At 62.8% G+C, this 54,866-nt stretch carries 58 protein-coding genes and 1 tRNA gene (2 of these 59 cut by a window edge); 28 read left to right on the top strand and 31 right to left on the bottom strand.

Annotation, left to right across the window (positions count from 1 at the left end; genetic code table 11):
- From AC1DX4_RS02925 to AC1DX4_RS02910, 4 genes are all read left to right on the top strand, one after another.
- Nucleotides 1-649: the 3' portion of a branched-chain amino acid ABC transporter permease gene (locus AC1DX4_RS02925; protein WP_477218873.1), read on the top strand. It extends 239 nt beyond the left edge of the window; only the last 649 of its 888 coding nucleotides appear in the window; the start codon falls outside the window, past its left edge; the stop codon is at nt 647-649.
- Nucleotides 650-671: 22 nt separating this feature from the next.
- A complete protein-coding gene (locus AC1DX4_RS02920; protein WP_477219110.1) occupies nt 672-1,643 on the top strand; it encodes a branched-chain amino acid ABC transporter permease in 972 nt (323 codons plus the stop codon).
- Nucleotides 1,644-1,942: 299 nt separating this feature from the next.
- Entirely contained in the window at nt 1,943-2,782 is an 840-nt protein-coding gene (locus AC1DX4_RS02915) for a hypothetical protein (RefSeq protein ID WP_477218872.1), read from the top strand.
- Nucleotides 2,783-3,147: 365 nt separating this feature from the next.
- Nucleotides 3,148-5,085, top strand: coding sequence for a putative bifunctional diguanylate cyclase/phosphodiesterase (locus tag AC1DX4_RS02910; RefSeq protein WP_477218871.1), 1,938 nt, complete (start codon nt 3,148-3,150; stop codon nt 5,083-5,085).
- A 19-nt stretch (nt 5,086-5,104) separates the two neighbouring features.
- Here the strand turns inward: AC1DX4_RS02910 and AC1DX4_RS02905 are convergent, their stop codons facing one another.
- From AC1DX4_RS02905 to AC1DX4_RS02870, 8 genes are all read right to left on the bottom strand, one after another.
- On the bottom strand, nt 5,105-5,938 hold the full coding sequence (locus AC1DX4_RS02905; protein ID WP_477218870.1) for a class I SAM-dependent methyltransferase: 834 nt from the start codon (nt 5,936-5,938) through the stop codon (nt 5,105-5,107).
- Nucleotides 5,939-6,169: 231 nt separating this feature from the next.
- A complete protein-coding gene (locus AC1DX4_RS02900; protein WP_477218869.1) occupies nt 6,170-7,150 on the bottom strand; it encodes a 2-dehydropantoate 2-reductase in 981 nt (326 codons plus the stop codon).
- 1 nt (nt 7,151) lies between these two features.
- Entirely contained in the window at nt 7,152-8,672 is a 1,521-nt protein-coding gene (locus AC1DX4_RS02895) for an acyl--CoA ligase (RefSeq protein WP_477218868.1), read from the bottom strand.
- Between the two features lie 305 nt (nt 8,673-8,977).
- Nucleotides 8,978-10,564, bottom strand: a complete 1,587-nt coding sequence (gene ggt / locus AC1DX4_RS02890) for a gamma-glutamyltransferase (protein ID WP_477218867.1) — start codon at nt 10,562-10,564, stop codon at nt 8,978-8,980.
- A 130-nt stretch (nt 10,565-10,694) separates the two neighbouring features.
- Nucleotides 10,695-11,387, bottom strand: a complete 693-nt coding sequence (locus AC1DX4_RS02885; protein WP_477218866.1) for an ABC transporter permease — start codon at nt 11,385-11,387, stop codon at nt 10,695-10,697.
- Nucleotides 11,384-12,097, bottom strand: coding sequence for an ABC transporter permease (locus AC1DX4_RS02880; protein ID WP_477218865.1), 714 nt, complete (start codon nt 12,095-12,097; stop codon nt 11,384-11,386). The genes AC1DX4_RS02885 and AC1DX4_RS02880 overlap by 4 nt, the downstream gene beginning before the upstream one ends.
- A gap of 74 nt (nt 12,098-12,171) precedes the next feature.
- Complete coding sequence (locus AC1DX4_RS02875; RefSeq protein ID WP_477218864.1) at nt 12,172-13,023, bottom strand: transporter substrate-binding domain-containing protein; 852 nt, start codon at nt 13,021-13,023, stop codon at nt 12,172-12,174.
- 90 nt (nt 13,024-13,113) lie between these two features.
- The gene (locus AC1DX4_RS02870) at nt 13,114-13,755 is read right to left on the bottom strand and encodes a GntR family transcriptional regulator (protein ID WP_477218863.1); all 642 of its coding nucleotides are present in this window, start codon (nt 13,753-13,755) and stop codon (nt 13,114-13,116) included.
- Nucleotides 13,756-14,067: 312 nt separating this feature from the next.
- On the opposite strand from AC1DX4_RS02870, the gene AC1DX4_RS02865 reads away from it, so the two are divergent.
- Nucleotides 14,068-14,712: a GntR family transcriptional regulator gene (locus AC1DX4_RS02865; protein ID WP_477219109.1), complete on the top strand. Its 645-nt coding sequence runs from the start codon at nt 14,068-14,070 to the stop codon at nt 14,710-14,712.
- Nucleotides 14,713-14,822: 110 nt separating this feature from the next.
- Here the strand turns inward: AC1DX4_RS02865 and AC1DX4_RS02860 are convergent, their stop codons facing one another.
- Together AC1DX4_RS02860 and AC1DX4_RS02855 are read right to left on the bottom strand one after the other, a co-directional pair.
- On the bottom strand, nt 14,823-15,857 hold the full coding sequence (locus AC1DX4_RS02860) for a hypothetical protein (RefSeq protein ID WP_477218862.1): 1,035 nt from the start codon (nt 15,855-15,857) through the stop codon (nt 14,823-14,825).
- A gap of 81 nt (nt 15,858-15,938) precedes the next feature.
- A complete protein-coding gene (locus AC1DX4_RS02855; RefSeq protein ID WP_477218861.1) occupies nt 15,939-16,697 on the bottom strand; it encodes an SDR family NAD(P)-dependent oxidoreductase in 759 nt (252 codons plus the stop codon).
- 301 nt (nt 16,698-16,998) lie between these two features.
- Between AC1DX4_RS02855 and AC1DX4_RS02850 the strand changes: the two genes are divergently transcribed.
- Nucleotides 16,999-17,379, top strand: coding sequence for a VOC family protein (locus AC1DX4_RS02850; RefSeq protein ID WP_477218860.1), 381 nt, complete (start codon nt 16,999-17,001; stop codon nt 17,377-17,379).
- A 27-nt stretch (nt 17,380-17,406) separates the two neighbouring features.
- On the opposite strand, the gene AC1DX4_RS02845 is transcribed toward AC1DX4_RS02850, so the two are convergent.
- Nucleotides 17,407-17,483 (bottom strand) — tRNA-Arg (locus AC1DX4_RS02845).
- 280 nt (nt 17,484-17,763) lie between these two features.
- Entirely contained in the window at nt 17,764-19,251 is a 1,488-nt protein-coding gene (locus tag AC1DX4_RS02840; protein WP_477218859.1) for an ATP-binding protein, read from the bottom strand.
- Nucleotides 19,252-19,532: 281 nt separating this feature from the next.
- Here AC1DX4_RS02840 and rpmH point away from each other — a divergent pair, with 281 nt between their 5' ends.
- The 4 genes from rpmH to AC1DX4_RS02820 all read left to right on the top strand — a co-directional run bounded on the left by rpmH (nt 19,533) and on the right by AC1DX4_RS02820 (nt 22,618).
- Entirely contained in the window at nt 19,533-19,667 is a 135-nt protein-coding gene (rpmH, locus tag AC1DX4_RS02835) for a 50S ribosomal protein L34 (RefSeq protein ID WP_008833937.1), read from the top strand.
- 14 nt (nt 19,668-19,681) lie between these two features.
- Nucleotides 19,682-20,035, top strand: a complete 354-nt coding sequence (rnpA, locus tag AC1DX4_RS02830) for a ribonuclease P protein component (RefSeq protein WP_477218858.1) — start codon at nt 19,682-19,684, stop codon at nt 20,033-20,035.
- 14 nt (nt 20,036-20,049) lie between these two features.
- The gene (yidC, locus tag AC1DX4_RS02825) at nt 20,050-21,861 is read left to right on the top strand and encodes a membrane protein insertase YidC (protein ID WP_477218857.1); all 1,812 of its coding nucleotides are present in this window, start codon (nt 20,050-20,052) and stop codon (nt 21,859-21,861) included.
- 196 nt (nt 21,862-22,057) lie between these two features.
- Nucleotides 22,058-22,618, top strand: a complete 561-nt coding sequence (locus tag AC1DX4_RS02820; RefSeq protein ID WP_477218856.1) for a fasciclin domain-containing protein — start codon at nt 22,058-22,060, stop codon at nt 22,616-22,618.
- A 196-nt stretch (nt 22,619-22,814) separates the two neighbouring features.
- Here AC1DX4_RS02820 and AC1DX4_RS02815 read toward each other — a convergent pair whose 3' ends face one another.
- Genes AC1DX4_RS02815 through AC1DX4_RS02805 form a run of 3 tightly spaced genes read right to left on the bottom strand, consistent with a single transcriptional unit; the run spans nt 22,815 to nt 26,117 of the window.
- Entirely contained in the window at nt 22,815-24,362 is a 1,548-nt protein-coding gene (locus tag AC1DX4_RS02815; protein WP_477218855.1) for a DHA2 family efflux MFS transporter permease subunit, read from the bottom strand.
- Entirely contained in the window at nt 24,359-25,660 is a 1,302-nt protein-coding gene (locus tag AC1DX4_RS02810; protein ID WP_477218854.1) for an HlyD family secretion protein, read from the bottom strand. Before AC1DX4_RS02810 ends, AC1DX4_RS02815 begins: the two co-directional genes overlap by 4 nt.
- Nucleotides 25,653-26,117, bottom strand: coding sequence for a MarR family winged helix-turn-helix transcriptional regulator (locus AC1DX4_RS02805; RefSeq protein WP_477218853.1), 465 nt, complete (start codon nt 26,115-26,117; stop codon nt 25,653-25,655). Before AC1DX4_RS02805 ends, AC1DX4_RS02810 begins: the two co-directional genes overlap by 8 nt.
- 177 nt (nt 26,118-26,294) lie before the next feature.
- On the opposite strand from AC1DX4_RS02805, the gene AC1DX4_RS02800 reads away from it, so the two are divergent.
- The 3 genes from AC1DX4_RS02800 to yihA all read left to right on the top strand — a co-directional run bounded on the left by AC1DX4_RS02800 (nt 26,295) and on the right by yihA (nt 28,025).
- On the top strand, nt 26,295-26,609 hold the full coding sequence (locus AC1DX4_RS02800; RefSeq protein WP_475454941.1) for a hypothetical protein: 315 nt from the start codon (nt 26,295-26,297) through the stop codon (nt 26,607-26,609).
- A gap of 121 nt (nt 26,610-26,730) precedes the next feature.
- Entirely contained in the window at nt 26,731-27,369 is a 639-nt protein-coding gene (locus AC1DX4_RS02795) for a CatB-related O-acetyltransferase (RefSeq protein ID WP_477218852.1), read from the top strand.
- On the top strand, nt 27,366-28,025 hold the full coding sequence (gene yihA / locus AC1DX4_RS02790; protein WP_032937353.1) for a ribosome biogenesis GTP-binding protein YihA/YsxC: 660 nt from the start codon (nt 27,366-27,368) through the stop codon (nt 28,023-28,025). Before AC1DX4_RS02795 ends, yihA begins: the two co-directional genes overlap by 4 nt.
- A 121-nt stretch (nt 28,026-28,146) precedes the next feature.
- Here yihA and AC1DX4_RS02785 read toward each other — a convergent pair whose 3' ends face one another.
- Nucleotides 28,147-28,887, bottom strand: a complete 741-nt coding sequence (locus AC1DX4_RS02785) for a TetR/AcrR family transcriptional regulator (protein ID WP_477218851.1) — start codon at nt 28,885-28,887, stop codon at nt 28,147-28,149.
- Between the two features lie 127 nt (nt 28,888-29,014).
- On the opposite strand from AC1DX4_RS02785, the gene AC1DX4_RS02780 reads away from it, so the two are divergent.
- Both AC1DX4_RS02780 and AC1DX4_RS02775 read left to right on the top strand, forming a co-directional pair.
- Nucleotides 29,015-30,202, top strand: coding sequence for an HlyD family secretion protein (locus AC1DX4_RS02780; RefSeq protein WP_477218850.1), 1,188 nt, complete (start codon nt 29,015-29,017; stop codon nt 30,200-30,202).
- Nucleotides 30,203-30,275: 73 nt separating this feature from the next.
- Nucleotides 30,276-31,871, top strand: a complete 1,596-nt coding sequence (locus tag AC1DX4_RS02775) for a DHA2 family efflux MFS transporter permease subunit (protein WP_477218849.1) — start codon at nt 30,276-30,278, stop codon at nt 31,869-31,871.
- Nucleotides 31,872-31,990: 119 nt separating this feature from the next.
- On the opposite strand, the gene msrB is transcribed toward AC1DX4_RS02775, so the two are convergent.
- The 4 genes from msrB to AC1DX4_RS02755 form a co-directional block, all read right to left on the bottom strand.
- Entirely contained in the window at nt 31,991-32,494 is a 504-nt protein-coding gene (gene msrB / locus AC1DX4_RS02770) for a peptide-methionine (R)-S-oxide reductase MsrB (protein WP_477218848.1), read from the bottom strand.
- A gap of 225 nt (nt 32,495-32,719) precedes the next feature.
- On the bottom strand, nt 32,720-33,277 hold the full coding sequence (locus tag AC1DX4_RS02765; RefSeq protein ID WP_477218847.1) for a fasciclin domain-containing protein: 558 nt from the start codon (nt 33,275-33,277) through the stop codon (nt 32,720-32,722).
- 227 nt (nt 33,278-33,504) lie between these two features.
- Entirely contained in the window at nt 33,505-34,227 is a 723-nt protein-coding gene (locus AC1DX4_RS02760) for an anti-sigma factor (protein ID WP_477219108.1), read from the bottom strand.
- Nucleotides 34,224-34,763, bottom strand: coding sequence for a sigma-70 family RNA polymerase sigma factor (locus AC1DX4_RS02755; RefSeq protein ID WP_172221316.1), 540 nt, complete (start codon nt 34,761-34,763; stop codon nt 34,224-34,226). The genes AC1DX4_RS02760 and AC1DX4_RS02755 overlap by 4 nt, the downstream gene beginning before the upstream one ends.
- Before the next feature lie 138 nt (nt 34,764-34,901).
- Here AC1DX4_RS02755 and AC1DX4_RS02750 point away from each other — a divergent pair, with 138 nt between their 5' ends.
- Both AC1DX4_RS02750 and argB read left to right on the top strand, forming a co-directional pair.
- On the top strand, nt 34,902-36,401 hold the full coding sequence (locus tag AC1DX4_RS02750) for an amidase (protein ID WP_477218846.1): 1,500 nt from the start codon (nt 34,902-34,904) through the stop codon (nt 36,399-36,401).
- 160 nt (nt 36,402-36,561) lie between these two features.
- The gene (gene argB / locus AC1DX4_RS02745; protein WP_172221310.1) at nt 36,562-37,455 is read left to right on the top strand and encodes an acetylglutamate kinase; all 894 of its coding nucleotides are present in this window, start codon (nt 36,562-36,564) and stop codon (nt 37,453-37,455) included.
- A gap of 7 nt (nt 37,456-37,462) precedes the next feature.
- Here argB and bchE read toward each other — a convergent pair whose 3' ends face one another.
- From bchE to AC1DX4_RS02730, 3 genes are all read right to left on the bottom strand, one after another.
- Nucleotides 37,463-39,028 carry a magnesium-protoporphyrin IX monomethyl ester anaerobic oxidative cyclase gene (bchE, locus tag AC1DX4_RS02740; protein ID WP_477218845.1) on the bottom strand — a complete coding sequence of 522 codons (1,566 nt, stop codon included), beginning with the start codon at nt 39,026-39,028 and terminating at the stop codon, nt 37,463-37,465.
- A gap of 171 nt (nt 39,029-39,199) precedes the next feature.
- Nucleotides 39,200-39,496, bottom strand: coding sequence for an immunity 53 family protein (locus AC1DX4_RS02735; protein ID WP_477218844.1), 297 nt, complete (start codon nt 39,494-39,496; stop codon nt 39,200-39,202).
- Nucleotides 39,497-39,600: 104 nt separating this feature from the next.
- Nucleotides 39,601-40,077, bottom strand: a complete 477-nt coding sequence (locus tag AC1DX4_RS02730) for an Lrp/AsnC family transcriptional regulator (RefSeq protein WP_027040871.1) — start codon at nt 40,075-40,077, stop codon at nt 39,601-39,603.
- 147 nt (nt 40,078-40,224) lie between these two features.
- Between AC1DX4_RS02730 and phhA the strand changes: the two genes are divergently transcribed.
- Complete coding sequence (gene phhA / locus AC1DX4_RS02725) at nt 40,225-41,052, top strand: phenylalanine 4-monooxygenase (RefSeq protein ID WP_477218843.1); 828 nt, start codon at nt 40,225-40,227, stop codon at nt 41,050-41,052.
- An 80-nt stretch (nt 41,053-41,132) separates the two neighbouring features.
- Here the strand turns inward: phhA and AC1DX4_RS02720 are convergent, their stop codons facing one another.
- Entirely contained in the window at nt 41,133-41,537 is a 405-nt protein-coding gene (locus AC1DX4_RS02720; protein ID WP_477218842.1) for a VOC family protein, read from the bottom strand.
- A gap of 103 nt (nt 41,538-41,640) precedes the next feature.
- On the opposite strand from AC1DX4_RS02720, the gene AC1DX4_RS02715 reads away from it, so the two are divergent.
- Entirely contained in the window at nt 41,641-42,273 is a 633-nt protein-coding gene (locus tag AC1DX4_RS02715) for a TetR/AcrR family transcriptional regulator (RefSeq protein WP_477218841.1), read from the top strand.
- 49 nt (nt 42,274-42,322) lie between these two features.
- On the opposite strand, the gene AC1DX4_RS02710 is transcribed toward AC1DX4_RS02715, so the two are convergent.
- Nucleotides 42,323-42,820, bottom strand: a complete 498-nt coding sequence (locus AC1DX4_RS02710) for a MarR family winged helix-turn-helix transcriptional regulator (RefSeq protein ID WP_477218840.1) — start codon at nt 42,818-42,820, stop codon at nt 42,323-42,325.
- Nucleotides 42,821-42,914: 94 nt separating this feature from the next.
- On the opposite strand from AC1DX4_RS02710, the gene AC1DX4_RS02705 reads away from it, so the two are divergent.
- Entirely contained in the window at nt 42,915-43,082 is a 168-nt protein-coding gene (locus AC1DX4_RS02705; RefSeq protein WP_010912744.1) for a hypothetical protein, read from the top strand.
- Nucleotides 43,083-43,084: 2 nt separating this feature from the next.
- The gene (locus AC1DX4_RS02700) at nt 43,085-44,296 is read left to right on the top strand and encodes an FAD-dependent oxidoreductase (protein ID WP_477218839.1); all 1,212 of its coding nucleotides are present in this window, start codon (nt 43,085-43,087) and stop codon (nt 44,294-44,296) included.
- 42 nt (nt 44,297-44,338) lie between these two features.
- Here the strand turns inward: AC1DX4_RS02700 and AC1DX4_RS02695 are convergent, their stop codons facing one another.
- The 3 genes from AC1DX4_RS02695 to AC1DX4_RS02685 form a co-directional block, all read right to left on the bottom strand.
- Nucleotides 44,339-45,778: a GMC oxidoreductase gene (locus AC1DX4_RS02695; RefSeq protein WP_477218838.1), complete on the bottom strand. Its 1,440-nt coding sequence runs from the start codon at nt 45,776-45,778 to the stop codon at nt 44,339-44,341.
- Nucleotides 45,775-45,972: a hypothetical protein gene (locus AC1DX4_RS02690; protein WP_477219107.1), complete on the bottom strand. Its 198-nt coding sequence runs from the start codon at nt 45,970-45,972 to the stop codon at nt 45,775-45,777. Before AC1DX4_RS02690 ends, AC1DX4_RS02695 begins: the two co-directional genes overlap by 4 nt.
- 186 nt (nt 45,973-46,158) lie before the next feature.
- The gene (locus tag AC1DX4_RS02685) at nt 46,159-46,920 is read right to left on the bottom strand and encodes a GGDEF domain-containing protein (RefSeq protein WP_477218837.1); all 762 of its coding nucleotides are present in this window, start codon (nt 46,918-46,920) and stop codon (nt 46,159-46,161) included.
- Between the two features lie 162 nt (nt 46,921-47,082).
- Between AC1DX4_RS02685 and AC1DX4_RS02680 the strand changes: the two genes are divergently transcribed.
- The gene (locus AC1DX4_RS02680; RefSeq protein WP_477218836.1) at nt 47,083-47,796 is read left to right on the top strand and encodes a pyrimidine 5'-nucleotidase; all 714 of its coding nucleotides are present in this window, start codon (nt 47,083-47,085) and stop codon (nt 47,794-47,796) included.
- Nucleotides 47,797-47,868: 72 nt separating this feature from the next.
- Here the strand turns inward: AC1DX4_RS02680 and AC1DX4_RS02675 are convergent, their stop codons facing one another.
- Entirely contained in the window at nt 47,869-48,714 is an 846-nt protein-coding gene (locus tag AC1DX4_RS02675) for an LOG family protein (RefSeq protein ID WP_476096023.1), read from the bottom strand.
- A 223-nt stretch (nt 48,715-48,937) separates the two neighbouring features.
- On the opposite strand from AC1DX4_RS02675, the gene dapD reads away from it, so the two are divergent.
- The 4 genes from dapD (at nt 48,938) to AC1DX4_RS02655 (ending at nt 51,374) form a co-directional block, all read left to right on the top strand.
- Complete coding sequence (gene dapD, locus AC1DX4_RS02670) at nt 48,938-49,792, top strand: 2,3,4,5-tetrahydropyridine-2,6-dicarboxylate N-succinyltransferase (protein WP_027040861.1); 855 nt, start codon at nt 48,938-48,940, stop codon at nt 49,790-49,792.
- A gap of 71 nt (nt 49,793-49,863) precedes the next feature.
- Nucleotides 49,864-50,217 (top strand): DUF805 domain-containing protein, encoded by a 354-nt coding sequence (locus AC1DX4_RS02665; protein WP_477218835.1) that lies wholly within the window; start codon nt 49,864-49,866, stop codon nt 50,215-50,217.
- Nucleotides 50,210-50,587, top strand: a complete 378-nt coding sequence (locus tag AC1DX4_RS02660; RefSeq protein ID WP_477218834.1) for a DUF805 domain-containing protein — start codon at nt 50,210-50,212, stop codon at nt 50,585-50,587. Before AC1DX4_RS02665 ends, AC1DX4_RS02660 begins: the two co-directional genes overlap by 8 nt.
- Nucleotides 50,588-50,600: 13 nt before the next feature.
- Nucleotides 50,601-51,374, top strand: coding sequence for a hypothetical protein (locus AC1DX4_RS02655; protein WP_477218833.1), 774 nt, complete (start codon nt 50,601-50,603; stop codon nt 51,372-51,374).
- Here AC1DX4_RS02655 and AC1DX4_RS02650 read toward each other — a convergent pair.
- Nucleotides 51,277-52,335, bottom strand: coding sequence for a 2-dehydropantoate 2-reductase (locus tag AC1DX4_RS02650; protein ID WP_477218832.1), 1,059 nt, complete (start codon nt 52,333-52,335; stop codon nt 51,277-51,279). The genes AC1DX4_RS02655 and AC1DX4_RS02650 overlap by 98 nt on opposite strands.
- A 127-nt stretch (nt 52,336-52,462) precedes the next feature.
- Between AC1DX4_RS02650 and dapE the strand changes: the two genes are divergently transcribed.
- Both dapE and AC1DX4_RS02640 read left to right on the top strand, forming a co-directional pair.
- Entirely contained in the window at nt 52,463-53,656 is a 1,194-nt protein-coding gene (gene dapE, locus AC1DX4_RS02645; protein ID WP_477218831.1) for a succinyl-diaminopimelate desuccinylase, read from the top strand.
- Between the two features lie 5 nt (nt 53,657-53,661).
- Nucleotides 53,662-54,294 (top strand): transporter, encoded by a 633-nt coding sequence (locus AC1DX4_RS02640; protein ID WP_477218830.1) that lies wholly within the window; start codon nt 53,662-53,664, stop codon nt 54,292-54,294.
- 67 nt (nt 54,295-54,361) lie between these two features.
- On the opposite strand, the gene truA is transcribed toward AC1DX4_RS02640, so the two are convergent.
- Nucleotides 54,362-54,866, bottom strand: partial view of a tRNA pseudouridine(38-40) synthase TruA gene (truA, locus tag AC1DX4_RS02635; protein ID WP_477218829.1) — the 3' portion only. It continues 242 nt past the right edge of the window; the window shows 505 of its 747 coding nt (coding positions 243-747); the start codon falls outside the window, past its right edge; it ends in the stop codon at nt 54,362-54,364.

Genomic DNA, 54,866 nt, shown 5'->3' with positions numbered 1-54,866 from the left:
CGGCCTCTTCGGCATCGTGGTCGAGCGCCTGGCGCTGTCGCGGCTTTACGACACCGATCCGCTCTACGGCCTGCTCTTCACCTTCGGTCTCGCGCTCGTGCTCGAAGGCCTGTTCCGCTACTATTACGGCGTGTCGGGAAATCCCTACGCCGTGCCGTCGCAGCTTTCGGGCGGCACCAATCTCGGCTTCATGTTCCTGCCCAATTATCGCGGCTGGGTCGTGGTGGCCTCTGCGATCGTCTGCTTCGGAACCTGGGCGCTGATCGAGAAGACCAGGCTCGGCTCCTATCTGCGCGCGGCAACCGAGAATCCCCGTCTCGTCCAGGCCTTCGGCGTCAATGTGCCGTTGCTGCTGACGCTGACCTACGGCCTCGGCTCCGCCCTTGCCGGCCTTGCCGGCATTCTGGCGGCGCCCATCTATCAGGTGAGCCCGCTGATGGGATCGGATCTCATCATCGTCGTCTTCGCGGTCGTCGTGATCGGCGGCATGGGATCGATCCTCGGCGCGATCGTCACCGGCTACATGCTCGGCCTCGCCGAAGGCCTGACCAAGGTCTTCTATCCCGAAGCTTCCAACCTCGTGGTCTTCGTCATCATGGCGATCGTGCTTCTGGTCCGGCCGGCCGGCTTGTTCGGAAGGGAAGCCTGACATGTCGGAAGAGACGTCTGACATGGCAGGGCTGACGCTGCGCGAGACATCAGCCAGAACCTCAGGTTGGCTTGAATGGACGCTGGTCGGGCTCGGTATAGCGGCGCTGCTGGCGGCGCCATTTCTGGTCTATCCGATCTTCCTGATGAAGATGCTGTGCTTCGCGCTGTTCGCCTGCGCGTTCAATCTCCTGCTCGGCTACACCGGCCTGCTGTCGTTCGGCCACGCCACCTTCTTTGGCGGCGCCGCCTACTTCACCGCCCATGCCGTCAAGGTCTGGGGCTGGCCGCCGGAAGCTGGCATCCTGCTCGGCGTGGCGGGCGCCGCCCTGCTCGGCCTTGTCATGGGCTTCTTCGCCATTCGTCGGCAAGGCATCTATTTCGCCATGATCACGCTGGCGCTGTCGCAGATGTTCTTCTTCTTCTGCGTCCAGTCGCCCTTCACGCAAGGCGAGGACGGCATTCAGGGCGTGCCGCGCGGCATGCTGTTCGGCGTCCTCGACCTGAACGTCTCGCTGAACATGTATTATTTCGTGCTGGCGGTGGTCCTCATCGGCGTCTTCGCCATCTGGCGCATCGTCAATTCACCCTTCGGCATGATCCTGCGCTCGATCCGCGAGAACGAGAACCGCGCCATTTCGCTGGGCTATTCCGTCGCCAACTACAAGCTCGGCGCCTTCGTCATGTCGGCGGCGCTGGCCGGGCTGGCAGGCTCCCTCAAGGCGATCGTCTTCCAGTTCGCCACGCTCACCGACGTCACCTGGCAGATGTCGGGCGAGGTGATCCTGATGACGCTGCTCGGCGGCATCGGCACGATGGTCGGACCGATCATCGGCGCGAGCCTCGTCGTCGGACTGGAAAACACGCTCGCCACCTCGGGTTTCCCCGTGACCATCGCCACCGGGCTGATCTTCATGGTCTGCGTGCTGGTCTTCCGACGCGGCATCGTCGGCGAACTTTATGCGCGGGTGCTCGGGCGGGCGGCGAAGGACTGATCAACTCCAGATCGACTGCGTGCGATTGAGGGGATCGCGAGGCAAGTGAGGCAAGGCAGAGTCAAGTTCGAGCCGGCGGTGAAGAAGAACGGAGCCATCGCGCGCAAGGCGTCTGCCGCCGTGGCTATGGACGGGCTCACGGATGCGCAATATGGATGGTGATGAGGCCTGTTGTGGCGCTCACATTTTCGCTGCGTCGCCAAAGGCAGGCGACGTTCGTTGAATGACGCTGCGCAGGGCGGGTTGGCCTTCTGGTCCGACGCCGCCCGCGGAAGTGTCAATATCGGGGGATATGGTCAATGACTGACAACAAGCCGGACGTTACCAAGGATTGGCAAGCGACGCAGGGCCAGAAGTCGTCCGCCACGCGTCTTCGCCTTTTCGCCGCACTCTCGTGGATCGTCGCCATTGGCGGCGAGATCTACGGGATTGTTCTGCTTCGCCAGGGCAAATTCGACCAGGCACACCTGCCCTTGATCATCGGCCTTCTGGTTGGCATCGCGATTTTCGCGATCGCCGGCAACTTGCTGTGGAAGGCGGCCAACCGGCACGACCCGGCCCGCGCATCCGATACGGCCCGGTTCTTCTTCCAGAACCAGCTCGGCGCGATCATCACGCTGATCGCCTTCGTGCCGCTGGTCTTCCTGATCCTCTCCGACAAGAACATGGACCCGCAGACCAAGAAGGTTGCCGGCGGCCTCGGTGCTGTGCTGGCCGTGGTCGCCGCGATAACGGGGGTCAGTCTCAAGCCTCCGTCGGTCGAGCAGTACACCCAGGACATGAACGCGTGCGCAGCCCAGATCAAGTCAGGGCAGCCCACCACCGCCTGTTCGCCCGACGTCGCCGCTCAGGCGCAGGCGATCGCCACGGACAGCGCTGCGGTGACGGCCGCGACCCAGGATGCGAGCCATCCCGCCGGCCAGGATGTCGTCTACTGGATCGCGCCCGAAAACGGCGCCGCGAAGTCCACTGAGCCGCATGTTTTCCACCTCTGCGCAGGCGTGAGTCCGCTGAAGGACAAGACCGTGAACAGCGGCTCGGTGACGGAGGCCTACGCACAGAACGCCATCCGCATCACCAAGCAGATCGATATGGAACAGAAGCAGTGCGGGTTTACCGCCAAAGCCAGCACCAACTGAACCCACCCGCGCTCGATCGTCAGCGCCTACAGCATCATGGTGCCAGCAAGCGCCCGGGGTGCCTTGGTCGCTGACGATTGCGGCTAGCGTGGAGCCGGTTGGTGCCGAGATCGGGTTGGAGGAGAGATTGCCCCTCCAGCTTCACCCAGATTTCGCTACAGACGTCTTGAGGTGGGAATGTCGTCTGTCCGCTTCTTGCGGGCGAGCACAAGAAGGGGCGTCACTCCCAGGCAAATCGAGCGATTGCGCCGTAAGCTGCTGAAATCCTTAACGCGATTTTCACCCCGCTAGCCTAGCTACTTGCCCCTATGAGGCACTCTGAGCAGCCTGTTCAAGGGTCCGCCCCTCAGGGGCAGGGTGAAACCGTGGACGCCGGGATTCTCCGGGATCAGCTGGCTGATCTGCGGACCGGGATCTTCATTTCGATGCCTATCGGCACGGTCCTCTCGGCCCTGATCCTGGCCGTGCAGATGCTTTCGGGCGGTGGCCTTGCCGCGGTGCTGTGGTTTGCGGCGGTCAGCACGATCAATGGCGCACGCATTGCCCTTGCTCTCTCCCAATCGGACACAGTCGACAGCAGGCTTAGGCCGGCCGGTGCACGGCTTTCTTCCTATGGGATGCTGGCCCTGGCGTCGGGCATCGCCTGGTCTTTTCTGGCGGTGCTGACCGATGGCTACACCACGCCCCAGGCGCCGATCTATCTGATCGTTCTCGCCGGCGCGTCGGCCGGTTCCGTCACCTACGGAACATCATATGCCCCGTCCTCGATCAGCTTCATGACGCTGCCGCTTTTGATCACCATCGGCTGCCTCTCAGCAAAAGGCGGTGTCGAGAATTATATACTGGCTTTCACAGTCCTGCTTTTTCTCGTTGGAATGATCAGAAGCGCGCTTCTTGGGCAAGCCCGCTTCCGCGGGGCGAGCCGCCTCAAATACGAGGCGAAGGAATTCGCCACCGAGATGGAGCGAAACTCCAGGCGGGATCCGCTGACGAATTTGCTCAACCGGTACGGGCTGGAGCAGGCTATCCGCCAGCTCGGACTTGCCGACGGTCCGTTCGTGGCCATGCTGATCGACCTGGACGGCTTCAAATCCGTCAACGACACCTATGGTCACAATATCGGCGACGACCTGCTGGTCAGGGTTGCACGCAGAATAGAGAACCATGCGCCGCCAGGGGCAACCATTTCGCGCATCGGCGGAGACGAGTTCGTGCTGCTCTTTCCCGCCGGCAAATCCGTGCATTCAACCGGCGAACTTGCATCCTCGATCATCGCGGCCATCGCAAATCCGGATCCGGCGTTGAATTCGGTGCGCGTCGGCGCTTCGATCGGCATCTATGTATCGGAGAGACCACAATTGACGGAGATGCTGCTGCGGGCAGACTTCGCGCTTTATGCGGCCAAGCGCAGTGGCAGGAATGAATACCGTCTCTTCGATGCGGGGCTCGATCACGGGCTCGAACGCAAGCACTGCATTGAGCGCGATCTGCGCGGGGCCATCGAAACAGGCACTCTTTGCTCATGGTTCCAGCCCATGGTGCGACTGGATACGAATGCCGTGGTCGGCTTCGAGGCGCTGCTGCGATGGCGGCACCCGGTTCATGGCCCCATTTCCCCGCCCGAGGTCGTCACCGCTGCGCGTGAAACCGGGCTGCTTTCCCTATTGACGGAAACGGTGTTCCTCAACTGCTGCGCCATGATCGAAGAGCTTGTCAGAAACGGGCGTCAGCGTGTTCGGGTCGCGATGAATCTCTCGCCACGCGAACTCGAAGCAGGCAATGTCGATGAAATGATCCTCGACAGCCTCAAGACGAGGAATGTCCCTGTGGCGATGCTCGAGATAGAGATCACGGAAGAGGCGCCCGTGGATCGCGACAGAGTTGACGAAAAGCTGGAACGCCTGGCGGATGCGGGCCTATCGATTGTGCTGGATGATTTCGGCACCGGTTTTTCGACGCTGGTTTCGCTGAAGGACAGCCGAATCCGCAAGATCAAGATCGACAAGGACTTCGTTCGCGATCTCGCCAAGTCCGTGGAAGATCAGGCCCTGGTCAAGGCAGTCATCGATCTCGGGAGAACGCTGGGAATGGAGGTGGTCGCCGAGGGGGTCGAAACCGACGCCGATCGCCTGATCCTGCGGTCGCTTGATTGCATGATCGCGCAGGGTTTTCTGTTCTCCGCAGCACTTCCCATGCATGATGCGCTGGCCTTCGAGCCAGGCCGCTTCGACAACTCTCTCGCGACCTTCCTTGATCCCGCAGCGGGCTTGCCGCGCAAATCCCAGACCGGCACCGCCGCTTAGCTGCCCGCCAGTTCGTTTCTTATGGCTTTTGGAATTTCAGGATGAAGCGATCGCTCTCGCCTATGGCCGCATACTTTGCGTGATCTTGCGCGCCGAGCTTGAAGGTTGGCGGCAGGGTCCACACACCGCTCGGATAATCCTTCGTGTCTTTCGGGTTGGCATTGACCTCGGAACTGCCGACGAATTTAAAACCAGCCGCCTCCGCAAAGCCGATCGCAACGTCCTGGCGCACATAACCAGACTTGGCGAGCGGATCTTGCGGCTCGTCCGGTTTGCCCCGGTGCTCCTCTACCCCGAGGATGCCGCCAGGCTTCAGCGCTTTGTAGAAGGCGGCGAAAGCGTCCGCGGTCGTGCCCGCACTCATCCAGTTATGGATGTTTCGAAAGGTCAGCACGAAGTCCGCACTAGCCGGCGACGCGATCGCATATTTGTCCGCTGCAAATTCAGTGACGGTGACCTTGTCATAGTCGGCCGGATCGGCGGCAAGCTTGGCCGCCAAGGCGGCATTGTCTTTCTGGACGTCAGCGGAAGGCGAGGCCTTCTCGCCATTTGCCGCGATGTAGTGACCGTTCTGCTTCAGATAGGGGGCCAGAATCTCGGTCCAATATCCACCTGCGCCAGGAAGGATTTCGACGACGATGCTGTCAGGCTTGACGCCAAAGAATGTCAGCACTTCGCCGGGATGGCGATATTTGTCGCGCACGCTGTTGGGCTGTGAGCGCTGAGGCCCGCCGATCAGCTTCTCGATCGCGGGATCGACGCTGTCTGCAAATGCGGTCGAAGCGCAAAAAGCACCGATCGAAACGCCGACAAGAGCGACAAATTTCAAGGCGAGGCGGCGACTTGGAAACATGAAATCATTCTCTTGTGCATCGGCGACCCGCATCATGACACTCCGCCGGTAGGCTGGCGATGCCGGAAATGGCTCAATGATCCTAGGAGGAGCACGAGGTTTCCAAGATCTGCACCTTCCGTGGAACGCCTTGCTCCAGGGCCCAAAAGTGGTCTCTTGCAGGAGATGCCGCCATCGCCCAAAGCCGCTGGCGCACTACCAGGCAGCAGCCTCAAATCTCAGCCCCGCCCATCATCCATAACACCCGCGCTCCACAGCCAGCCGCCGCACCAGCGCCAGCACGGCGTCGATGGTCGGTGTCGGCTTGTCCACCAGCCGGCCAAGTTCCTGCACGGCGCTCACCAGCGCGTCGATCTCCATCGGCCGGCCGCGCTCAAGGTCCTGCAGCATCGAGGTCTTGTGTTCGCCGACATCGCCGGCGCCCTTGATGCGGCGGTCGACTTCTATCGGAAAGCGCACGCCGAGGCTTTCGCCGATCGCTTGCGCTTCCAGCATCATGGCGCGGGCAAGCTGGCGGGTGCCTTCGTCGGCGACGATCGCGGCCAGCGTGGAGCCGGTCAGCGCCGAGATCGGGTTGAAGGAGAGGTTGCCCCACAGCTTTACCCAGATCTCGCTGCGTATGTCTTCGCGCACCGGCGCCTGCAGGCCGGCCTTGACCATCTCCTCGGCCAGGCGCGTCACGCGTTCGCTGCGCGCGCCCGAGGGTTCACCCAGCGAGAAGCGCTTGCCCTCGACATGGCGGATGAGGCCGGGCGCGTCGACTTCGACCGCGGGATAGACGACCGAGCCGATGACGCGTTGCGGCCCGATCCGCTGCCAGATCGCGCCGCCGGGATCGACCGTGCTCAACTTGGTGCCTTCGAGCGGCCCGCCGACGCCATGGAAATACCACCACGGCACGCCGTTCTGCATGGTGACAACCGATGTGTGGTCCCCGAGCAGCGGCGCGATCTGGTCCAGCGCCGGGGTCAGCGAATGGGCCTTCAGCGCCAGCACGACGGTGTCCTGCACGCCGAGTTCCTCGGCCTTCTTGGCGGCCCGGACGGGCGCCACCGTTTCCTGGCCGTCCTCGATCAGGCGCAGGCCGTTGGCCTGGATCGCTTCCAGATGGGCGCCGCGCGCGACGATCGACAGATCGGTGCGGCCGGCGATCGCCAGCTTGGCGGCGAGATAGCCGCCGATCGCGCCGGCGCCGAAAATGGTGATCTTCATGTCAAAGTCCGAGTTTGGCGGCAAGCCCGATGCGCTGCAGCTTGCCCGTCGCACCCTTTGGGATTTCGTCCAGGATCAGCACCTTGCGCGGCACCTTGAAGTCGGCGAGCCGCGTCGCGGCGTAAGTGCGGATATCGTTCTCATTGGCGCTCATGCCTTCGCGCAGCACCACGGCCGCCGCCACCTCCTCGCCGAGCTTGTCATGCGGCATGGCGAAGGTGACGACTTGCGCCACGGCCGGATGGTCCATCAGCACGTCGTCGACCTCGAGCGGCGAGATCTTTTCGCCGCCGCGGTTGATGATCTCCTTGAGCCGGCCGGTGACGCGGAGATAACCGTCCTCGTCGAGCACGCCCTGGTCGCCGGTGTGGAACCAGCCATGCGCGAAAGCCGTGGCATTGGCGTCCAGGTTTTTCTCGTAGCCTGCCGTGACATTGGGTCCGCGAATGACGATCTCGCCGATCTCACCGGCTGTCAGCAGCCGTCCGTCGGGCGCCATCACCGCCACCTCCGGCCCAGCCCCCGCGCCGACGCTGCCCGGCTTGCGCAGGCCCGGCGGCAGCCGGTTCGACGCCATTTGGTGGGCGGCCTCGGTCATCCCGTAGGATTCGATCACCGGACAGCCGAAGGTTGCCTCCAACTCGCCCATCACTTGCGCCGGCAGTGATGCCGAGGACGAGCGGATGAAGCGCAGGCGCGCGGACTCCAGAACCTCCGCATTGCGCGCGGCACGGGGCAGAATCGCCTGATGCATGGTCGGCACCGCCGTGTACCAGCTTGGTTTGGCATCGCCCAGCCACTGGAAGAAGCGCAGCGCGTTGAAGCCCGGCGTGCAGTAGATGCTGCCGCCTGCCGCCAGCGACGACAGCACCGCCGCGATCAGGCCATGGATGTGGAACAGCGGCATGATGTTGAGGCAGCGGTCATCGGCGGTCAGTCCGAGGGTTGCGCCGATATGGGCTGATGAGGCGGCGATGTTGGCATGGCTGAGCGGCACCAGTTTTGGGCGCGATGTCGTGCCCGACGTGTGAAGCAGCAGCGCGATGTCGGCATCCCCCGCCATGTCGGGTGCCGCCTGTGGGCCGATCGCCGCGCCCTCGATGGTGAAGCTGCCGGCAGGCGTATCAGGCGAAACGACAAGCCGCAGCACGCCAATGCCGAGGCGCTCCGCAACGGCCACCGCCGGTCCGGTCTCATTCTCCGCGACAAGGATCGCCTTGGCGCCGATATCGGTCAGGTAAAAATCGAGTTCGTCGGCCCGATACGCTGGATTGAGCGGCGCTGTCGAGGCGGCGGCGGCCACCGCGACGAAGCTTGCCGCCATCTCCGGCCCGTTCGGCAGCACGATCGCCACCCGGTCGCCCCGGCCGATGCCAAGCGCATGCAGCCGTTCAGCGGTGGCCGCGATCAGGCCGCGCAGTGCACCATGGGTGAGGGTCACCCTGTCGGGAGCTAGGATCGCCGGAGCATCATCGGCACCGGCGGCGAGACGATGGGAGAGGTCTTTTGAATTCGTGCTCATGGTCACCGACTATGTTTCAAACGACTGCTTCTAGAAAGGCCCTGGGACGATTCCGACCCCGGACAATTGTCGACGTTGGCGCCCCCCCCTCTCCGTCTCGGCTTCGCCGAGCCACCTCTCCCCCACGCTGTGGGGGCGAGGAACCCAAGCTTTTCAAGGCCGCGGCCTCGGCGGGTGGTTCCTCGCCCCCATGAAATGGGGGAGAGGTGGCCGCGAAGCGGACGGAGAGGGGGCTGGCGCTGCCATATGCGATTGGCCTGCCGTGGGAGTTAAGGGGTGACCGGCAACCTGTTCTCCCGATCACCTCAATATCCCAGCGCCATCCCGTCCTTGCGCGGATCGGAGGCGCCGGTGAGCGTGCCCTTCTCCCAGTCGATCAGCACAACTTGCCCGCCGCCGAGCGGGTGATGCGGTTCGGCGATGCGATGGCCACGACGGCGCAGCCCTTCGAGCGCATCGGCGGGAACGCCGCGTTCGGCCTCCACCGTATCATCATTGTAGAACACTCGTGGCGCATCCAGCGCCTGCTGCGGGTCCATGCCGAAGTCGATCATGTTGGTCAGGAGATGGACATGGCCGAACGGCTGGTAGCCGCCACCCATGACGCCGAACGGCATCACCACGCGGCCGTTCTTCGTCGCCATGCCGGGCATGATCGTGTGCATCGGCCGCTTGCCGGGCGCAATGGCGTTCGGATGCGCCGGATCGAGGCGGAAACTCGAACCGCGGTTCTGCAGCACGATGCCGGTCTTCGGGCCGACGACGCCGCTGCCAAAGGAATAATAGGTCGAGTTGATGAAGGAGACGGCGTTGCGGTCGCGGTCGACGATCGAGATGTAGACTGTGTCGCTGCCCGGCAGGTCCAGGCGCGGCAGATGCGTCATGGCGCGGTCGCGATGGATCTCGGCGCGCAGCCGGTCGGCATAGGCGCTGGACAGAAGCTGCTGCACCGGCACCTGAACATGGTCCTGGTCGCCGACATAGCGGTCGCGGTCCTGGTAGGCCAGGCGTCCGGCCTCGATCTCCAGATGCAGGCGCTCGGCCCCATTGGGGTCGAGCCCGCCAAGCTTGAAGCCCGACAGCACGTTCAGCATCAGCAGCGCCGTCAGCCCCTGATTGTTCGGCGGCATCTGGTGGATGTCGTAGCCGCCATAGGCGGTGCTGACCGGCGCCACATAGTCGCCCTTGGTTGCCGCGAAATCCTCATGCGAATGCAGCCCACCCAATTCTCTGAGCCGGCGCACCATGTCGTCGGCGACAGCGCCTTCGTAGAAGCCGGCGCGACCCTGTTTGGCGATCACCCGCAAAGTGGCGGCGAGTTCCGGTTGCCGGTGGACGTCGCCAGCCTTCGGCGCCTGACCGCCCGGCAGAAAGATGCGCGATGCATGTTCATCGGCCGACAGGTCGGTTTCCGGTTCGGCCCAGTCGAAGGCAACACGGTCATGCACGACATAGCCGTTCTCGGCATAGTGGATGGCCGGCGCCAGCACCTCGGCCAGGCTCTTGCGGCCATGGTCTTCCAGCAGCCGGCTCCAGGCATCGACGGCGCCAGGCACGGTGACCGCATGTGGCCCCTGTTTTGGAAGCTCGCTGAAACCCTTGTCCAGATACCAGTCGACCGTCGCCTTGGCGGGCGCACGGCCGGAGCCATTGAAGGCCAGCACCTTGCCCTGTCCTCCGGGAGAATAGAGCACGAAGCAATCACCACCGATGCCGGTCGACTGCGGCTCGACCACGCCTTGCACGGCGGCGGCGCAGACGGCGGCGTCCATGGCATTACCGCCAGCGCGCAGCATGTCGATGGCGGCAAGGGTAGCAAGCGGGTGCGAGGTCGCGGCAAGCGCTTCTGTGGCACGAACCGGCGAGCGGCCGGGAAACTGGAAATCACGCATTCTGTCTTTGTATCCCTTGGTCTGATGGATGCGACGTTGCCGCCATGGCGTAACACGACACGGCAACGGATCGCTTCGGCTTCTCGACACTGCGCATTTTGCCAATTCTCCTCGTTACGCCAGACGCGTATCAGGCTCGGACCCGATAAGGCGTTAGCCAGGTTTCCAGAGCGTTCAGTGCCGAGATAATCGTGAAATTGATGGTGAGATAGATCGCGCCCGCGGCCACGAAAACCTCTACGGCGCGATAGGTCTGCGAAATAAGCCCCTGGGCGATGCCCGTCACTTCCATCAGGGTGACGATCGATGCAAGCGACGTACCCTTTACCATGAGGATGATCTCGTTGCTGTAGCTCGGTATGGCTTGGCGCAGCGCCAAAGGCAGAACGACGAGGCGCAGGGTCTGGATCCGTTTCAGGCCTAAGGCAGAGGCTGCCTCGACAAGGCCACGCGGCACACCCTGTATCGCACCCCGCAGGATTTCGCTGCCATAGGCTGCGGTATTGAGACTGAGCGCGATGATGGCGCACCAATAGGGCTCGCGAAACAGCCACCAGAGCCCAACTGCCTGAAGTGTGGGGCGGAACTGGCCGAGGCCGTAATAGATGAGGAATATCTGGACGAGCAATGGCGTGCCGCGAAAGACGGCAACGAAGGAGCGTATGGGCCAGACCAGCATCCGATGGTTTCCCTGCTGCGCCAGTGCGAGCAACAGGGCCAAGGCAAAGCCTATTCCGATCGACAACCCCGCAAGTTGCAAGGTTAACGGCAAGCCGGAGAGAAGGGTGGGAATGATCTCTGCAAAAAAGGCGAAGTCGATCATGCGTGGACCATGCCTCGCCACGCCCGTGCCTCGCCGTAGCGGAAGACCGATCCGGTCACGGCAGCGATGAGGAAATACAGCGTCGCGGCTGCTATATAGAAGACGAAGGGCTCCCGCATCGATCCCGCGCCGATCTGAGATTGCCGCATCAATTCCACCAAGCCGATCACGGAGATCAAGGCCGAATCCTTGAGCACAAGCTGCCAGACATTTCCGAGGCTCGGCAGGGCGTGCCGCATCAGTTGAGGCACGATGACGAGACGCAGCAACTGGAACCGGGACAGGCCGAGCGCCTTGCTAGCCTCAAACTGGCCGAGATCGACGGCGAGATACGCTCCGCGATAGACCTCGGCTTGATAGGCGCCCGAAATGATGCCGATCGCGAGGACGCCAGTCGCAAATGTCGGCAGCCCGACGAAGCCTGTGCTGCCGAAGAATTTACCGATCTCAGTCAATGCTATGCTGCCGCCGTAGTAAAGCAGGTAGATCGTCAACAGATCGGGCACACCCCTGAACACCGTGCCATAGCCCTTGGCGACCCATGACGGTAAAGCTCTCGTGGAGAGCCGGCCTCCTGCTGCAACCGCGCCGAAGAGAGTACCGAGCAGGAAGCCGAGGACTGACAGCGCAAATGTCACGCCAGCTGCCAGCAGCAGGGCTCCGCCCCAGCCGCCATTGCCCACGGAAAGGATATGGAGTGTGTCCGTCATGTGGAACCTGATCGTTCAGCGCGGCGCCCGGCCTATCGGTTGGTACCAATCGGCCGGACACAATACACACGTGGCTACTTGACCGGCGTCACGTCCGTTTTCACCCATTTTTCCGAGATGCTCTTAATGGTCCCGTCGGCAATGGCGGCGCTGATCGCGTCGTTCAGCATTTCCTTGAGCTTGACGTCTTCCTTCCTGAGTCCCGCACCCGTTCCGGCACCGAACAAGCCGCCGACAAAGCCCGGACCTGCAACCGTGAAGCCCGAGAATTCGGGTTTTGCGAGCGTCGCGGCGAGCGCTGTCTTCTGAGCGAATATTGCATCGATGCGGCCCGCGGCCAGATCGAGATCGTGCTGCTCGGTCGTCTTGTATTCGCGAATCTCCACCGTGTCGCCGAAGTATTTCTTGACGAATTCGAGCATGGCCGTGGCCGCCTGGACACCGACCACCTTGCCCTTCAGCAGGGGCTTCAACTTGTCGACCGCGGCCTTGGTAGCGGCCTCATCGTCCAGTTTGAATTTCTCGGCCGAAGCGCCGAGCTTCCCCAGATCGCTATCCTTGGCGGCTGCGAACCCGCCCGGGTCGATCGCGTAAGGCTGGGTGAAGTCGATGGTCTCGAGACGTTTCGGCGTGATGAACATGCTGGCCATGATCACATCGAACTTGCCGACCTTCAGCGAAGGAATAAGTCCGTCCCAGTCCTGAGCGATGATGGTGCATTTGATCTTCATCCGCTCGCAAAGATTGTTGGCGAGTTCGATCTCCAGTCCGTCGAGCTTGCCGTCTGCGTTGGTGAAGTTCCACGGAGCGTAGGCGCCCTCCGTGGCGATGGTTATGGCCTTGGGCGCGTCCTCGGCCAATGCGGTGTGCATGAAGCCGAACATGCTGAGTGCGGCCGCAACTGCGGCCAAACGACAAACTTTCATGTGGTTCCCCTTTTTTGATTGGCTGATCGAACTGTTCCTACGTCCGGCCGCATTGCCGGTTCGAGGCCATTCCTGTCCGGCTGGCGTTCGTCACCGGCTCGGACTCACAAACTCGGCCAGCATCGGTGCTGTGCTGAGAATATGATCCTGCATCACCTTTTCCGCGTGAAGTTCGTCGCCTGAACGCAAGGCCGCGATCACGGCGGCATGCTCCTCGCGCGCAGAATGCGGCTTGTCACAGTCGTCGAACCAGATGCGCATGTAGGGCTCTATCACCACATGCAGCGCCGATATCTGGTGGATAAGCTTGGGCCTCCGGCTTAGCGCACAGATACGGCCATGGAATTCCTGGTGGCGGACCACCCAGTCGCTGCTGCCGCTCTGGCCCGCGCGTTCCATGCGCTCGAGCAGGCGATCGAGTTCCTCGAACTCCTCCTCATCGATCCGGGGCATCGCCAGCCTTACGGCCAGTCCCTCCAGAACCGAGCGAATTTCGAAAATCTCGTAAAGCTCATCGACCGTCAGGCCTGCGACCACGCATCCACGATTGGGCCGCAGAACCACCAGCCCGTCGGAGGCCAGGCGCCGAAAGGCTTCCCGCACAGGCATGCGGCTCATGCCGATCTCGGCCGCAATGTCCTCCGGAATAAGCCTGTCGCCCGGTTTGTAGCGGCCGAGGCGAAGGGCTCTATGAACGTGCCTGTACGCCTCTTCCTCAGCAGTGGCGGACATCTGTGGCTCTGCCGGAAAGGCTGCTGGCATGGGGCACCTAAAAGTATTTTTGTATCCACGTATTATAAAATCCGCTTTTTATTTCATCGTCAATACCCCGGTGACGACGTTCAGAAGCCGATACCGGTGCAGTGCACCACCGGCACGATCTATTTCGGGCCGGGCGAGTCTTTGGGATGGTGCCGCCCTGGGCGTGGCAAATCAGACCGGCTACGACCACAAATGGGACGACAACAGGCAACTGGAAACCAATCTGGGGCCAGGGAAACCAAAAATACGCTGCGCGACTCGGTCTATTCCTCGCTCATGGCGATGATCGTGACCGGTCAGATTCCGCCGGGCTCGCGCGTTACCGAGAACGACATTGCGGTCAGGCTGAATGTCAGCCGCACGCCGGTGCGCGAGGCCTTCAACCGCCTCGAGCGCGACGGCCTGGTCACCGGGTGTCCACGCCAGGGCTATGTCGTCACCGAGTTCGACATCAACATGTTCCGCGAGGCCTTCGACATCCGCGAATTGCTCGACGGCCATGCGACCGAACTGGCTGCCACCGCCGCGACCGAGAAGGACAAGGCCCGGCTGCGCGCCATGCTGGCGGAATGCGAGCGGCTGGCTGCCATTCCCGACCGCACCACGCGCGAAAAATTCCAGGAACTGGAAGTCGGCATCGACCTGCACCGCGTCATCGCCGAGATCAGCGGCAATGTGATGCTGCACGGCATGCTGTGCGGCATCCTCGACAAGTGCCAGCACTATGTCTGGACCGAATTGTTGTGGCTCGACGAATGGAAGATAGCCCGCGACGAGCATGCAGAGATCGTCGAGGCGATCTGCGCCGGCGAGGCCGCCCGGGCCGGCGCCCTGGCCCGCGCCCATGTGTGGGGATCACGCGACAATGTGCTGCGCCTGCTGCAGGCGAAGTCGGATTATCAGAGCTTTTTCGCCAAGGCTTCGTGAGCGGGCCGGCCCGATACCAGGAATGTGGTCGCCGCAACCGAAGAGCGCAGCCGACCGGCATCGAAATGATCCGGGCTGCAGCCCAGAGAGCAGTCGGCCTCGATGGATAATTATCCGGTCACGGAAGGACCGAACTCGATCAGGGTGACAGTATCGCCGTTGACGATTGCGAACCGGTTGGTTGCGGGATCGAAGGCCATGGGCGGCGGCTTCGCATCATCGTCAAGGCCCCAGATGATGCTGCTATCCTGAAGGCCTGAGCGCAACTCGGTCCAGGCATGGACGACTTTGCCGGTCGAAAGATCGATCAGCTTTGGATGCCGATAGAGCGAAAGAATGAAGCCTTTGCCGAGCGCCAGGATTGTCCCAGCGGGCTCGTCCAGTTGGAATGCCTGAAGGCAGGTTCGTTGGATCATGTCGTAGACAGCCAGCCCAAGCGGTCGAAGGCGCAACTCGCCGTCATCCTCAACACTATCCTGTTCGTATTCGGCCGAAGCGGCCACCGCGAAGCGGTCATCGTCGAGCCAGCAAACTGAATTCTCTTCAACCAACCCAGAATTCGGCGATAAGGGAAGATCCTGGCCCTTATCGAGGTGACGTGGATCTGCAAGGGCCTGCGCAATATCGAAGGACACCACGAGACTTAGCGGATGCCACACCCAACCGGCACTGAGCAGCCGCTTCCCATGAGGGCTCGCTGCCAGCCGCGAATGGAAAAAATCCGACGGCTTGCGGTCCGCCGATTCGGTGAGCAATCGACCGGTTTCGGCGTCCTCAAAGTCGATGCGGCAATAGTCTCCGGGGCAATGCGCGAGCAGGACGCGACCGTCTGGAGCATTGAACAGGGCGACAGGATACTCGTATGCGTCGGCCTGGTAGAAGCTGCGGCCAAGCTCACGAAGAATCCGTCCATCACGGAGCAGAAGCCCTTTCGTTCCCAGTCGTTCGTAGATCACGGCAAAGCGGCCATCCGGCGATGCCGTCGCGGCGTCGAAACGGTAGCCATACGCTACGGTCGCGGGCCGCTCCCTACCATCGGTTGCGAATGCACGGCCGCCACCGACCCAATCGACGAGTTCATCGCCGCGCCAACAGAGCGAGCGAATGCCGGTTGCGTTAAAGCTGGATTGCGTGAAGAGGCCCATGAGGCATTCGTAGCTCGCATTGAACCGGCACAATAGATCAGCCGCAGGCAAAGGCTGATCCCTTGCCCGCCCGGCGGTCCTTCAGCCCTTGTGCTCCTGGAGGCTGTTGCCGCCGTCGACCACCAGAAGAGCGCCGTTGACATAGCTGGCCCCTTCGGACGCCAGGAACACCACTGCCGCTGCCACTTCATCCGGTCGCCCCGCCCGCGCCGGCGGCGTATGCAGGGCCGCTTCCAGCTCCATCTCGCTCGACGAGCCGGTCGCGATCCAGCCGGGCGCCACGGCGTTGACGGTTATGCCGTGCCTGGCCACTTCCAGCGCCAGCGTGCGCATCAGGCCGACCATGCCGGCCTTGGCGGCGGAATAGGCTGATGTACCCACGAAGGACACCAGCGGCCCGGTGACCGACGCCACATTGACGATGCGCCCATAGACCGCTTCGACCATCGCCGGCAAAAACGCATGGGTGACCAGAAACGCCGTCTTCAGGCTGACCTCGATGCCTTGATCCCAATCGGCCTCGGTCATCGCAACAAATGCCTTGTCGACCGAGGGTGACGCCAGCGAGCCCATGCCGGCATTGTTGACCAATATGTCGACCGCGCCGACCTCAGCCCGCAGCCGCGCGACATCGGCAGCCCTGGTGAGATCGGCGACCACGGCCGTGGCATCGATGCCTTCGGCACGAAGCTCGGCGGCGCGGTCAAGCACGCGTGCGCTGGCGCCGGTGAGGAACACGGCATGGCCATTTTGTCCGAGCTGGCGGGCAATGGAGAAGCCGATGCCGTCGGCGGCTCCGGCGCCGGTGATCAGCGCACGTCTGCTGCTGGGATGGGGCATGGTCGGATCTACTCCAAAGGTTCCGCCCGCTGGATGCGAACGGACAGTATCGGCTGTATCGGCAGAAACTATATACGAGAGGTTTGTCGCCGTACGAGCCCAGGGGCGCGATCCCCGGCAACGGGAATAAGCTAATCATCGTGCCAAGCAGTACCAGCTTCTGGCCTAACGTGTCCGCGCCGAGCGGCATGTCGAAGCCGACGACGATTACCTGGCGTATCGACGCTCCATGGCCCTATTGACGGCAAAGGCTCGGCCAACGCACGATCCCCACTTTCGGTGGCTTTAGGAGACCGTCGTGGTGGCACTGCGCCTCAATCATGTTTCCCTCCGCGTCCGCGATCTGGCAGCCAGCGCGAAGTTCTATCAGGATGCACTCCAACTGCCCGAGATTGCTTGTGCCGCAGGAAAGCCAAACATCCGCTGGTTCGGCCTTGGCGAGGGACAGTCGCTTCACCTGATCGAAGGTGATTTCGGCAAGACCTTCGTGACGATGTCGACGCATTTTTGCATCTCCACCACCGATTTCGCGCAGGCTTTGCAGCATTTAAGAAGCAAAGGTATTCCGTTCGGCAACCTTGCCGGCGAGATCGGCAAGGAGCACGTGAGGGCGGACGGGCAGCGATCCGTCTATCTAAAGGATCCCGATGGCTACTGGATCGAAGTCAATGGCGACTATTAAGAGCGCTGGGAAATCAATCGGATGGAATGGCGCGCCCGAAGAGATTCGAACTCCTGACCCCCAGATTCGTAGTCTGGTGCTCTATCCAGCTGAGCTACGGGCGCGCATCAGGCCATGTTTTCAACGGCCCCGCGATCCGATCCTTGAGGGGTCGGCCGCGAATGTGTGCAGTTCCCTAGCGACTGAATTTGGGAAAAGCAAGCCGATCCGGCAAAAGTTTTGTCGTGAGTGTGTCATCCAGCGGTGACAGCCCCGATCCCATGGCTTTGAAGTTCCCGGCGAGCCGGCCTGATTTCAGGCTGAGAGGGGGAAAGTCTAGTGGAAGGTCATGGAAAGCGTCAGGTCTGAACGGCAAGAGCCCTCAGGAAAACTGCGCTGTGGACCTCACGCCGGGCGGCGCAGGCTGCCGCGGGCTTGGTCGAGCCGCACCGGCTGGTCGGGGATGGTGACAGCGAAAGTGGTGCGCCCCCCAATCGACTCGACCAGTTCCACCGTGCCGCCATGCGCCCGGATCAGCTCATGCGCGATCGCCAGGCCAAGGCCGGTGCCGCCGCTGCGCGCCGAGCCACGGAACGCCGCGAACAGGTTTTCGCGCGCCTTCGGCGGCAGGCCGGGGCCGGTATCGGTGACGGCGATGCGGCTGACGCTGCCCAGGCGCACAGCCGATACCGCAAGCCGCCGCACCACGGCGCTCTCGGTGTCTGCAGCCATCGCCTGCACCGAATTGCGGCACAGATTGGTCAGCACCCGGAACAATTGGTCGGAATCGGCGTCCACCTCGAATCCCGCCTCGACGGCGTTGATGAACTCGATGCCCTCCTCGATGTCGAGCAGACCGTGCACGTCTTCGAGCAGCTGGCGCAGCCGCACCCGGCGGCGCGAAGGCGGCGGCTCCTGCGTGCGGCCATAGTGAAGCACGCCTTCGGAATAAGACACCGCGCGATCCAGTGCGCGCAAAAGCTTCGGTGCGAAGGCTTGCACGGTCGGATCCCTGACCAGGCGCAGGCGATCCGACATCAGCTGTGCCGAAGCCAGGATGTTGCGCATGTCGTGGTTGATCTTCGAGACCGCCAGGCCGAGGTCGGCAAGGTGCTTCTGTTCGGAGAGCATCTTCTGCAGCCGCTCCTGCATCTGCGACAGCTCGCGTTCGGCAACGCCGATCTCGTCGGCGCGGGCGGCGGGATGGATGATACGCCCGGGGTCGTCGGGGGCTTCGGAGAAGGACAGCATCGAGCGCGTCATCGCGCGGATCGGCCCGATCATGATCAGGTCGATCGCGGCATAGACCAGCATCGCCGTGAACAGCGAGATCAGCAGCGAGACGAAGGCGACGTTGCGCGAATAGATGAGCATCGCCTTGCGCAGCGAATAGTCCGGCATGATCAGCTCGAACTCCTTGTCGCTGTCGCCGACCGGCCCGAAAACACGCAGCATCCGGTCGCCGCCGAAGAACAGCGTGTCGAGCGCGCCGGTCATGCCCTTGATCATGCCGACACTGGCCAGATCGATGTGCTCGTCGACCTGCGGCGGCATGTCGGCCACCACCAGAAGCCGCGAGACGCCGCCGTCGCGCACCGCGATCGCCTTGGCGCCGATCGCCATCAGCACGTCATTCTGGGCCGTGCGCGACAGCGAGGTCGACTCGCCCTGCACCAGCACGATCGATACGGCGGCGGCTGTGCTCAGACGCTCCTTGAGCCAGCTCAGCCGATAACTGGCGATCCAGGGCAGGAAGATGAGCACTTCGGCCAAAAGCACGAAAACGATGGTCAGGAGCAGCAGTTTTGTCGACAGACCGCGCGACAATGGCACGCCGCGGACGGCGGCAGGCGCCGTGCCGATCCCTTCCCCCGCTTGGCTGGCTTCGCTCATGCGACTCGATCTTCACAATCACTTGATCAGCCAACATTAGGGGATTACGGCTTTTTTGCCAATTTCATCCTTTGGTCGGAACATTAAATTACTGTCATAAAGCCGGCGTCCACGGCGCGACGACTCCGCATTGACTTCCAAAACCCTTCTTTCTATAAGCCCGCTCACGCTCGGGCCATTCGTCCCGGCGCGGTTTCGATCGCGCCAAAACCGGCCCGGCAAAGCTCCTGTTACAAAGTGACAGAATCAAGAAGGGCCGCAACTCCGCGGTATTAAAACAAATGAAGCGTACCTACCAACCGTCCAAACTCGTCCGCAAACGTCGGCACGGCTTCCGTGCCCGCATGGCCACCAAGGGTGGTCGTGGCGTCGTCGCAGCTCGCCGCAACCGCGGCCGCAAGCGGCTCAGCGCCTAAGCGAGACGAGATCGTTGCCCGCAACCGGCAAGTCAGTGGGGCAAAATCCCAAGCGGCTTCTGAAACGCGCGGAATTCCTGGCCGTCCGTCGTGGTGAAAAGCGACGCGGACGGTTTTTCCTCGTCGAGGTCCTGGACCGCGGCGATGGCGGCGTGCCGCGCGTCGGCTACACCGTCACCAAGAAGGTCGGCAACGCTGTTGTGCGCAACCGCGTCAGGCGGCGGCTGAAAGAAGCCGTCCGCGTCCATGCCGCAGATGACATGGTGCCCGGCAATGATTATGTCATCGTCGGGCGCGATGACGCACTGCGCGCCCCGTTCGGCCAGTTGAAGGCCGAACTCTCCCGCCGACTTCGCGGAACACGATAGGCCAAGGGCTCTCGATGGAAAACAACCGGAACTTCTTCATCACCATCGCGCTGTCGGTGCTGATCCTGACTTTGTGGCAGGTTTTCTACATGAACCCGCGCGTCGAGCAGCAGCGCGAGGCCGCCAAGATCGAGCAGCAGCGTGTGGAAGAGCAGAAGAAGGCGGCCGAGGCCGCCAATCCGGGTGCTGGAACACCGGCGCCGGCGCCGGGCACCATTCCCAGCGCGCCCGGCGGCGACACCGTCACCGCGGCCAGCCGCGACCAGGCGCTTGCCGCTTCGAAGCGCGTCAAGATCGACACGCCGAGCCTCGAGGGCTCGATCAACCTGACCGGCGCGCGCCTCGACGACCTCAGGCTCAAGCACTACACCGAGACCGTCGACAAGAATTCGCCCGAGATCGAGCTGCTCAACCCGCAGGCGCTGCCGACCGGCTATTTCGCCGAGATCGGCTTCGTCGGCAACGACAAGACCGGTGCGGTGCCGGGCGCGGAAACGGCTTGGAGTGTCGACGGCAATCCGACGCTGACCCCGTCGACGCCGGTGACGCTCACCTACACCAACGACAAGGGGCTGACCTTCAAGCGCACCTTCTCCGTCGACGCCAACTACATGTTCACGGTGTCGGACACGGTGCAGAATTCCGGCTCGAGCGCGGTTTCGCTGTTCAATTACGGCCGTGTCACCCGCTACGACAAGCCGGCCGTCGCCAGCACCTATGTGCTGCATGAAGGCCTGATCGGTGTGACCGGCACCGAGGGCCTGGCCGAATACAAATACGCCAAGATCGAATCTGAAAAGCAGGTTACGCCGGGCAAGTCGACCGACGGCTGGCTCGGCATCACCGACAAATACTGGGCCGTCACGCTGGTGCCGACCGAAAAGCAGCCTTTCCAGCCGCGCTATGCCTTTTTCGAGGATGGCCGGCACCGCTACCAGTCCGACTTCCTCACCGATGCCATCAATGTCGATGCCGGCCAGTCCGCGACCGTCGAGACCGAGATATTCGCCGGCGCCAAGGAAGTCGCCAAGATCAACGCATATGAGAAGGACCGCAACATTCGCCAGTTCAATCTGGTGATCGACTGGGGCTGGTTCTATTTCATCACCAAGCCGATGTTCTGGCTGATCGACACGCTCTACAAATTCTTCGGCAATTTCGGCCTGGCCATCCTCGCCACCACCGTCATCGTCAAGGCCCTGTTCTTCCCGCTCGCCAACAAGTCCTACGCGTCGATGGCGAACATGAAGAAGGTGCAGCCCAAGATGCTCGAGATCCGCGAGAAATACGCGGACGACAAGATGAAGCAGCAGCAGGCGATGATGGAGCTGTACAAGACCGAGAAGATCAATCCGCTCGCCGGCTGCTGGCCGGTGGCGCTGCAGATCCCGGTCTTCTTCTCCCTCTACAAGGTGCTCTACATCACCATCGAGATGCGTCACGCGCCGTTCTTCGGCTGGATCCAGGATCTGGCGGCACCCGATCCGACCTCGATCTTCAACCTGTTCGGCCTGGTTCCGGTCACGCTGCCGCACATGCTGATGATCGGCGTGTGGCCGCTGATCATGGGTGTCACCATGTTCCTGCAGATGCGCATGAACCCGACGCCGCCAGATCCGACCCAGGCCGCGATCTTCACCTGGATGCCTGTGATCTTCACCTTCATGATGGCGGGTTTCCCGGCCGGCCTCGTCATCTACTGGGCCTGGAACAACTCGCTGTCGATCCTCCAGCAGGGCGTCATCATGAAGCGCCAGGGCGCCAAGATCGAGCTGTGGGACAATCTGGTCGCGCTGTTTCGAAAGAAACCGTCGCCGGCGGAGTAGCCGCCCTTGTTCTGCAAAAAAGCGGAATAGAAACGCTCTTTTCGCGAAAAGCCCGGTTCGTCCGGGCTTTTTCTTTGGGCGGATAGCCGTTCACGTTCCCGTGATCGGCGAAACTGCCAGCCGTCGCGCGGCGTGACTGCGTGTGCATTTCCAAAGGCTATCAATTCCGATCAGCCCTCACCCGGAGGAAGACCACATGCGCTTGCCGTCATTCAGGACCATCGCCCTTTCCGCACTCGTCGCCGGCGTGGCGATTGCCGCGCCCGCTTACGCCAAGAACCCGAATGTCGGCGGCGCGCCGATGTACGCCACCAAGAACATCGTCCAGAACGCCGTCAACTCGAAGGACCACACCACGCTGGTCGCAGCCGTCAAGGCGGCCGGCCTGGTCGACACACTGCAAAGTGCTGGCCCGTTCACCGTTTTTGCCCCGACCAATGAAGCCTTCGCGGCACTGCCGGCCGGCACCGTCGATACGCTGCTCAAGCCCGAGAACAAGGGTCAGCTCACCAAGGTGCTGACCGCGCATGTGGTGGCTGGGAAGATCTCGGGCGCCGAGATGATGAAGAAGGCCAAGGCGATGGGCGGCAAATACGAGATGAAGACCGTCTCGGGCGACACGCTCACCGCCGAGGTCAAGAAGGGCAAGCTCTACATCATGGACGAGTCCGGCGGCGAGGCGAAGGTGACCATCGCCGACGTCAACCAGTCGAACGGCGTCATCCATGTCGTCAACAAGGTGCTGTTGCCGAAGTAACGGCTTCCGGCGAAAGGGGGCAATGGCAGCTCGTTGGGCTTTCTCGGCCTGCCATCCCCGCCTCATGACGAGGTGCCATGTTTCTTGGGAAGCCGTATCGGCGAGGCCGGGGTCCTGTAGTCCCTCACAGGGCCCCGGTTTATTTTTGAGGATACGTGGGGTGGCAGTTCCCGGCGCAATCAGCCGGGCCTTGGCCTCACTCCATCACGGCGCTGTGGTCGACCTTGGCCGGCGTGCCTGGCTTGCGCAGCAGAAGAACCAGCGGGATGGCGGCCAGCGACAGGATCATCATCAGCTTGAAGTCGTTCATATAGCTGATGATCGTTGCCTGCAGCGTCACCACCCCGTCCAGTGCAGCGCGGCCGGCGGCAGTGTAGGGGTTCATCGCTTGCGCGATCGCCGGGTTGCCGAACGCCTGGTTGAAGGGCGTCACATAGGTGGCGATGTTGGCATGGTTGACCTGTACATTTTGCGTCAGCAGCGCACTGACCACCGATATGCCGACGGCGGAGCCGATGTTGCGCGACAGATTGTAAAGCCCGGTGCCTTCGGCGCGCCGCTCCGGTGCCAGCGTGGCGAAGGTGATGGTGGTCAGCGGTACGAACAGGAAGCCTAAGCCCGCGCCCTGGATGAAGCCGGTGCTGATGATCGTCCATTGCGAGACATCAGGCGTCCAGCCGGTCATGTCGTACATCGCCCAGGCGGTGACCAGCAGGCCGGTCAACAGCAGCCAGCGCGTGTCCACCTTGCCGACCAGCCTGCCGACCAGGAACATGCACGCCATCGTGCCGAGGCCGCGCGGGCCCATGACGATGCCGGCCGTCACCACCGGATAGCCCATCAGCGTCTGCAGATAGGGCGTCATCAGCGCCAGCGAGGCGAGATAGGTGATGCCGATGATGAAGATGAAGATCATGCCGACCGCGAAATTCCTGTCGAGGAACAGCCGCGGATTCACGAAGGTGTTTTTGGCGGTGAAGGTGTGGACGATGAAGATATAGAAGGCCGACGCGCAGATCAGTGCCTCGACGATGATCTCGGAGGACGAGAACCAGTTGAGCTGTTCGCCGCGATCGAGAAACATCTGCAGCGCCGCGATGGTGATGCTGAGCATGCCGAAACCCAGCCAGTCCAGCCTTGCCTTGATGTCCAGCTTGGTTTCCAGGACGAACAGGGAGACGCCGGCGAAGGCCAGCGCGCCGATCGGCACGTTGATGTAGAACACCCAGCGCCAGCTGATGTTTTCGGTCAGCCAGCCGCCGATGACCGGCCCGAGCACCGGTCCGACCATGACGGAAATGCCGAACAGCGCCATCGCCGAGCCGCGCTCTTCCACGCTGTAGATATCGAGCAGGATGCTCTGCGACAGCGGCACCAGCGCCGCGCCGAAAAAGCCCTGCAGCAAGCGGAAGCCGACGATCTGCGGCAGCGACTGCGCAAAGCCGCACAGTACCGAGGCGACCACGAAGCCGGTGATTGAGGTCAACAGGATGCGCTTGCGGCCAAAACGGTTGGCGAGATAGCCCGAAGGCGGCGTCATCACCGCCGCCGCGACGATGTAGGAGGTCAGCACCCAGTTGATCTGGTCGGCGCTGGCCGAAACGCTGCCCTGGATGTAAGGCAGCGCCACATTGGCGATGGTCGTGTCCAGCGCCTGCATGATGACCGCCAGGATCACGCAGGCTGTGATGGCGCCGCGATTGGCGACCACCGGTGTGGCACCTGTCGCCGCCGCGCTGCTCATGATTTCTGTCCGAACCGGTTCAGGAGGTTGGTGACGAAGTCCGGCAGGCCGCGCGCATGGCCGGTCTCGACGTCGACCACGACGCTCATTCCGCCGCGCAGCGGCGGCTTGCTCTGAGGATCATCGACCGTCACGCGCATCGGGATGCGTTGCACCACCTTGACCCAGTTACCGGTGGTGTTCTGCGCCGGCAGCAGCGAGAAGCTCGACGACGAGGCCGGGCTGATCGAAGCGACCGTGCCGTGCCACACGGCACCCGGATAGGTGTCGACGCTGATCGTCGCCGTCTGTCCCGGCCGCACATAGGTCAGCTCGGTTTCCTTCGGCTCCGCCTCGATCCACAGATCGGTCGACGACACCAGGCTGAAGGCCGGCTGCGAAGCCGGCAGATACTTGCCAACCTGCAGCGCGTCGACATTGGTGACGACGCCGTCGAACGGCGCCTTGACGATCGAGTCACTGAGGTTGCGCTGCGCATCGTCGACGCCCGACTGGGCCTGCAGATAGAACGGGTTCTTCTCCACCGGCTGGTCGGCATCGCCGCCCAGTTGGGCAAGCATGGCCTGCGCCTGCGCCTTGGCGACGGATACTTTCTGGCGCGCGGCGACGAGGTCGTGTTGGGCGCTGTCGAAAGTTGCCTTGGAGGCAGTCGAGGTCTTGAGCAGGTCTTGCTGCCGCTGGAAGGCGGCCTCGTAATAGGGAATGTCGGCCTGCGCCTGCTCGATCTGCACCAGCGACTGCTGGTAGCTCGCCTGCAGGGTCAGCACCTGGTTGCGCACGGTCCCTAACTGGGCCTGGGCGGCGGCAAGCGCGGTTTCGAAGGAGGCTGGGCGAAGGCGGAAGAGCACGTCGCCCTTCTTCACCGCCTGGTTCTCGCGCACGTCTATTTCCTGCACGGTGCCGGAGACGTCGGTTGACACGCCGAGCGACTGCGCCTGGATGTAGGCATTGTCCGTCGACATCACCTGGCCGCCGGTCACGTAGTAATAGCCGCCAACCACCAATGCGACCGGAAGCAGGGCAAAAAGCACCGGCCGCGTCAGGCTGCGCTTCGGCTTGACCGGGGCGGCCGCAGGAGGAGCAAAGGCGGCAGGCGCCTGCTGTGGCTGCGGCTCCTTGGCCGGAGCCTCGAGTGCCGCGGGTTCCAGCGCGACCGGCGCTTCCAGCTCGTCATTGTCGATGACGACATTGGCGCGCCTTTGTTCGCGTTCGCTGTCGAGCCGGATGATCTGGTCGCCGGTGCGACCCGTTGAAGGGTCGTCTTCGGCAGGCTTCTTGGGGGATGTTGATTCAGCCATGTACTTTCTCCCGGTCGACGGCTGGCTGGGTGCAAGCCGCGAGCAGATTGGATTTGATCAAGCTTAGGGTTTGCAGCAGATGCTGCTGTGTTTCGGACGAAAGGCCGGTGAAGGCCTCGTCTCGTGTCTTCTGGCCGTTGCCGCGCATGATCTCGAGCAGCGGGTGAGCTTGCGGGGTCAGGTAAAGCAGCCAGGCCCTGCGATCGGCGGGGTTGGGCCGGCGCTCGATAAAGCCGCGTGCATCCATCTTGTCCAGCAGCCGCGCAAGCGTGATCGGCATGATCTCGATGAGGTCGGCCAGTTTGTTCTGGTGGATGCCTTCATGCAGGCTGAGATAGGCCAGTACCTGCCATTGGGCGCGGGTCAGCCCCGACGTGCGCGAACGCTGCTCAAACCGCTTTCGAAGCAGGCGCGCGACGTCGTGCAGCACGAAGCTGATATTGGGCGAGGAGGACATGCGAGGTGATCAGGGTCTAGGGACAACTTTTCGTGAGCATGCTTATTATCATCATGCACATAATCCTGCTGGACGGCGCGCGCAAGACGGGCTAAGCCGCCAAAAAGAAGAAATTGCATGGGCCACGACACCGAAGAGGCGCTTGGCGGTGGCAGTTTGCCGGCAAGGATTGTGACGATGAACTGGATCAAGATCGCAGCTGTCGCGGCTCTCCTGGGGTGCCCCGGTATCGCGTTTGCAAACGAAGCGGTCAGCTGCGGTGGCGCCGCCATGCTGGGTGGCGCGCAGTTGAACTGCAGCCACGTCAAACCCGCGGCACCGCCGCAATTCTGCACGTTTAGCTGGGATCTCCACACCACGGCGGGCGATCAGAAAGTCGTCGAAGGCAGCTTCCTGCTGCCGCCCGGATCCTCGAACGTCACCGTCTACCAGGGCAGCGGTTTCGACAGTGCGCTGTCCAATCCGATCGTCATCTGCCGCGGCAACAAATGAGCTTGTCGCTCACGGAAGACTCGCTCATCAGCCGATTGGTGCTATAGGGCGGATCACGTTATTTTGACCAGGCGCCTGCGGTTGCGGATGCGCCTGTCTGCCAATTCCCGGACGAACCGACATGGATGGACCCAACCCCGGCATCAAGCACCCGATCCCGATGCATACGCGCGTCGGCTTCCTGAAGCCGCTGGTGACGGAGCCGAACATCGAGATCGGCGACTTCACCTACTATGACCACCCGGATGGGCCGGACAAATTCGCGCAGAAATGCGTGCTCCACCACTATCCCTTCATCGGCGACAAGCTCATCATCGGCAAGTTCTGCGCCATCGCCGAAGGCGCGCGCTTCATCATGAACGGCGCCAACCACGCCATGTCCGGCTTTTCGACCTATCCGTTCAACATTTTCGGTCATGGCTGGGAAAAGGGCTTTGACCCGGCGACATGGTCGAAGGAGGTACGCGGTGACACGGTGGTCGGCAGCGATGTCTGGATTGGCATGGAGGCGGTGATCCTGCCCGGCGTGGAAATCGGCCATGGCGCCATCATCGCCGCCAAATCCGTGGTGACGCACGATGTACCGCCCTATGCGATTGTCGCCGGCAACGCGGCGAAGATGGTGAAGATGCGTTTCGACGACAGGACGATCAGGCGGCTGCTGGCTTTGGCCTGGTGGGACTGGCCGGTGGACAAGATCGGCCGCAACCTCGACGCCATCAGGGGCGCAAACATCTCTCTTCTGGAGGCAGCAGCTTGAACGCTCTGAACAGCACCGTGATCACCACCGACCTGTTTACGCGCGGGTGGATATTCATCCGTGGCGTGCCGGCCATGAAATTCCTGCCGCCGGAAGGGCCGCCGGAAATCGCCTTTGCCGGCCGCTCCAATGTCGGCAAGTCGTCCCTGATCAACGCCCTGGTCAACCAGAAGGGACTGGCCCGCACTTCAAACACGCCGGGGCGCACGCAGGAACTCAACTATTTCGTGCCGGATGGATTTTCGGGCGAGGGCGCCGACCTGCCGCCGATGGCGCTGGTCGACATGCCGGGCTACGGCTACGCCACCGCGCCCAAGGAGAAGGTCGACGAGTGGACCAAGCTGGTCTTCGACTATCTCAAGGGCCGCGTGACGCTGAAGCGGGTCTATGTGCTGATCGACGCCCGCCACGGCATCAAGGCCAAGGACGACGAGGTGCTGTCGCTGCTCGACAAGGCGGCGGTGTCCTACCAGATCGTGCTGACCAAGACCGACAAGATCAAGGCCGCTGGCGTGCCGCGGCTGATCGAGGAGACGCTGGCCAAGATCAAGAAGCGCCCGGCGGCGTTTCCGTTCGTCCTGGCGACGTCATCGGAAAAGGGCGAGGGGCTGGAGGAATTGCACGCCGCGATCGTGCTGGCCGCCAATGGCGGCTAGAGCAATTCCAGGAAAAGTGTGAAACGGTTTTCCAGAGAAAAGCGCATAGCGCTTCCCTTGGGAATTGCGTCAAAACAAGGAGACAGAGCGGTTCGCCGTTTCCGTGAAACGGTGAAAGACTCTAAGCCTTTGCCTCCAGGGCAATCATTGCGTGGCTTTCTTCCTCGGCAAGCGTTTTGGTGCCGTAGGCCGTCAGGAACATGCCGACGCCCGACCTGACAACGTGGTCTATCTCATCCTGGCTCGGGGCCTTGGTACGGTAGGCGAATATGCACTGCCGGAAGAGGCCGGCCAGGCACAGGTCGGTAAACTGATAGGCGGCCAGATCGACGTCATCGATCCGCAAAAGGCCGCGCTCGATGGCGGCGTTGAAAAATTCCATCGTCTTGTCATGGCCGCGTTTGGGGCCGCGCTCATAAAACCGCGCGCCAAGCTCGGGCATCCTGTCGGTGACACCGATCACTGTGCGCTGCGCCTGGATGACTTTGGCCGACGTGATCTTCAGGGCAAGCACCTTGCCGTACTTCACCAGCGTCTCACGCAGATCGTCAGCGTTGTCCAGCAGGTCATACATGTTCTTGAAGATGGTGCCGCGCTCTTCCTCGATCAGCGCTTCGAACAGCTCTTCCTTGTTGGCGAAGTAGACATAGATCGTGCCTTTGGAGACACCGGCCTCGCGCGTGATGTCATTCATGGAGGCGGCTTCGAAGCCTTTCTCGATGAAGACACGGCGGGCCCCTTCGATGATCTGGCTGCGCTTGGCCGGATCCTGCCCTGCGGCAGGGCGGCCGCGGCGGATGCTGTCAAGCAAATCGCAGGGGTCTCTGGTCAGGGCGTCGGCATTGGGTAAGGTTTCGGCCATAGGGTGACACCTCGAAAATAATTCGAACCAACCGGTTCGATTGCCTCTTGATATGGTCCTCTTTTCACGCTATGTCAACGGCCGGATCGAACCGAACGGTTCAGTATTATTACTTTAGAGAGATGTCATGTCCTCGAACGCGCCCACCACCGCCGAAGTCCGCCCTTTCCCCAACGCCAAGGTTGCTCCGGCGACCGAAGCTCCGGAAATTCCCGTCCAGCCGGTCGCACCGCCGCCTGCGGCTGAAGCTCCGGCCAAGAAGAAGCGCTCGGTGCGTTCCTTCCTGCTGCCGATCATCGGCCTTGCCCTGCTGAGCGGCGGCGCCTGGTACGGCTACGACTACTGGACCACGGGCCGCTTCATGATCTCGACCGACGATGCCTATGTCCAGGCCGACATGGCGTTCGTCTCGCCCAAGATTTCCGGCTATGTCGACCAGGTCAAGGTGAGCGAGAACCAGGTGGTCAAGGCAGGCGACCCGCTGCTGACGATCGACGACGGCGACTACAAGATCGCTGTCGCCCAGGCCGAGGCGCAGATCGCTACATTGAGCAAGACGCTCGATCGCATTGACGCGCAGACCAAGGCCGCGCAGGCTTCCCTGCAGCAGGCCCAGGCACAGAAGGTCGCCGACCAGGCCGCTGCCGACAATGCCGCTCGTGGTCAGCAGCGCGCCGCGCAACTGGTCAAGACACATGTCGGCACGCAGGCTCAGCTGGACGACGCCCAGACCGCGCTCGACCAGGCCAATGCCGCTCTGGTCGGTGCCGATGCCCAGATCGCCGCCGCACAGGCCAATATCGGCGTGTTCGAGGCACAGCGCGCCGAATCGGCAAGCACACTCGCCTCCTTGCAGCTCAACCGCGACAAGGCCGCGCGCGACCTGTCCTTCACCGTGCTCAAGGCGCCCTATGACGGCGTCGTCGGCAACCGCTCGGTCGAGCAGGGCGACCTCGTCAGCCCCGGCCAGAAGCTCGCCGTCGTCGTGCCGATGGACAAGCTCTACATCGTCGCCAACTTCAAGGAGACGCAGCTCGCCAGGCTGGTTCCCGGCGAAAAGGTCAACATCTCCGTCGACGCCATCGACGGCCATCCCATCCAAGGAACCGTCTCGTCGCTGGCGCCGGCTTCAGGAGCGGTCTTCTCGCTGCTGCCGCCGGAAAACGCCACCGGCAACTTCACCAAGGTGGTGCAGCGCGTCCCGGTCCGCATCGACGTCCCGGCCGATGCCCTGAAGACCGGCAAGCTGCGCGCCGGCTTGAGCGTTATCGTCAACGTCGACAGCCGCACAGCGCCTGCCACGACCACCAACTAAGCGCCTTTCGGAGGGCGGCTCGGTGGCTGATTGAGCACCGAGCCGCCCGGCCTGCCTCAAGGAGGCCCATGCAATGGCAACCGCAACAATCACCGCAGGAGCGCCGCCGGCACAGCCGGCGGTTCCTGATACCATCTCGACGCGGCGCGTCATCGCCTTCCTGGCGATGGTGTTCGGCATGTTCATGGCGATCCTGGACATCCAGATCGTCTCGGCCTCGCTGTCCGAGATCCAGGCGGGCTTGAGCGCCAGCTCCGATGAAATTCCGTGGGTGCAGACGGCCTATCTGATCGCCGAGGTGGTCATGATCCCGCTGTCGGGCTTCCTCAGCCGCATGCTGTCGACGCGCGTGCTGTTCACCATCGCCGCCGCTGGCTTCACCGCGGCCAGCGCGCTCGCCGCCACCGCCACCAACATAGACCAGATGATCGTCTACCGCGCCGTGCAAGGCTTCATCGGCGGCGGCATGATCCCGAGCGTCTTTGCCGCCGCCTTCACCATCTTCCCACCTTCGCGCCGCGCCATCGTCTCGCCGATGATCGGCCTGGTGGCGACGCTGGCGCCGACCATCGGCCCGACCGTTGGCGGCTATATCAGCCACGCTTTTTCATGGCACTGGCTGTTCCTGGTCAACGTCGTGCCCGGCATCCTGGTGGCGACCGCCGCCTGGTCGCTGATCGATTTCGACAAACCCAATCTCAAGCTGTTCAACAAGTTCGACTGGTGGGGCCTCGCCGGCATGGCGGCGCTCCTCGGCTGCATGGAATATGTGCTCGAGGAAGGCCCGAACAATGATTGGCTGCAGGACCAGGGGGTGTTCATCTGCGCCATCGTCATGACAATCGGCGCGGTGATCTTCTTCTGGCGTGTCTTCACCGCCGAGGAGCCGATCGTCGACCTGAGAGCCTTCAGCAACATCAACTTCGCCTTCGGCTCGCTGTTTTCCTTCGTCATCGGCATCGGCCTCTACGGCCTGACCTATCTCTATCCGGTCTTCCTCGGCCGCATCCGCGGCTACGATTCGATGATGATCGGCGAGGCGCTGTTCGTCAGCGGCCTGGCGATGTTCATCACCGCACCGATCTCCGGCATCCTGTCGAGCAAGATGGATTTGCGGCTGATGATGATGATCGGCTTCGTCGGCTTCGCCACGGGCACCTGGTGGATGACGCATCTGACCGCCGATTGGGATTTCTATGAGCTGCTGATCCCGCAGATCCTGCGCGGCTGTTCGATGATGTTGTGCATGGTGCCGATCAACAACATCGCGCTTGGCACCTTGCCGCCCGATCGGCTGAAGAATGCGTCCGGCCTGTTCAACCTCACCCGCAACCTCGGCGGTGCCGTCGGCCTTGCCCTCATCAACACCGTGCTGATCGACCGCAATGCCTTCCACTATGCAAGGCTCGCCGAGCATGTGCAGTGGGGCAGTGCTGCCGCACAGTCCAAGCTGCAGAACATGACGCTCAATTTCGAGCAGGTCACGGGTCTCGATGCCACCAGCGCGGCGATCTCCAAGCTGTCGGGCATGGTCCAGCAGCAGGCGGCGCTGCTGTCCTTCATGGATGTGTTCTACATGCTGACGGTGCTGTTCGCGACGCTTGGCCTGTTCACCATGCTGATCAACAAGCCGGCCGCGCCGGGTGGCGGCGGAGGCGGCGGGCACTGACAGAGAAACCAGACGTGGCAGCGGTTTCGGGAAGCTCCTCCAGTCCACGCCCGAAAAGCTCTGACCGCGCAAAAAACTCCGGGCCGCAAAGCCCGGAGTTTTTTGCTTTATAGCTGGGTTCAGGCCGTGGCGGGCTTGAAGGTCAGCGCCACGCCGTTGATGCAATGGCGCAGGCCGGTCGGCGCCGGGCCGTCGTCGAAGACATGACCGAGATGGCCGCCGCAGCGGCGGCAATGCACCTCGGTGCGGGTCATGCCAAGCGACCTGTCCTCGGTCTTGCCGATGCCATTGGCGATCTCCTGCCAGAAGCTCGGCCAGCCGGTGCCGGAATCGAACTTCGTCTCCGAGGGATAGACCGGCAGGTCGCAGCCGGCGCAGGCGAAAATGCCTTTGCGGTGTTCGTTGAGCAGCGGGCTGGTGCCGGGATATTCCGTGCCCTCCTTGCGCAGCACGTCGAAGGCGGCCGGCGACAGGATGGCTTTCCACTCATCATCGGTCTTGGTGATCTCGAATTTTTCGGCGGCCTGTGCGGGCTGCGGGCTGCCCATGCGCAGCATGGTTGCCGCGGCACCGACGACGCCGAGGGCGGCGGCACCGCTCAAAAGAAGATCGCGACGGTTCATGACCAGTTCCTCCTGTTGTTCTCTAGCCAAACTATACCGCCACGCAGAAATCAAAAGCCGGTGACGGTTGCCCTCGAACGAAACTCCGCGCCGGTCCACGATTGACCGTGGGCGGCGCGGAGCACGCGTGTCGTTTGCAGGTCACGGGAGCGAGACGATGCAACCGACTGAAGGCTCTTGCTGCAGGTTCGTCGCGGCAAGCCCTTTGTTACAGTTTCGGGCCGATCACATCTTCGGGAGCAGAACCTTGTCGATGACGTGGATGACGCCGTTGGACTGTTCGACATCGGCGATCGTCACGTTGGCGACGTTGCCGTTCTCGTCGGTGACGGTGACCTTGCCACCCTCGGCCTTCAGCGACAGCTCGCAGCCGCCGACGGTCTTGACCTTGTGGGTGCCGCCGTCAGCCTTGACCATCGCGGCCACATCAGCCGCCATCGCCTTGGCGCCGATGACATGGCAGGTCAGGATCTTGACGAGCTTGTCCTTGTTCTCGGGCTTGAGCAGCGTGTCGACCGTGCCGGCCGGCAGTGCGGCGAAGGCCTCGTTGGTCGGCGCGAAGACGGTGAACGGACCGGCGCCCTGCAGGGTCTCGACCAGGCCGGCGGCCTTGACGGCGGCGACCAGTGTCGTGTGGTCCTTCGAATTGACGGCATTCTCGACGATGTTCTTGTCGGCAAACATGGCGGCGCCGCCGACCATCGGGTTTTCGGCATAGGCAGCGGTGGCGAGCACGGAAACGGCAATCGTACCGGCGAGCAAAAGGGTGGCGAATTTACGCATGATGTTCAAACTCCTCGGGTTTTCTCTTCCCATTTTTGGGGACGCGAGGAGATACGGAACACAAACGCGTGAGTTTCAGAATATTTTTGGATTTTTAATTTAATCGTACGAGCGAAGAGATTTATCCCACGCAACAGTTTGCCGGATTACGTGCCTCTTTAGACGCGCATCACATAAGATAAATTGAAATTATTCTGGCAACAGGCTTCGCGGTGGGAAGAATCCGATCAGATGCTCTTCAGGTCGCCTGCGGCCACCACGGGTCCGGTTGGCTGCCCCGTCGGCGAACCGCCGGCGGGCTCCAGACTGACGGCCAGCACCGCACCCTGGGCAAGCTTCTGCTGGGCGGCGGGTGAGACGACGATATGCGCCGTCGACCCGACCGGAATGACGCCCATCGAGACCGGTGGGTTCTTGCCCTCGATCATCCACAGCTCGAAGTCCTTGCCGGCGGCACGCTCACCGGAGACATGCGACAGCCCGACCTCGTGATGCGCGGCGTCGTAGACGGCGAGATATTTGACGTCGCTGCCATCGGCTGCCAGCGAGGCGACGAGGCGTGCCTGCGGCTGCGCGACCGGTGGGTTGACGTAAGGGATCGCAATGTAGATCGCCAGCGCGGCAACCGCCGCCGCGGCAAGACCGCGCCAGAAGGCGAGGCTGGACCACAGGCCGGCGCGTGCCTCGGTTGAAGTGGCCACGGTCGATGCAAACAGCCGGCGATCGATCGCTGGCTTCACCGAAGCCGGCGGCTCGATTTCCGGATAGGCGGCGGCCAACGGCGAGAGGTGAACCTCCCAGCCATCGACAAGCCGCGCGAAATCGGTTTCGGAATCGATGCGCCTGGACGCGATCTGCCGCTCTTCCACCGGCAGAACGCCAAGAACGTATTCGGCGGCGAACATGTCGTCGCCCCCACGTTCCGGTCCATTGTCCTCTGCCAGTGTCATCTTTCCAGACATTCTCTGAGTTTCATCAGGCTGCGGCGCAGCCAGGTACGCATCGTGTTCAACGGCACGCCGTGGCGCTCCGCCAGTTCGGCATAACTTTCGCCCTTGAGATAAGCGCCCCGGACGGCCGCCGCCCGGTCCTTTTCCAATTCTTCAAGGCAATGATGGATGCGTTCGGATTCGTCGCCCGCCACCACCATCGCTTCAGGTCCCGGTGCCGGATCGGCCACGTCGAGCGCGGCATCGATATCGGCGGCCGGCTTGCGCCGCGCCCTGATGCGATCGATCGCATGATTGCGCGCGATTGCCACCAGCCAGGAGATCGGGCTCAGATCGGAAACAGCAAAACGATCCGCCTTCGTCCATATCTTGACGAAGACTTCCTGCAACGCTTCTTCCGCATCTCCCCGGTCGTTCAATACACGAAGGCACACGCCGAAAAGTTTCGCGCTCGTCTGCCGGTACAGCAGATCGAAAGCGGCCCGATCCTTCATCGAAGTCCGGACGATCAGCTTGGTGATGTCCTGCGGCGTCATGCGGGTCAAACTAGGCGATTATGCTGTATTTGCAACGCCGGAAATATTCCATGCACCTAAAGTTCCGGCCTCCGGGTGCAGGCTTCGATTGCCAAGGGAATCGCCGCTGGCTAGCTTGGCGGGAGTGGGAGAGCGCAGATGTCGGTCGAACGGATCCTGTGGGAAGAAGACGCAACCGGCCTCGCCGGTCTTGTGCGCAAGGGCGAGTTGTCCGCGGTCGAACTGACCGAAGCGGCGATCGCGCGCGCCGAGGCCACGCGGCCTGAAATCAACGCTACGGCCGAACCGCTCTACGAGGCCGCGCGCACCCGGGCCAAGACCATCGATCGCTCGCTGCCGCTGGCCGGCGTGCCCTTTGCCATCAAGGATCTGGGCATCGCCATCAAGGGCGTGCCGTCGCATGGTGGCAGCCGCATTCCCGCCTCGGTGCCCGACGTCAATTCGGTGATGACCGAGCGCTACCTCGCCGCCGGGCTAATCCCGATCGTCACCTCGACATCGCCGGAACACGGGCTGCGGCTGATGACCGAATCGAAGGCCTTCGGCATCACCCGCAATCCCTGGAACACCAGCCACACCAGCGGCGGCTCGTCGGGCGGTTCGGCAGCCCTAGTCGCCGCCGGCGTCGTGCCGGTGGCGCATGCCTCGGATGGCGGCGGCTCGATCCGCGTGCCGTCCGCCTGCACGGGGCTTGTCGGCCTCAAAACCTCGCGCGGGCGCATCCCGCTGACGCCGCTGGTCAGCGAAAGCTGGTACGGCATGGTGGTCGACCATGCCGTCACCCGCTCGGTGCGCGATTGTGCACTACTGCTCGACCTCACCCACGGTCCCGATCCGCTGTCGCCCTATGCCGCGCCGCCGCCGAAGGGTACGTTCGCCGCCGCGGCCGCGCGCGATCCCGGCAAGCTCCGGCTGGCCGTCTACCGCAAGTCGCCGCTTGGCCTGCCGATCTCGGCCGAAACAATGAAAGCGCTGGATACGGCGGTGGCGCTTGCGCGAGAGGGCGGCCACACGGTCGAGGACATCGACTTGCCCTTCATCGGCCGCGATTTCATGGCCGACTTCTGCCGGACGGTTGCTTCCGCCGTCGCTGGAACGCTGCGGGCGGAAGCGCTGCGCGTTGGCCGTTCTGTTACCGGTGATGTCGAGCGCGCCACGCGGGTGTTGGGCCGGTTGGGCGAAATGGTCTCGGCCGGCGAGATTTACGCCGCCGTGCAGCGGCTGCATGTCGCCTCGCGGCGGATGATCGAGGAAACCGCGCAGTATGACGCCGTGCTGATGCCGATCATCGCCCACCCGCCGCTCGCCTGCGGCGCCATGGATCCGCAAGGCGCCGATGAGCTGATCGAAAACCTGCTCGACAAGCTTCACCTGACGCCCTTGCTGAAGCTGAAGCCGCTGTTCGGCCAGCTGATGGACAAGAGCCTTTTGTTCACCCACTGGCCGGCGATCCACAATGTCAGCGGCCAGCCGTCGATCGCGCTGCCAGTCCATGTCACCGAGGCCGGCCTGCCGCTCGGCATACAGGCCGCCGGCCGTCCGGGCGATGAGGAGACGCTTTTGTCCTTCGCCGCGCAGATGGAGAAGATCTCGGGTTGGCTCGGCCGCAGGGCGCCGCTGATGGTGCCGACACGATGACGACACCGTGAGCCGTTCGAATATGACAGCAATGCCATTTGCCCCCTGCTGCAATTCCCGCTAAGACGCCGCCGTCTTTACCTCATGCATGTCGCCCAAAAGTGCCCAGCGGTTTTGGGGCAACGACATGCATAAAATCAAAAGCCAGGGAACCATGCCGATGACGGAGATAACCGCCACCGCCGAAATGCAGGCCGCTCTGCTTTCGCGGGCGCTGCCCTACATGCAGCGTTACGAGCACAAGACCGTCGTGGTGAAGTATGGCGGCCACGCCATGGGCGACCTCGAGCTCGGCAAGGCCTTTGCCCGTGACATCGCGTTGCTCAAGCAATCCGGCGTCAACCCGATCGTCGTCCATGGCGGCGGCCCGCAGATCGGCGCCATGCTGGCCAAGATGGGCATCGAATCCAAATTCGAAGGCGGCCTGCGCGTCACCGACCAGAAGACGGTCGAGATCGTCGAGATGGTGCTGGCCGGCTCGATCAACAAGGAGATCGTCGCGCTGATCAACGCCGAGGGCGAATGGGCGATTGGCCTTTGCGGCAAGGACGGCAACATGGTGTTCGCCGAAAAGGCCCGCAAGACCATGATCGACCCGGACTCCAACATCGAGCGCGTACTCGATCTCGGCTTCGTCGGCGAGCCGGTCGAGGTCGACCGCACGCTGCTCGATCTTCTGGCCCGCTCCGAGATGATCCCGGTGCTGGCGCCGGTGGCGCCCGGCCGCGACGGCCATACCTACAACATCAACGCCGACACGTTTGCCGGTGCCATTGCCGGCGCTTGCCAGGCAACACGCCTGCTGTTCCTGACCGACGTGCCCGGTGTGCTCGACAAGAACAAGAAGCTGATCGACGAGCTGACCGTGGCGGAGGCCCGGGCGCTGATCAAGGACGGCACGGTGTCAGGTGGCATGATCCCCAAGGTCGAGACCTGCATCGAAGCGATCGAGCGTGGCGTCGAGGGCGTCGTCATCCTCAACGGCAAGACGCCGCATGCGGTGCTGCTGGAACTCTTCACCGAACACGGCGCCGGTACGCTGATCGTGCCTTGATCGACAGTCAGCCGGCTAATCGCTTCGCCGGCTGCTCGTGATTTGCGACGACAGGAAGCTCCGGCTTTCGCGCCGGGCGTTGAACGGTCATTGATTCCTCCTCGGCGTCCTGCGGCGCGCCCCAGAATTCGGCGAGTGTCGGCCCGTCCTTCACCCTGATGTCGCGGGCCAGAAACCCCCAGACCTCGCGGAACCAGACGCGGCGGCCCATCTGCGTGTACCAGCGCATCGAGTGTCGCTGTTCGGGATCCTTGTGGAACAGGATGCGCGCCAGCGCCTTCGGCCGCGACTGGACCGCGACCTCGATCAGCTTGACGCTGAAGAACAGCATCCACGGCTTCAGCCGGGTCATCTGCAACACCTGGTGCTTGTAGTCCCACAGCCGGGCATCTTGCTGGATCACCTTGCGATCGCGGGCGATCCTGAAGAACGGCGTCCAGCGATGCGGCGTGACGTAAAGCGCCTGGATCTGGTCGGGGTCATAGGCGAGGAGTTGACGAAAGCCGCGCCACAGGTCGCGAAAGCTCTCATCCTCGAAGCCCGCCACCCAGGTCGCCATCGACAATATGCCGTGCTTTCGCAGCAGTCGTATCGCCTCGCGGTCGGATGAGGTGCTGCCGCCCTTGCGGATCAGTTGCAGCGTCTGCTCGTCGGTGTTTTCCATGCCGAGCAGCCAGCGGATGACGCCCGCCTTGCGGTAGAGATGCAGGATGTCGGCATCGCGCACAATGTCGTCAGCCCGCGTCGAGCCGACGATCAGCACCGGCACGTTCTCGGCGATCAGCGCGTCGAGAAAGGCGCGCCAGGCCTTCTTCGAAACCGTAGGGTTCTCATCGGCAAGGTTGATCAGCTCGACGCCGTGTTCGCGGTGCAGCCAGGCAATCTCCTGCGCGAATTTCTTGGGATCGCGATGCCGCCAGCGGGTCCAGAAACCGCGCTGGCCGCAATAATTGCACAGATGCGGGCAGCCGCGCGAAAACTGCATGACCACGGCGCGCTTGCCGCCCCAATAACTGTATCTGCTGTGGTCGATCAGCTCCCAGCCGACGCGGTAGGCGTCGAGCTCGGCAATCGTCATCGCCGCTTGCGTGGCGAAGGGCCTCCGCAGGTCGTCGCGGAAGGCAATGCCGGCCACGCTTGCCGCCGGCTGGTGCATTTCCAGCGCCTCGACCAGCGCCACCACGGTCGCTTCGCCCTCGCCCCGCACGATGAAATCAAAGACGTCGGTGGCGGCCAGTATGTCGCGCCAATGATAGGTCGGGAAGACGCCGCCATAGATGATGATGGTCGTCGGTTCGCGCTGCTTGATCATGCCTGCGATCAGCAAGGCGGTCGGGTGCGCCGAGGTCGAGCCGGAATGGCCGATCAGGACGAAGTCGGGAAAGTCATCCAATGCGTCGCGCACGACGCTCTCGAGCGGCATCGGCCCGAACTCGGCATCGACGAGCCGCACTTGGTGGCCGGCATCGATCAGCGGGCCACCGATCGCCAGCAGGCCAAGCGGCGGCAGGTGATCGTCCGGCACGCGGCTGCCGATGGCGGTGTGTGGCGGATTGATGAGGACGATTTTCATGGCGGACCTCCTGGGCGTTGGTCCGCGTATGCTGGTCGGCGATGTGGACAGGCGCTTGGCCCGTTTCAGCAGTTTGCGTGCAGCTTTTCCTCAGGTGCTGTGCCCATGTGGGCTTCGACACGTCGCAAAGAGCAGCTAGGCCGCATGGATTTGAGGTACGGCTGGGTAGCGCTAGCGAATTCGCGTAGCCCACTCTCGGAAATTTTCAAGAAGCGAACGAAGGTGGAGTGGGCCACCAGCGCCATGAAACACGTTTCCCTCCGTCCAGCAGGTCCACCAGTCGGTTTCGTGCTCGTAGTTGTGCGAGATCGGATCAAGGGTTCGCCCGTCGCAGTCTGTTCCTGCAAGGTCAATCTTTAAGGACCAGCCCGGGTTATCGATAGTACTGATTGAAGGACCAAACCCATGCTCCCAATCCCCATCGCATTGAGTTTCATACCAGCGGGCTAGCCAATCTAGAACATCCATCCAACTAAGCTATCGGACCGCCTACAGCATGGGAAGAAGGCTCTCGAGGTAGCTGCGTTTGTCAAATAGATAACCGCTCTTGAGGGGTACGGAGGTGAGGGGCGTTACTTCCGGAGATGCGCGAGCGGCACGTGGCCGGGCCCCTTGATGTTCTGCAGCACCAGCTGCGTGTGGACGTCGCGCACGCCGTCGAGCCGCATCAGCCGGTGCATGACGAAGGCGTTAAGTTCGTCGACCGACGGCACCATGACATGCAGCAGGAAGTCGTGGTCGCCGGTCATCGTCCAGCACGACGACACCTCGTCCATGCGCTGCACCGCGGCAATGAAGCTTTCGGGTGAGCCGTCGCTGTGGCTGACCAGGCGTACTTGGATGAACACCTCGACCATCAGGCCGACGGCACGGCGGCTGATCACCGCGGCGAAGCCCTTTATGATGCCGGCATCTTGCAGTGCCTCGAAGCGTCGCGCGCATGGTGTCGTCGACAGGCCGATCTCCTGCGCCAGTTCGGAGACCGGCTTGCGGCCATCGCGTTGCAGCACATCGAGCATCTTGATCTCGAAATCGTCGAATTGAGGCATCTTCACTCCTCTAGTGCCGATTGTGAGTGAATATTATCTCGAATCCCGCGAGTGAGCTATCATCAAAACCAAATCGCCTCGGCAAATCCGGTTACCCTGCGGGCTCGTCAGCCATTGATGATTTGTGAGGAGAAAACCACGACGACAATGAGCGTTGCCGAATATGCCCGCGATTGCGCGGCGCAAGGCTTGCGCGGCGACTATTCGGTCTGCCGTTCCGATTTCACCGTGGCGCAGGGCTACGACTACAGCGCCGAGGAACAGGCGGTGTGGCGCACTTTGTGCGACCGCCAGACCAAGCTGACGCGCAAGCTCGCCCATCATTCCTACCTCGACGGCGTCGAAAAGCTCGGTCTGCTCGACCGCATTCCCGATTTCGAGGATGTCAGCGCCAAGCTGCGCAAACTGACCGGCTGGGAGATCGTCGCTGTGCCGGGCCTCATCCCGGCCGCTCCCTTTTTCGATCATCTCGCCAACCGCCGCTTCCCGGTCACCAACTGGCTGCGCACCAGGCAGGAGCTCGACTACATCGTCGAGCCGGACATGTTCCACGATTTCTTCGGCCACGTGCCGGTGCTGTCGCAGCCGGTATTCGCCGATTTCATGCAGATGTATGGCAAAAAGGCCGGCGACATCATCGCGCTCGGCGGCGACGAGATGATCACCCGGCTCTACTGGTACACAGCCGAATACGGGCTGATGCAGGAGGCCGGCCAGCCGCTGAAGGCTTTTGGCGCCGGCCTGATGTCGTCCTTTACCGAACTGCAATTCGCCGTCGACAGCAAGGATGCCCACCATGTGCCGTTCGATCTCGAAACGGTAATGCGCACCGGCTACGAGATCGACAAGTTCCAGCGCGCTTATTTCGTGCTGCCGTCCTTCGACGCCTTGCGTGATGCCTTCCAGACGGCCGACTTTGCGGCGATCGTAGCCCGCCGCAAGGGGCAGCCGGCGCTCGACCCGGCGACGGTCTAGCAAATCCGGCACCAGTGTTTAGGCGCGTCGCATGAATCCGTTTCAACGCGACGCGCTTTAGACGCTTTGGTCCCGCTGGGCTATTGCATAGCGGCAGGGTTCATCCACAGGAACTCCCAGACGTTGCCGTCGGGGTCCTCAATGTGGCGGTTGAACATGAAGCCGAGATCCTGCGCTGGATTGGGATCAGCGCGGCCGCCTGCCGCCACACCCTTCTCGATCACGGCATTGACCTCGTCCTTGCTGTCGGTGGTGAGCGCGATCAGCATCTGGCTGTCACGCTTGGCGTCGCCGATCTGCCGCGCTGTGAACTGGCTATAATGCTGGTGCGTCAGCAACATGACCCCAATGGAGTCCGAGAACATGATCGAACTGGCCTGGTCGTTCGAGAACTGCGGATTCAGCGTGCCGCCGATCGCGAGATAGAAGTTGGTCGCTGCCTGCAGATCGCGCACCGGTAGATTGACGAAGATCATTTTGCTCATCGGCTTAAGCCCTGCTTTCGTTGACTGGTACTAGTCAGTCTAGTACTGTTGTCGTAGCTACCATACGGGAACGGTACCGTCTAGTACTGGTCAGGAGGATTCCATGGAAATTGACGGTGAGACCAGGTCAGCACGCAAGGATCGAGAAATCATCCAGGCGGCCACGGCGGCGTTCATCGGCAAGGGTTATGATGGAACCAGCATGGAAGAAATCGCCACCAAGGCGAGGGCTTCCAAGCAGACCGTCTACAAGCATTTCACCGACAAGGAGACGCTTTTCGGCGAGGTCGTTCTGGCAACCGCTACCCAGGCCAACGACATCATCGAATCCGTGACGACGCTGCTTTCCGAGTCGAAATTCATGGAGGGTGGCCTGCAGCAGCTGGCTCGATGTTTGATAACGACGCTCATGGATGAAGAGCTGTTGAAGCTGCGGCGCTTGATTATCGCCAATGCGGATCGAATGCCGCAGCTTGGCCGCAGTTGGTACGAAAAGGGTTTTGAGCGCATGCTTGCCTCGATGGCGTCCTGCTTTCAAAAGCTCACCAGTCGAGGACTGATACAAACCAGCGACCCCTATCTGGCAGCCAGCCATTTTTTTGGAATGCTCCTTTGGATTCCCATGAACGAAGCCATGTTCACGGGAAGCAACCGGCGCTCCAAGGCCGAACTTGAACGGCACGCGGATGCCTCGGTGGAGGCGTTTCTTGTCGCCTATGGGGTCCAGCCGAAATAGTCCCGTTCCCTGCCGACATTTGCAGTAGCGCCACGAACACATCGCATCCCTATCGCCCGGGGCTGTCCGACCCCTCGGCCTTCAGCCGCGCAAGCTGGGCGCGCTGCAGGTCGAGCGCGGCGTTGACGAAGCGCGATATGGTCGCGAGCTCAGCGTCGCTGAAGGTGGCGATCACTTTTTCACCCTCCTGCGCGATGGCGCCGTAATAGCGCGCCGACAGCTCCCGTGTCGCCTCGGTCGCTTCGATCACCACCTTGCGCCTGTCCTCGAGACTGCGCGTGCGCGTCAGCAGGCCGCGCGCTTCCAGCCGGTCGATCAGCGCCGTCACCGCTGCCGGTGTCAGCCCGGTCGCGGTCGCAACCGCGCCGGCCGATTGCGGGCCGCCATAAAGCAGCCCGATGCAATGGCGTTCGGCCATGTTCAGCCCGAGCCGCGTCCCCACCGCTTCGTCATAGGCCTGCGTCGCGTCCTGCCACTGCATGATGGCAAGGCCGATCGTCCTCGTCATGTCGTCGCGATTGTCGCTTGACGAATTTATTTCGATCATCTAACTATCAATCCGTCTAACATTTAGACCATTACAGCAATATGCGGCCGCGGTTTGGACAAGGCAAGAGCGAGCCGCGGACCAGGAGTGAAAAATGAGCTTGATTCAACAACGTACCCCTCTCTCGCACGAGGATGAATTCAAATACGCCAAGCTGGCGATGGAATGGTATGGCTGGGGCTCTCCCATCGGCCTCGGCATCCTGCTTGTGGCGCTTGCCGCCGCAGCCGTGCTGGTGCGCATCGCCATCTACGGCCTGTAACGATGGCCGTCACCATCCCCTCGGCATTGCCGGTCGCCATCATTGGCGCCGGCGTTGCCGGGCTGGCCCTTGCCGTCATGCTGCGCCGGCAAGGGTTTGGCGTCTGCCTGTTCGAGGCACGGTCGCGCGAGGCATTGAGCGAAGGCGCGTTCCTCACTTTGGCGCCCAACGGCATCAATGCCTTGCGCGCGCTTGGGCTTGCCGAGCGCGTCAGCGCGCTGGGCACTCCAACACTTGGCTTCGAGATCATGAACGCCGCCGGGCGCCGTCTCATCCATCTCGACGAACGCCAATCGATGCGCGTCGCCGGCGCCGAAAGCGTCACGCTGCGGCGCTCGGACCTGCTTGGCGCGCTGCTGGACGAGGCGCTGGCGCTTGGCGCCGATATCCGTTTTGGCCATGCGCTTGCCAATATCGAAGAGCAGCCGGAGGCTGTGCGCCTGGCCTTCGGCAACGGCACGACGGTCGATGCCGCCTGGCTGGCCGGCTGCGATGGTGTCTGGTCACGCGTCCGCCGCCTTTGTTTTCCGGCCTCCCCGGATCCTGTCTACACCGGGCTGACCGGCGTCGGCGGCGTGGCAGAACTCCCTTTTGTCGAGCCGACCGAAGGCCTGATGCATATGGTGTTCGGCAAGAGAGCCTTCTTCGGCTACATGAAACCAGGTGACGGGCCGGTACTATGGTTCTCGTCCTTCCCGCTCGACGAGGATGCTGCCCTGGCGAGACCCGATCCCATCCATCTGGCGGCAACCGTTCGCCAGTTGCACGCCGGCGACCCCAGGACGATCCGCCAGATCGTCGACACCATCACGCAAATCCCGCGCACCTATCCGGTGTTCGACATGCTGCATCTGCCGCAATGGCACACTGGCCGGGTGGTTCTGCTGGGCGATGCCGCGCACGCCGTCTCGCCGCATTCCGGGCAGGGTGCGTCGATGGCCATTGAGGATGCCGTGGTGCTGGCCGCGTGCCTGGATGCGACGCCGTTGCCGGCGCAGGCTTTCGCGACCTTTCAGGCGCTGCGCCAGGACCGCGTCGAACACATCGTCAAGGTCAGCCGGCGCATCGGCTCGCAAAAGCAGGTGAAGGGCCGCGTTGCTCTGTTCCTGCGCGACCTGACGCTGCCTTTCTTCATCCGCTTCGGCTCCGGCACGACCCGCGCCATGACGCGTTACCGTGCCGATCTGGCGCCGCTCGAGAAGCCGCTGATCTGACCGGCCACCGCGCCCATCACAGGCGCGGATATCCCTGACAGCTCAGACGGAGACCACCTTGCTCAGATGATCCCCCAGCCGGCAGGCCAGCGCGGTGATCGTCGTCGTCGGGTTGGCTTGACCGGATGTGCAGAACACGGAGGAGCCGCCGACATAGAGATTGTCCATGCCGTGCACCTTGCAGTTGGCGTCCACCACGCTCCTGGTCACGTCGGTGCCCATGCGCGTGCCGCCCATGTGATGGTGGCCAGCGGTCTCCTCGTTGGTCGGATAATCCTCGCCATTGGCGATCCAGTCCATGAGACGGACACGGCCGAGATCCTTCTCGATCAGTGTCGTGCCGAACAGCTTCAGGCCTTCGACAAGCGTGCGGCGTTCGAGTGCCGATTTCTTCCAGTGCAGCTCGATGCGCGGCACGCCGGCATGGTCGACATCGGTCTTCGACAGTTCGATCTGGTTGGAGGCCAGCGGCGCCTGTTCCCAGGCGACGTAGAGCTGGGCCGCGCAGCGCAGGTTCTGGCTAAGCTGATAGGCGACCCATTCGGCCATGTCCGGCGCCGTGCAGGCGAGGTCGGCAATCACATGCTTGACGCCGGCATAGGGTGTCTCGATCAGCCTGATGCCGAAATTCATGATCTGCAGGCGCTCCATCGCGGCAAGCGTCGGCGAGAAGAAGGCCTCGTTGACGGCATCGACCTCGAACTCGCCGTAATCGGCCAGGATGGCATTGCCGCCCTCGAAGGTCGGGTGTTCCATCCAGTAGCGGCCGAGCGCCGTGGCGTTCGGCACGACGCCGCCATTGGAGCGCTGGTTCGACCACAGCAGCAGCCGTGAATTCTCCAGCCCGCCGGTGCAGACGATGAAATAATCGGCGCTGAACGAGCCGGCATCCTGGCCGTTAGACCACAGTTTGGCGCCGGTCACGCGTTTGCCGTCGCCGGCAAGCTCGGTGGCATAGGTGTTGAGCACGACGGCGATGTTGCGGCTCTTGTCCAGCTCGTCGGCGAATTTCTCGCCGAAGCGCACAGCCGGGCTCTTGATCAGCTGAACCCAGCGTATGTCGTCCGAGACCGGCACATCCGGGCGGAAATCCGGAAGTTCGAGGATATCGTGCACTTCGGGCAGATAGGGCTCGATGTCGGCGCGGCGGATCGGCCAGCCAGTGTCGGGTGCCCAGGCCTTCGGTTCGAAATCCTGCTTGTCGAGCACCCTGCACCAGCCGGCCCAGTGGTTGGAGCTGCCGCCCATGAACCGCAGCCGGGTGATGTCGAGGTCGAAATAGAAATCGCCGACCGTGGTGCCACGGTAGAAATCCTGCGACTCGTCGCTGAAGTCCCGCGAGCCGGCCTCCATCACCACGACCGGGATGCCGGCGGCACCCAGCTTGCGGGCAATGGTGGTGCCGGCCGGACCGGAACCGAGGATGCAGACTTTGGGTTTGAAGTCGACGGCGCGATACGCCTCATAGCTGTCGAAGATCATGCCAGGTCGCTCCGCTTCAGGATCCAGCCATTGACCTCGACGATCTCATTCGGGTCGGCCTGTGATTGACCGGCTCGGGATTGACCGGTATCGGCCGCGTCGGCTTCAGGCGGCTTGCGGAACAGGGACAGGGCAGGCAGTGCTATCAGCGCCCGCACCAGCGTGCGGCGTGACATTTTTTTGAAGAAACTCATGACAGGTCTCTCGTACAGGGGCTTCGATGCGCGCATGACATTCCCCGAACGGCACACGCATCGTCACAGAGGCCAGTATCGTGCCAAGCCTGGTCTCAAGGCAGTGAAAATGCGGGCAAGCGGCACAACCGAATGCAAACAAAGTTAGAATTTTCTTAACGGGCAAGGTGTGCTGGACCGCCCGGCTCACGCGGCCGCGGAAATGTCCGTATCGAGGATCGTCAGGTTGCGGCCGCGATGCTTGGCCTGGTAGAGGCGCCGGTCCGCGGCGCGCATCAGTTCCGAGACGTTGATGTCCTCGCCGCAGACGGTGCCGCCGATGCTGACGGTCAGCGGAATGGTCCGTTCGTCAACCGGCCGGAAGCGGATCAGCTCGACCTCGCGGCGAATGCGCTCGGCAACGCGTTTGGCCTCCTTTTCGGTGGCGCCGACCAGAAACGCGCCGAACTCCTCGCCGCCGATGCGGCCAAGCACGTCGCCGCTGCGCACGCCGCGCTCGATGGCGCTGGCGATCAGCAGCAGCGCGTCGTCGCCGGTCAGGTGGCCGAAGCTGTCATTGATCTTCTTGAAATGATCGGCGTCGATGATCAGCAGCGCACCACGGTCGGACTTGCGCCGGGAGCCGTCGAGCGCGGCAAAGAAACTTTCCCGGTTGAGCATGCCGGTCATGTCGTCGCGGCTGGCCTTCTCCGCCAGGCGGCGGTGCGCCGCGGCAAGCTGGGCGTGGGCTCGGGCAAGTTCGCGGTGCGCGTTTTTCAGCCTGTCGCTCTGCCAGAAGGTGCTGACGCAGGCCACCCATGCAAGCACCAGCGGGCAGAGTGTGGAGGTCAGCCAAATGGTTCGGTTGATCGGGAATCCAAGGGCCGGAACGATGATCAGCGTCAGAAGAAGCGAAGCGGCGACGGAGGCGAAAGCGATAGCGGCGGATTTCAGAATTATGGTGTTCATCGCTGGCTCCCCACAAGACTGTCTCTGTGCCAGCAAGCCCTGAAGGCCACCTTTCCCGGTTGCTTAAAATTTGAATCGTGCGGCCATTTCTGCCACTGAAAGCGCGTGGAAGTTGTGGATAAAGTCTCTTTCAGAATTTCCGTTTCATGCCATAAGGAGCGCATGACCACGCTGCCTGATCCCGCTCGCTTCGCCCATGTCACTGACTGGGTGTTCGACCTCGACAACACGCTCTATCCGCATCATTCGAATCTGTTCTCGCAGATCGACGTCAAGATGACCGCCTATGTCGGGGAACTGCTGGCGCTGCCGCGCGAGGAGGCGCGCAAGCTGCAGAAGGAGCTCTATCGCGAATATGGCACGACGCTGAATGGGCTGATGACGCGCCACGGCATCGACCCCGACGATTTTCTCGAGAAGGTGCATGACATCGACTATTCATGGCTCGTGCCCGACCCTGTTCTCGGCACCGCCATCCGCCAGCTTCCCGGCCGCAAGTTCATCTTCACCAATGGCGACCGCAGGCACGCCGAGCGCACCGCGCGCCAGCTCGGCATCCTCGACCATTTTGATGACATCTTCGATATCGTCGCCGCCGGCCTCAACCCCAAGCCCGCGCGCCAGACCTACGAGAAGTTCGCCGCACTGCACGCCGTCACCGGCCACAATGCGGTGATGTTCGAGGATCTCGCCCGCAACCTGGAGGTGCCGAAGTCGCTGGGCATGACCACGGTGCTGGTGGTGCCGCGCAATTTCGAGCCGACCTTTGCCGAGATCTGGGAGCGCGACCCTGCGCAGGAGGATGACGTCGATTACGTCACCGACGATCTGGCGGGGTTTCTGACGGGGATAGTCGCCGGGGCAGTAGGGCAGTAGGGCAGTAGGGCAGGCGCTCTCAGCCCCTGATTCCCGGATCTATTTCCCCTACTGCCTTACTTCCCTACTCCCTTACTCCCCTAATTTGTAGAACCGGCTGATAATCCCCCAGGCCTCATCCGCGGTGTCGACGAAATCGATGATGTCCTGGTCGCCGGGGCTGATCGTGCCTTGCTCGGCGAGGAAGTCGAGATCGATCGCGCGCTTCCAGAACGACTTGCCGAACAGGATCACCGGCACGCGCTCCATGCGTCCGGTCTGGATCAAGGTCAGCGTCTCGAAGAACTCGTCCATCGTGCCGAAGCCGCCGGGAAACACCGCAACCGCCTTGGCGCGCATGACGAAATGCATCTTGCGGATGGCGAAATAGTGGAAGTTGAAACAGAGCTCCGGCGTCACATAGATGTTCGGCGCCTGCTCGTGCGGCAGCACGATGTTGAGCCCGATCGACGGCGCGCCGACATCGTCGGCACCGCGATTTCCCGCTTCCATCACGCCGGGACCACCGCCGGTCACCACGACATATTCGCGGTAGTATGAGGCGGCCGACTGCTGCGAGCACAGGCGAGCGAATTTGCGCGCCTCCTCGTAATATTTGCTGTTTTCCTCGAGGTTCTTCCTTTGCGTCTCGTTCTTGGCCGCCCAGGCTTCGCCTCCGGGTTCCGGCAGGCGCGCGCCGCCAAACAGGATCACGGTCGAACGGATACCGCGCTCGGCCAGGATCATTTCCGGCTTCAAAAGTTCGAGCTGCAGACGCACCGCGCGCAATTCGCGCCGCGTCATGAAGTCGGGATCGTTCCAGGCAAGCCGATAGGTCTCGGCCCGCGTCTGCGGCGTGTCCGGCACGCTTTTCGACCGCTCCAGATCCTCGTCCGAATGCGGCAGCGGCGTCCACCCCGCCTTTTCCATAGGAGTCATAACTACCCGTCCAATTCCCTTAACTGCGCCGTCCCGTGACGCACACGCGATTGACCCCCATTGAGCCTTAACATAAGCAGGTTCCGCAAAAGTGTGCGGCGGTTTTGCGACAAGAACCTGCTACATGCAAAGACCCAGGCAGGCAAAGCCTGCCAGGGGTCCGCGCGACTTTCAAAACAGGTTAAGGCGTAGCCCCTTAACAGCTTGGTAATGGAGCGAATTCATGTCGAAGCCCGATCTGGCGAGCCTCGAAAAGACCATCGAGAAGGCCTTCGAGGAACGCGACACGATTTCGACCGCGACCCGCGGCGAAACGCGCGATGCTATCCAGTCGGCGCTCGACCTGCTCGATCACGGCACGGTGCGCGTCGCCGAGCGCCAGGCGGACGGCAAGTGGCATGTCAACCAATGGCTGAAGAAGGCGGTGCTGCTGTCCTTCCGGCTCAACCCGATGGAGATCATCAAGGGCGGTCCGGGCGAAGCCGTGTGGTGGGACAAGGTGCCGTCGAAGTTCGATGGCTGGAGCGCCGTCGATTTCGAGAAGGCGGGTTTTCGCGCGGTGCCGTCGTCGATCGTGCGCCGCTCGGCCTATGTCGCCCCGGGCGCCGTGCTGATGCCGTCATTCGTCAATGTCGGTGCCTATGTCGATACGGGCACCATGGTCGACACCTGGGCTTCGGTCGGCTCCTGCGCCCAGATCGGCAAGAACGTGCACCTGTCAGGCGGCGTCGGCATCGGCGGCGTGCTGGAGCCGATGCAGGCCGGCCCCACCATCATCGAGGACAATTGCTTCATCGGCGCGCGTTCGGAAGTCGTCGAGGGTTGCATCGTGCGCGAAGGCTCGGTGCTCGGCATGGGCGTCTTCATCGGCCAGTCGACCAAGATCGTCGACCGCGCCACCGGCGAAATCTTCTATGGCGAAGTGCCGCCAAATTCCGTCGTCGTCGCCGGCTCGATGCCCGGCAAGCCGTTTCCAAACAACGAGCCTGGCCCCAGCCTCTACTGCGCCGTCATCGTCAAGCGGGTCGATGCCAAGACCCGCTCCAAGACCTCGATCAACGAGTTGCTGCGCGATTGATATTTTCGCAAAGCGGGCGCACCTTCCGCCGGCGCGACAATCGGTCGCGCTGATTCACATGGAGGGGTGACATGGACTGGAAATATCTGCTGACCAGCTACGAGGGCCGCATCAACCGCGGTAAATTCTGGGCTTGCGTGGGTGTGATTTTCGTCGGTGCGATTGTCGCGATGATTCTCGACAATATCCTCGGCACGACATTCAACAGCATGCCTTACGGCTTTATCTATGTGCTATACACGCTCGCCATGCTCTATTCGATCTTCGGCATCTACGCCAAACGCTGGCATGACCGTGGCAAGTCCGGTTGGTGGACGCTGATCGCCCTCGTGCCCTTCATCGGCGCCATCTGGCTGCTGGTTGAGCTAGGAATTCTCGAAGGCACCAAGGGTGCCAATCAATACGGACCGGACCCGCTTGCCTGACAGATCGGATCTCACCTGGCTTTTCTTCAAAACATCGGGCCGCGTCAGCCGCGCGGCCTATTTTCTTGGCGGGCTGCTGGTCGCCATCATCCAGGCATTCCCGCTCTACCGCTTCACGCTGGTGCCGGAAGGCTCGGCCGAGAGCAACATGTGGTCGTTCATCTTCTTCATCGCCTTCATCGCCTCGCTGTGGTCGAACATCGCACTGGCGGTGAAACGCCTGCATGACCTCGACAAGCCGGGTATTGCCGCACTGATCCTGTTCGTGCCGGTCGTCTCGATCGTCGCCTTTCTTGTGTTGTGCCTGTTTCCAGGGCAGCCTGGGCCCAACCGCTATGGCCGGCACACCAACGAGCCGGCGCAACCCTGAGGATCGATCGGACATGCGCTACCGCACGCTTGATCCGAAACTGATCATCGACACCGCCGAGCGGCTTGAGGAGCGCGTTGCAGAACGGTTTCCCCAGGCCGGACTGCGTGGCGTCGCCGCCGAACTGGTGTCGCTGTCGCGCGATCTGGCCAAGGCGGCTCAGGCGCTCGAGGCGCCGATCTGGTGGCTGCGCGGGCTGATCATCGCCGCCGTCGTCGCCGGCGCGCTGATCTTCCTGTTCGTCGGCACCATCCTGCCGCTCATTCACATCTCCCAGGCCGACGATGCGGTGCAATCAGTGCAAGGCATCGAAGCCACGATCAACATGATCATCCTTGCCGTGCTCGGCCTGCTGGCGCTGATCCGCACCGAGGAGCGTATCAAGCGCAAGCGGGTGTTCCGCCAATTGCACGGCCTGCGCTCGCTGATCCATGTCATCGACATGCACCAGCTGACCAAAGATCCGGCAGCACTTTCGGCCAGTTTCAGGCCGACGGCGCATTCGCCCGCCCGCATCACCAATGCCGCCGACCTGGCGCGCTACCTCGACTATTGCTCCGAAATGCTGTCGATCACCGGCAAGATCGCCGCGCTCTTCGCCCAGTCGGTCAATGATGACGTCGTCATCGACGGCGTCAACGACATCGAGAACCTGGCGTCCAACCTGTCGCGAAAGATCTGGCAGAAGATCACGCTGATCGAGCGCCACCCGGCGGCGCAACCTGTTCCGGCGTCAGGCCCGGCGAGCCCAGCCGCGCCGCCTCAGCCGCGCGCACCAAAGCGGTAACGCTTTTCAGGAGCGGCGCCGGCGTACCCGTTTTTTCGGCGAGGCCGATCACCGCCCCCTGCAACTCGCCGATCTCCGTCGGCCGGCCGCGCTGCAGATCGTCCCACATCGACGAGCGGGCCTCGGGGTCGATCGCCAGCATGCGCCGCGCCAGCAGTTTGAACAGCCAGTCCGGCAGCCGGAGCACCTTCGGCAGCAGCGCCGGCCGCAGCCCGGCGACGCGCGCCGGCTCGATATCGGAGGCTTTCATCGCCAGCAGGGCCTCGTCGATCTGGCCGGCCAGGATCAACCGCCAGCGGCGATCGGCGAGTTCGCTCGCCAGCGGCAGGCCCGACAGCGCCACCAGCGCGTTGTTGAGATTCATCAGAAGCTTGCCCCACAGCACAGCCTTCATGTCGCCATGCGTCTCGACCGCCAGTCCTTCGACATCAAGAAGACTGGCGACATCGAGAAGGCCGGCAAGGCCGGCGCCGCCGTCCTCGATCATCACCTTGCCGTCGCTGGCGCGGTGGACGCGCAGCGGTAGGTCGCCGTCCGGCGATTGCACCACATTGAACGGCACCATGCCGGCCAGCACGGTTCGCTGGCCAAGCCCGGATCGCAGCCTGTCGGCATTGTCGACGCCGTTCTGCAGGCTGATCACCACGGCATCGGGGCGGGCATGTGCCTTGATCAGCGCTGCCATCTCCTGCGTCGCACCACTCTTGACGGTCACCAGGATCACGCCCGCCTTCGGCAAGGCGGCGGACGGATCGGCGGTGATCCCGAGCCCGTCCGGCTTGACCAGGCGATCGCGGCCTTCAAGGTCGCTGATGCGCAATCCACCCTGCCGCAGCGCGGCCTCGATGCGCTGCCGGGCCAGCAGAATCACCTGCCGCCCGGCAAGCGCCAGGCAGCCGCCGACATAGCAGCCAATGCTGCCGGCGCCGGCGATGACGATCCGCTTTTCCCCGTCTGCCATCTCTTGCTCCGCACCTGTCCGCAACTATACGACATGAAAACCATAATGTCGGCGGCATCGTCTGCCATGGGGCTGGCCTCTATGTCTGGCCGTGACAGGCCTTCCGCTTTCGACTATCGCTTTTGCCATGACGCTGCCGACAGACCCCGCCGAAAACCTTGCCGCCCTCATCCGTTGTGCCTCGGTGACACCAGCCGAAGGCGGTGCGCTGAGCGCGCTGGAAACGATGCTGAAGCCGCTCGGCTTCCTGGTCGACCGGCCGGTGTTTTCGGAAGACGGCACGCCCGACATCGAGAACCTCTATGCAAGGCGGTCCGGCAACGGCCCGCATCTGATGTTCGCCGGCCATACCGATGTCGTGCCGGTTGGCGACGAAGCCGCCTGGACGCATCCGCCCTTCGCCGCCGAGATCGCCAATGGCGAAATGTATGGCCGTGGTGCGGTCGACATGAAGGGCGGCATTGCCTGTTTCATTGCTGCCGTGGCGCGCCATGTCGAGACGCATGGCGGCCCCAAGGGCTCGGTCTCGCTGCTGATCACCGGCGACGAGGAAGGCCCCGCCATCAACGGCACTGTCAAGCTGCTCGAATGGGCGGCTTCCAAAGGCGAGAAATGGGATGCCTCGATCGTCGGCGAACCGACCAACCCCGATGCGCTCGGCGACATGATCAAGATCGGCCGCCGCGGCTCGATGTCCGGTTCGATCACTGTCAATGGCCGCCAGGGCCATGCCGCCTATCCGCAACTTGCCGACAATCCGGTGCGCGGGCTGATGAGCCTGGTCGACGCCTTGCTGCATCCCGTCTTTGACAAGGGCACGAAGGATTTCCAGCCGACCAACCTGGAGGTCACCTCCATCGATGTCGGCAACCCGGCCACCAATGTCATTCCGGCCAAGGCCACCGCGACCTTCAACATTCGCTTCAACGATACCTGGACGGCCGAGACCGTGCAGGCCGAAATCCACAACCGCCTCGACCAGGCAGCCAAGCGCAAGAAGTACCGGCCGGGCAAGAAGACGCCGGTTGATTACGACCTTGTCTGGCGCGACAGGCCAAGCCATGTCTTTCTGACCCGTGACGACAAGCTCGTCGACACGCTTGCCGGCTCGATCAAGGCGGCGGTCGGCAAGGAGCCGACGCTGTCGACCTCCGGCGGCACATCGGATGCGCGCTTCATCAAGGATTACTGCCCGGTGGTCGAGTTCGGCCTGGTCGGCAAGACCATGCACATGGTCGACGAGCGCGTCGCCATCGCCGATCTCGAAACGCTGACGCGGATCTACCAGCGCTTCATCGAAGACTGGTTCGGGCGGGGCTGAGCAGCATGCTTACGGCGGACGAAACCCAAGCTTCGCTGATCGGCGCCTGGCGGCTGATGCTCGGCAAGGCCGACGGCCTGCGCCTGCTCGACCTGTCGGCCGACGGCTTCTGGAATTCCTTCTTCGCCATCGTCGTTGCGGCACCGGCGTTGATCGTCGGCTGGGTCGGCATCGCCAACGAGATCGGCGATCCCGACGCCTTCGTCGGCCGTTTCGGGATGCTGATACGCCTGGCGACGGTCGATATTGGCTCCTGGGTGCTGCCGCTGATCGCGCTCGCTCTGGTCGCGCCGCGCGCCGGCATCGGCGGGCGCTTTGTCCACTATGTCGTCGCCAGCAACTGGGCCTCGGCCATCACCGCCTGGCTGATGCTGCCTTCGGCGCTGATCCGGCTTTTCCTGTCCTCGGCGAGCCAGATCTCGAGCATTGTGTCGCTGCTGCTGTTTGCCCTGTCGATGGTGCTGACCTGGCGTATGACCAACGCCACGATCGGCAAGGGCGCGGCAGTCGGCACCGCCGTTTTCACCGGCATGTTCATCGCTTCGTTGTTGGTGCTGTTCGGGTTGCAGATGCTGCTTGGCATCACCGTCCCCGATGATATCGGGGCTCAAAGCCTTTCCGGACTGTCCCCGGGGTAGGGGGCTCCTGGCTCTATTCCGAATAGAGCCCCCGGACTCTATTCTGAATAGAGCCTTCGGACTCTATTCAGGGATAATCGACACCAACGAGAAAAAGCCCGTCGGGCGGCGCCACCTGGCCGCAGGCAGCGCGGTCGCGTGCTTCGAGCGCAGCCTTGAGGTCGGCCGCGGTCCAGCCGCCATCGCCGACGCGCTTGAGCGAGCCGACCATCGAGCGCACCTGGTTGTGCAGGAAGGAGCGCGCCGAAGCCCTCACTTCGATCAGGTCACCGTGCCGGCTCACATCGAGCCGCTCCAGCGTCCTGATCGGGCTGTTGGCCTGGCACTGGGTCGAGCGGAAGGTGGTGAAGTCATGCCGGCCAAGCAGGGTTTTCGCTGCCTCATGCATGGCCTCGGCATCGAGCCGCTTCGGCACCCACCACACCTTGCCCTTGTCCAGCGCCGCGGGCGCGCGCCGGTTGAGGATGCGGTAGAGGTAATGCCGGCCAGTGGCCGAGAAGCGCGCATCGAAATCGTCGGGGACGATTGTCGCCTTCAGGATGGCGACATGCGCGCCAGCTGCCTGCAGATGG

It is taken from the genome of Mesorhizobium sp. P3_A8 (genome assembly GCF_056402995.1).
The sequence above is the reverse complement of the archived record's forward strand: the minus strand, read 5'-3'. Positions and strand labels throughout refer to the sequence as shown.

Bases quoted from the DNA above. Each gene is read 5' to 3' on its own strand.
- AC1DX4_RS02920 (WP_477219110.1), top strand. From the start codon at position 672: ATGGCAGGGCTGACGCTGCGCGAGACATCAGCCAGAACCTCAGGTTGG.
- AC1DX4_RS02915 (WP_477218872.1), top strand. From the start codon at position 1,943: ATGACTGACAACAAGCCGGACGTTACCAAGGATTGGCAAGCGACGCAG.
- AC1DX4_RS02905 (WP_477218870.1), bottom strand. From the start codon at position 5,938: ATGTTTCCAAGTCGCCGCCTCGCCTTGAAATTTGTCGCTCTTGTCGGC.
- AC1DX4_RS02900 (WP_477218869.1), bottom strand. From the start codon at position 7,150: ATGAAGATCACCATTTTCGGCGCCGGCGCGATCGGCGGCTATCTCGCC.
- AC1DX4_RS02895 (WP_477218868.1), bottom strand. From the start codon at position 8,672: ATGAGCACGAATTCAAAAGACCTCTCCCATCGTCTCGCCGCCGGTGCC.
- ggt (WP_477218867.1), bottom strand. From the start codon at position 10,564: ATGCGTGATTTCCAGTTTCCCGGCCGCTCGCCGGTTCGTGCCACAGAA.
- AC1DX4_RS02885 (WP_477218866.1), bottom strand. From the start codon at position 11,387: ATGATCGACTTCGCCTTTTTTGCAGAGATCATTCCCACCCTTCTCTCC.
- AC1DX4_RS02880 (WP_477218865.1), bottom strand. From the start codon at position 12,097: ATGACGGACACACTCCATATCCTTTCCGTGGGCAATGGCGGCTGGGGC.
- AC1DX4_RS02875 (WP_477218864.1), bottom strand. From the start codon at position 13,023: ATGAAAGTTTGTCGTTTGGCCGCAGTTGCGGCCGCACTCAGCATGTTC.
- AC1DX4_RS02870 (WP_477218863.1), bottom strand. From the start codon at position 13,755: ATGTCCGCCACTGCTGAGGAAGAGGCGTACAGGCACGTTCATAGAGCC.
- AC1DX4_RS02865 (WP_477219109.1), top strand. From the start codon at position 14,068: ATGATCGTGACCGGTCAGATTCCGCCGGGCTCGCGCGTTACCGAGAAC.
- AC1DX4_RS02860 (WP_477218862.1), bottom strand. From the start codon at position 15,857: ATGGGCCTCTTCACGCAATCCAGCTTTAACGCAACCGGCATTCGCTCG.
- AC1DX4_RS02855 (WP_477218861.1), bottom strand. From the start codon at position 16,697: ATGCCCCATCCCAGCAGCAGACGTGCGCTGATCACCGGCGCCGGAGCC.
- AC1DX4_RS02840 (WP_477218859.1), bottom strand. From the start codon at position 19,251: ATGAGCGAAGCCAGCCAAGCGGGGGAAGGGATCGGCACGGCGCCTGCC.
- rpmH (WP_008833937.1), top strand. From the start codon at position 19,533: ATGAAGCGTACCTACCAACCGTCCAAACTCGTCCGCAAACGTCGGCAC.
- yidC (WP_477218857.1), top strand. From the start codon at position 20,050: ATGGAAAACAACCGGAACTTCTTCATCACCATCGCGCTGTCGGTGCTG.
- AC1DX4_RS02820 (WP_477218856.1), top strand. From the start codon at position 22,058: ATGCGCTTGCCGTCATTCAGGACCATCGCCCTTTCCGCACTCGTCGCC.
- AC1DX4_RS02815 (WP_477218855.1), bottom strand. From the start codon at position 24,362: ATGAGCAGCGCGGCGGCGACAGGTGCCACACCGGTGGTCGCCAATCGC.
- AC1DX4_RS02810 (WP_477218854.1), bottom strand. From the start codon at position 25,660: ATGGCTGAATCAACATCCCCCAAGAAGCCTGCCGAAGACGACCCTTCA.
- AC1DX4_RS02805 (WP_477218853.1), bottom strand. From the start codon at position 26,117: ATGTCCTCCTCGCCCAATATCAGCTTCGTGCTGCACGACGTCGCGCGC.
- AC1DX4_RS02800 (WP_475454941.1), top strand. From the start codon at position 26,295: ATGAACTGGATCAAGATCGCAGCTGTCGCGGCTCTCCTGGGGTGCCCC.
- AC1DX4_RS02795 (WP_477218852.1), top strand. From the start codon at position 26,731: ATGGATGGACCCAACCCCGGCATCAAGCACCCGATCCCGATGCATACG.
- AC1DX4_RS02785 (WP_477218851.1), bottom strand. From the start codon at position 28,887: ATGGCCGAAACCTTACCCAATGCCGACGCCCTGACCAGAGACCCCTGC.
- AC1DX4_RS02780 (WP_477218850.1), top strand. From the start codon at position 29,015: ATGTCCTCGAACGCGCCCACCACCGCCGAAGTCCGCCCTTTCCCCAAC.
- AC1DX4_RS02775 (WP_477218849.1), top strand. From the start codon at position 30,276: ATGGCAACCGCAACAATCACCGCAGGAGCGCCGCCGGCACAGCCGGCG.
- msrB (WP_477218848.1), bottom strand. From the start codon at position 32,494: ATGAACCGTCGCGATCTTCTTTTGAGCGGTGCCGCCGCCCTCGGCGTC.
- AC1DX4_RS02765 (WP_477218847.1), bottom strand. From the start codon at position 33,277: ATGCGTAAATTCGCCACCCTTTTGCTCGCCGGTACGATTGCCGTTTCC.
- AC1DX4_RS02760 (WP_477219108.1), bottom strand. From the start codon at position 34,227: ATGACACTGGCAGAGGACAATGGACCGGAACGTGGGGGCGACGACATG.
- AC1DX4_RS02755 (WP_172221316.1), bottom strand. From the start codon at position 34,763: ATGACGCCGCAGGACATCACCAAGCTGATCGTCCGGACTTCGATGAAG.
- AC1DX4_RS02750 (WP_477218846.1), top strand. From the start codon at position 34,902: ATGTCGGTCGAACGGATCCTGTGGGAAGAAGACGCAACCGGCCTCGCC.
- argB (WP_172221310.1), top strand. From the start codon at position 36,562: ATGACGGAGATAACCGCCACCGCCGAAATGCAGGCCGCTCTGCTTTCG.
- bchE (WP_477218845.1), bottom strand. From the start codon at position 39,028: ATGAAAATCGTCCTCATCAATCCGCCACACACCGCCATCGGCAGCCGC.
- AC1DX4_RS02735 (WP_477218844.1), bottom strand. From the start codon at position 39,496: ATGGATGTTCTAGATTGGCTAGCCCGCTGGTATGAAACTCAATGCGAT.
- AC1DX4_RS02730 (WP_027040871.1), bottom strand. From the start codon at position 40,077: ATGCCTCAATTCGACGATTTCGAGATCAAGATGCTCGATGTGCTGCAA.
- phhA (WP_477218843.1), top strand. From the start codon at position 40,225: ATGAGCGTTGCCGAATATGCCCGCGATTGCGCGGCGCAAGGCTTGCGC.
- AC1DX4_RS02720 (WP_477218842.1), bottom strand. From the start codon at position 41,537: ATGAGCAAAATGATCTTCGTCAATCTACCGGTGCGCGATCTGCAGGCA.
- AC1DX4_RS02715 (WP_477218841.1), top strand. From the start codon at position 41,641: ATGGAAATTGACGGTGAGACCAGGTCAGCACGCAAGGATCGAGAAATC.
- AC1DX4_RS02710 (WP_477218840.1), bottom strand. From the start codon at position 42,820: ATGATCGAAATAAATTCGTCAAGCGACAATCGCGACGACATGACGAGG.
- AC1DX4_RS02705 (WP_010912744.1), top strand. From the start codon at position 42,915: ATGAGCTTGATTCAACAACGTACCCCTCTCTCGCACGAGGATGAATTC.
- AC1DX4_RS02700 (WP_477218839.1), top strand. From the start codon at position 43,085: ATGGCCGTCACCATCCCCTCGGCATTGCCGGTCGCCATCATTGGCGCC.
- AC1DX4_RS02695 (WP_477218838.1), bottom strand. From the start codon at position 45,778: ATGATCTTCGACAGCTATGAGGCGTATCGCGCCGTCGACTTCAAACCC.
- AC1DX4_RS02690 (WP_477219107.1), bottom strand. From the start codon at position 45,972: ATGAGTTTCTTCAAAAAAATGTCACGCCGCACGCTGGTGCGGGCGCTG.
- AC1DX4_RS02685 (WP_477218837.1), bottom strand. From the start codon at position 46,920: ATGAACACCATAATTCTGAAATCCGCCGCTATCGCTTTCGCCTCCGTC.
- AC1DX4_RS02680 (WP_477218836.1), top strand. From the start codon at position 47,083: ATGACCACGCTGCCTGATCCCGCTCGCTTCGCCCATGTCACTGACTGG.
- AC1DX4_RS02675 (WP_476096023.1), bottom strand. From the start codon at position 48,714: ATGACTCCTATGGAAAAGGCGGGGTGGACGCCGCTGCCGCATTCGGAC.
- dapD (WP_027040861.1), top strand. From the start codon at position 48,938: ATGTCGAAGCCCGATCTGGCGAGCCTCGAAAAGACCATCGAGAAGGCC.
- AC1DX4_RS02665 (WP_477218835.1), top strand. From the start codon at position 49,864: ATGGACTGGAAATATCTGCTGACCAGCTACGAGGGCCGCATCAACCGC.
- AC1DX4_RS02655 (WP_477218833.1), top strand. From the start codon at position 50,601: ATGCGCTACCGCACGCTTGATCCGAAACTGATCATCGACACCGCCGAG.
- AC1DX4_RS02650 (WP_477218832.1), bottom strand. From the start codon at position 52,335: ATGGCAGACGGGGAAAAGCGGATCGTCATCGCCGGCGCCGGCAGCATT.
- dapE (WP_477218831.1), top strand. From the start codon at position 52,463: ATGACGCTGCCGACAGACCCCGCCGAAAACCTTGCCGCCCTCATCCGT.
- AC1DX4_RS02640 (WP_477218830.1), top strand. From the start codon at position 53,662: ATGCTTACGGCGGACGAAACCCAAGCTTCGCTGATCGGCGCCTGGCGG.